This window comes from Providencia sp. PROV073, assembly GCF_033688125.1.
Classification (GTDB): Bacteria; Pseudomonadota; Gammaproteobacteria; order Enterobacterales; family Enterobacteriaceae; genus Providencia; species Providencia hangzhouensis.
This window is the reverse complement of record NZ_CP096354.1, coordinates 56,457-114,127: the sequence shown is the minus strand read 5'-3', so window position 1 is coordinate 114,127 and position 57,671 is coordinate 56,457. Positions and strand designations below refer to the sequence as shown.

Genomic DNA, 57,671 nt, shown 5'->3' with positions numbered 1-57,671 from the left:
AAATTTTCTGGCTGAAAAGCCTTCTTTTCTTGACTCAAGCATTAATGCAGTACGATCTTCAAAGTTAAGATGATGGTATGACAATTTTATATACTCCATAAACCCTTTAAATTAATTAGGTGGTTTATGTCGCACTTCAAGTTTTACTCTGCCCCTCTATTCCTGTTTTTAACAATCCAAAAGAGGCAGAACCAGAATCGAACAGTGCCGAGAACGTAGCTAAAACCGATTCTCCGACATCTGAAGCTAAATCCGACACTGTTACAGGTGACGTAGCTAAAACGCTTTCAGAAGCAGTAGAGGAACATTCTGGCGATACAGAAAAACAGAATCCATCTGATAGCGAACAAAGCATTAATGACATGCTTGAGCATGTTAGCGAAGCAGCTACTTCAGTAGTGGAACACACTCAGGCATTAAGTACCAACTTTACTGGTCAACCACCTGCACCGGCAGCTCAGGAGCTCAGTGATGGGTATTACAGCAATCAGGCTCCAACACAGCAACAAGACTTTAAAAACGTATTTGATGCAGCATTGGAAGAAAGAAATAAACGCACTGAAAATGACCAAAATCTTGACTACGTTGGGAGGCAATTAACGATCCCATACGCGCCAAATTCACAAACTAAAGTCTATCTCTACCGTAATTTTGCAGTGAAAATTTTCCTACCTGCACAATCTGAAGCCGTTAAAGAGCTCAATTACTTCATCAATGGCTCAGACCATGACGATCATTTCGATATCAAATTATTACCAAATAACATTTTGCTCTTATCTAAAAAGCCAAGTTCTGAAGTGTGGGGCGGCACAGACTTATTCATCACTCATGGTAAACAAAATTATACATTTATATTACTTAGTGCGAAAAGCCCTGATGAAAGAACTGATTCTATTCATTATGAAAAAGTAAGCGCAAACACAACCAGTAAGTGATCGTTAACTCTCCCAAAACTACCTTACAGCCCCTTTTTGGGGCTTTTTTGGATTCAAAATGGAAAAATACACGAGTCTGAGAACAATAGCTGACGATATTCAGATGTACCCATATTCATATCTATTATGCCGACAATTATTAAAAAAGGGATACATTGAGGGCGAGGCTGTGATTGGTATCTATAAGCAAGAACTGGTCCAAACTCCGGAGACAGATTTAGCTTACACAAACAGCATTTTGCAATACTCATGGATCGAGACAAAGGCTCATACCGTCATAGACCCTTTAATTGATTTTCGCGAGGGAAACCAAGGAATTAACCTAATCGAGAGAGACAAAACAGCAAATTATCATGCTGGCGTAAATCCCTTGAAAATTACAAAGGAATTACTTCCAGAACATCGTTGCTCTGATGAAGTGTTTACACTCATGAGAGGTGCAGAATCAGAGGCTATGAGGCGAATTTTAGGTTTAGATCAGAATCCAAATGGTATAACAATGACTGAAGCTGCATTCATTGCTAATTTATCAGTCGAGCAATATCTCGGTTATGATAGAGTCATGTTCAAATTTCTGGTGAAACATCATTTAGAAATGCTTTTAGCTACATAAACTGATAATTAATGTTTATCGTATTTTGTCTGTTTTACCATCAGTGAGAAACTATGAAACGCCTAGAACGAAACCCTGAAAAATTTGAAGCACTAGAGGTATTTACAGCATTCAGCCGTGAACATGGTTATAAACTTAGATCACAAGAAGATACCGAAAAATTCCTGCAAGTTTTTCGTGATACTCTCAAAGTATCTCAGGAAAATACAATTTTGCTTCACGGCAAGCGTATGGAATCTTGTTTTGGTCAAGTAGTCGCTGGTCTGCATGGTTGTCGTTTGATTAAAACTGAAGATATAGGTGACGTAATTTATGATGATGACGAAATTAAGTTACCAGATTACAGACTCATTTTGAAAGATGGGAGACAAGTATTTGTTGAAGTGAAAAATTGTAATCATTCTAACCCGAAAGCATCATATTTTCTTACAAAGAATTATGTTGAAAAACTTCAGCGATACAGTGAAATAAACCAGATACCTCTCTTTTTTGCAATATACTACCGTTGTCTAAGAATGTGGACTTTACTACCGGTAACTTCATTTATTGAGCGCAAAACGAAATATGAAACATGTGCTTTGCATTCTTTAGGAAACAGTGAAATGGCAATGCTTGGTGATGTAATGATTGCAACAAAGCCTCCACTTATCATCGAACTAGTAGCAGATAATACACAAGAGATTTCTATCAATGATGACAATTATGCGCATTTTGTCTGTGGTGATGTGAAAATGTATTGTGATGGAGAAGAAATTATTGATCACAATGAAAAAAATATAGCTTTCTATCTTATGAGATTCGGTCAGTGGGAGTGTGGTGAACCAGAAGCAGTAATGACTCAGAGTAATACGTTACAGAGTGTTCGTTATTCATTTGTCCCCCAATCTATGGAGGGCTTTGAAAAAAATGGATTTTCAATACTTGGTAATCTAAGTTCTATGATAACTGAAGCATTTAATGAACATACCGTCTATGAGCAGGAAGTAACAGCTATTACCTCTGGAGCAGAACCTGACGTTTTTTCAGTCAAAATCCCTGTAGATTATAAAGGAAGCGTTCTTGGGCTGTGGCGTTTCTCTTTTGAAGCAAATCCGGATTTTAAAGTTGGTGAGAATAGAATTACCGAATAATTACTATACCTTCATTAACTTGAAAAGCTAACCTTGCCGATACAACTATTTTTAGACTAAAAAATAATGGTTATTATCGGCATTTATATATTTTTTCAAATAACACACCTCTGATTAATAAATAAAAATAACTCTATTGGAGTGACTATAGGTATCGGAATGTTTTTATTTTTTCTTTTTTTAATTAACAAAATTATTTCCATGATTACCATTGATATAGACAAGGCTTTCGTGGCTCTTGTTACTGCAACGTATAACAAATTTAATTCATCATTAATAAATATTAGATTCTGTTTTTGTTTTGGTGTTTTCTCAATATATTCAACTAATGAAACATAATCATCATCAATCTCAATATATTCCCATTCAAGTCCTTTCGATGAATGTGCAGTTACAAGCGTTAAATCAGCATCATTGTAATTATTAACTGCTGCTTCTTTAATTTTATCTACCAGCTCTAGAATATCAGGCTCATTTTCAATTAGGTGTATCGTCCTTTTCAACGTATTGTCGCCTGAGTTCTCTGCAACACTTACAACCCGATCCCAATTTGGATAGTCGTATAAAAATGCTTTTCTCTTAATCATTTTAGTATTGCCGATATACAGATAGTAAAAATCAGCAATATCGTCTAAAGCATACCTATCAATACCACCTACGAAGAACACTTTTTTACCGCATCTTCCAGCGTCAATTGCATTGATCAACACAGATAGATTGGTGCGTGAAATCACAGTTCTAGGGAAGATACTCTTGACTTCAGCTTTACTTATGAGCCTATCAATAATACCTGTCGTTTTAAGGCTTACAGTCTCTCCTTTTAACATCAGTATGGCATTTGCAATAGCAGCCACACATCGTCCAAACCGATATGACGTGGTTAGACGCAATATCTGAGCTCCATCACGTACAGATGCATCTAGGGCATCATTTGCCCCACGCCAGCGGTTGATCATCTGGTGCGTATCACCTACAAAGATTCGTTTGCATTCACATTTATCTAGCAATGCCTTTGTTACTAAGTTGGCATCCTGAGCTTCATCAAACAAAATGATGTCGAACCATGTATGTAGAGGAGGGGCGACCAACTGAAAATATTTTATGTAAAAGTCAGGGGGAGCAGGAAAGTCACTTTTAGGATCAGCTTGTAATTCAAAAATGAGTTTTGCATTTTCTAGTGCGCTTTTCTTAACATTTTCAGCATGTTTTTTACCATTCCCTGTATTCTCTGTTGGAACGTGATGTATCTGTAACGAATAATCAGCGGACCTATAATAATTATTTAGAGTCTCAATTATGAGGAATTGTAATTGAACAGAGGTAATATTAAGCAGCCTCGCAACATCGAACCCATTGAAATTAAACTTCATTTTGAACTTCAAGTTTTTCAAATACCGATATGCCATTGCATGAGTGGTGATCACTTTGGTATTTGACGGGAATTTTTGTGATGCCTCAGTCTGTATGCCCTTGTTATAGGCTAAGTACAGAATACGTTTATCCGGATTACGCTTTGCCAGTTGAGTCAATATGAACGTTTTTCCTGAACCTGCATAAGCCTGACAGCAAATATACTTTTCTTCAGAGGCTAAAATGGCTTCTTGTTCTTGAGAAAGAGTGATTTTTGGCATATCTATTAATCCATTACTATTAGCTGGAATGGAGAATATCATAGAAATTAAATCACTTTGGAGGGCAATGAAATCCTAGGGGAACCAAAACATTAAAATGGATTAATACTGCATATATTCAATGCGTTAGCGGTTTAGACATGCATTAGAGAAAACAAAGCTGGCGAATCATCATACCAAGTGATAGTATACGATTTACAGAATCGTCAACTATGTATTGTTTTGATGATTTTGCGAAAGCCGGTTCATAACTACCGCAAAGTTTATATGAACCGGCTGTATTTAAACCCACAAAAGGGGAACAACTATGTCAGTTTCAAATGACACTATCGACTATACCATACGTGGCAACTCTGCGGCAGTAGATAAAGTGATTACTCAGCTCGCAGCCGCAGCCGGTATACCAAAATCTACTTTTATTCGAAATAAATTAGAAGAAATATTTCAAAATAGATATGACCAATATGCCGCCTCAAGTTCTCTGGTTGCTGCATATGACGAAATTTTAGCAAGAGAACTAGGTACAACTGTTAAGAGTATTCCGATAGACAACTTTATGACAACACCTAAAAAAATTGCCATGTGTGAAATACTGAAGATAAAGGATAGCCGTCAACTAGAGAGTGTTCTGATTAATAACGGAAAGTACATATTACATAGAGCGCGTCAGACAATGTTTGGCAATAGCAACGTCCCTGTTCTTACTGCCAGTTCTCTTTGGTTTGCTCTTTTCTGTGAATTAGCTGGTACTACCCAAGAACAAGTGAAGGAAGCAGAAAATAGGATCTTCAATAAATTTAAACTTGAGGGTCGTTATTATGAGTACATGGAAGATATAAATGCTATTCGTGAGTTAAAAGGGATTCAGCCTCTCCCTGTTCGTGACAACGATGCGGAAACAAAATACTGCCAAGTACGAATTTATAAACCTAAAGAATATCAGTATGGAGCATGGCGCGTTGAAATTTTTGTAAGCAAAGAATCACAGCCAGTCATGGAAGAATTCGGTATATGTTATCCGGTATTAAAAAATAGATTATTAATCGCTGATAGTGCTTTAAGCTATCAAACGGCAGTGCTAAACAGTGACAAAGAATATGAGTCTGGCTTTCTCTTTAAAAATGGAGAGTGTCAACTGGACTTGTATTCAAGTGGGATTTCTGAAGAACTCAATCCCACACCAATCAGTGAAGTGGCTGAAGTATTAAAAAATCATATAAATGATATTATTATTCAGCGTTTAGGATAGGCTTAACGAAATAAAGCCGTATAAAATACGGCTTTATTTTTCAAAAAATACAACCAAAGTATTATAAGACTGGCAGAACTGTTGTAACAGCTACTGAAGAAGTCATGATACCGTTGATGATGTCCGGAGCATAGTACAGACCAATTGCCGCACCAACAGCCACAGCAAAGGTCATTAACGACTGACGAACAACCGCCGCCGCAATACCAACAACGACAATCAGCCCCACTAACACACGACCTAATGAGCCCTGCATATATGCAGTGATTTGCATCCATACTTCTTTGAAACCGGATTGCTCGGTTCCTTTGCCATAGGCAAACATAACTGCCAGTGCCGCTACACATAACACTGCTAAAACCACGAAAAGCACTTTTTTGGTATCAATTTTCGGCATGGCACATGTTTTTACTAATTGCATATCTAACCCTTCTATATTTACAGTATTAAATTGACAGCAAACTACTATCAACGTGGATTTTACATTTACTAATTAATATTTATCTTTTATAAGGTTGGTAAAACGAATTGGTTTATTGTGATTTTTTCATCATGGCTTCGATGGTGTTTACAAACATATCCATAGGCACAGCACCTTCGATCACACGTTTTTCTCCAGTTTTGTTATCAACTATTACAGTTGTAGGAGTGCCTGAAACACCAAGAGCACGACTTTCTGCCTTGTCTTTATCTAAAATTAACTTAACAGAATCGGTTTTAAGGCATGTGTTATACGCAACAGGGTCTAACTCAAACATTCCGACCATATCTGCGGTAGCAAAATCAATTTCATGATTCCCCCACATTGATATGATCTTCCAGTGATTGTCAGTGTTTTGAGCGCCAGCGCAGAGCATTTTCACGGCATAATCCGTAGCATTCGGCTCGTGGAATGGCAGAGGGCTGTTTTTCCATTTCCAATTGACTAAGCCACCGTTCGCTTTATCAACTAATGTTTTAGGAGTAGACGCGAAACGTTGGCAATATGGACATTGGAAATCCATATATGTTACAAGTGAAAATCTTGCATTTTCATTGCCATAAGTTAGTGTGTTGGAATCAAGCTGGACCTGAGAAAGATTGAGATCTGGTTCTTCAGGTTGCGCTTCAGGCTGTTGCACCGGCTCAGTATTTTCGGACAGTGACAAAATTTTTCTTAAAGACTGGTTTACACCAGCACTTTCTGTTTTTGTAGCATTTTGAATAGTAATTGACGAAGCCAATAGTATATTAGTTTGCTTTAGCTCACTTGTGGTTAAATAGGTACTGGTTATTCCTACGCCAACTATTGTAGTTAAAAGTGCAATCACTGATTTTTGATACGTTGATAATTTATTCATAATGAAAAATACCTTTCTACTTTATTGCAGGTGATGGTTCGTTTTGGTTATCAATATAGATTTTCATTCGATAGTTTTTGAGAGAGTCAGGCTCTCCATTTTGTAAAATAACTAATTCTTCATTAGTTAATTTATACTCTGGATCAGAACAGTATTTTTCTTTGATACGAATATATTCATTCCGAGATTTTTTATTCTCAGGCGTTTCCTTCAGAAAATAATTTCGTGAATTTTCACCACAGAACGATGGTAATTCAGGTTTGGTATAAACGTTCGATGAACTACTGCGAGCTAAACTACTTATTAACAGGTCTGTATGAAAGCTACGGTCCACAGGAATATGTTTTTTACCTTGGTCGTAGATCTCGTATGGTGATGCAATTACGTGCCTGTAACCTTGCTGTCGCAATGATGCGCCACCTCTATTCGTATCTTTCCAATTTTCGCGATATGTATAGTCAGCAGGATAAGTAGCCGTTACTGCTTTTCGAGCAATTTGCTTATCAATTACGTCATTCGCTGTACTGCCATAACCCGATTCAATGCTAATCGTGGATGTTTTTACATAATTTCCACACCCAAATATGGGCTTATCTGCGCTACTACAACCTGATAAGGATGTTGCAAGCAGACAACAAAATATAAATGACTTTTTCATCTAAGTTCCTCACTGAAGATCGTGGTGAGTATGAACTATTTAGGTGCAGTTTTTCCCGATATAACAATGCAAAACGGTTCTAATTATGAAATTGCAAATTTAAAAACAGGTAACATTGTTGCATCAAATAATCTTAAAAATTTAGAGAAGCAGGTTCACCGAATGTTTATAAACTGGTTAAAATCCATACTGAAATCAGGGAAAGATCCCTTCTCAGTAGATGTGTCAACATCGCCAGATATGCAGGAATCACAGCATTCCATACTTCAAAAAGGTGAGATTGAAATTCCGGATGATATTAAATCTCAAATAGAAACATTCAAAATGCCGATTGGATATCCGCCAAAAATTGAAGGATATCCTGCAAGAATCAGCGGAAAACAATTGCTGATTAAAACCCAAGCGGAAATGATCACAAAAATCAAAAGAGAAATGCAAATCGGTGAGCTATTTGATGAATTGGTCATGCCACTACTATGTAATACTGCTGATTTTATACACTTACTACCGGCTTCTGAAGCACATCACCACAGAGCTCAAGGAGGGCTTTTACGTCACAGTTTAGAAGTCTGTTACATCGCAGTTAAGCACACAAAGACCACGGACTTTGATAGCAATGAAACCCCTGAAGAACGGTCTGCTAACGCTTTGAAATGGCGTCTTGCAGTGGCTGTAACTGCATTACTGCACGACATTGGTAAACCAGTGTCTGACTATGAAATTTGGGATCAGACTGGTGTATATCAGTGGAAACCTAGTGGAAAAAACCTGTTTCATTGGGCTGTTGAACACGACATAGAAAGGTATTTTTTACAGTGGAACAAGAAAAGACATAATAATCATAGAATTATAGCACCTTCGCTTATTGATAAAATTGTTCCTGCGAAAGTGATAGAACTACTTCAACAAAATAGTAAAAACCTATATTTCAAAGTCATAGAGGCAATTTCTAACAGCGATAACATGGAACAGGCGGATAAAAAAGCAATCAATGGCAATCAGTTGTTTAATATTCTGTTACTCGCAGACCGAGCCTCTGTTGCAAATGACCTCAAATTGACATCAGGTGATGCGATACGCGCTGCCGGTTCTGGTGTATCAACAATTCAGCGTCTGGTTGATACTATGCGCCAATTTATATCATCAGGTCGTTGGACCCCAAACGTTCCTCCAAGTCCGATTTGGTCAACGCCAGATGGGGTCTACATTATTTGGGCTAGTGCCGCTGAAGAATTATGCAAAGAGATAAAAAACCTTGGAATTTTTATCCCACAATCAGCAGATAGTTTAGGTGAGATACTATTAGCTCATGATGTAATCATTGAAGCGCCAAGAGGTTCACTCTATTGGAAGATTGCCCCAAAAAAGTTACTCAAATCTCCGTCGTTTATAAAAGATCCAGACACGTTCTTTTACTGCGTGAAACTAGCTTCAGACGAATTACTATTTGGCGAGAATATAAAACCAACACATGCATCTGTTTATGTCAAAAACGAAACGAGTTGGGTTAGTTTTGAACCAAAAACAGGAACTAATGTAGAAATCACAGGCGAAAAAACTGAACCTACTATCGAAAACAAAGATAATAAGCATCAACCGATTGATATCGTAGATAAAATAATAAATGATACATATCCAGAATCTGATAATGTAACTAGCATAATGGAAACACTTGAAGAACTAGCCATTATCGAGCCGGTATGCAATGAACAAGCCGTTGAAGTACCTGAAGTTCAGGTTATAGCAGCATGTGATCTCATGATACAGGGTGGTAGTACACTGCCAGTAGGCAATCCTGCTCCTGAGATAACCCATAAACACAACATAGGGTTAAAAGAACGGATTATTGCCATGAGTAAACCGTCAGTAGCACTACCAATGAAATCACTGACTGATATACCAGTAGCTACTCAATTATCTGAGCAGAAATCATTGTTTGCAGACGTGAAACTTGATGACACAGACTCCGTAGAGATTACAACTCAAAAGGGGATGCATAGCGATATCTATATTACAGCCGATCTGCATATCCGAGAGGCTTTTGAAATATATCTATTAGGGCTTTCAAAAGAGCAGTTAATTAGTAACATAAATCAAAATCACTTACTGGTTGATGATAAACTCGAAATACCCTCGGCATGGAAAGCCAGAAGCCCTCAAGCATCGCGTTCTAAAGATGATGAAGCGCTGGTGCTTTTAAGATCAAATTTCTATCTTGTTTTGAAAAAAGAATTACTCATTGATGTATTTATCATCACTGGATTTTCTGAAATTGAACAAATGTTAAATCCAGTCATTCCTGACTTAGCAACTTCATTAATTGAAGATGTCATATTTTCTATTCACAATGAAAACGACATTTCAGAAAACCAATTTAAAACGATTCAATATATAGAGTTGAGTCGGACAGAACTTATTGAAATATCTGCTAAGTTGGGGGTGTCTCAAACGACATTCAAACAAATCATGGCTGTTAGGTTTGAAAGCTACAACAGCCATTTTGGACTTCAATTTATGCGAGAAAAACAATGAGTGATTGGAAACATTTAATGCCATTTCGTACTAACTACGAGATGTATGAAGTTTGTGGTTGGGGAACCGGTGTATTAGCTACGGTCGGTGTTGGTACATATCTATCAATGCCTCTAACTGCTACGCTATCTGCTGCTGCGATACAAAGCATTTTCGCTATGAAATCATTACCAAATGCAATTAAAATTGCAGTCTTGCATAAAAACCTAAAAACCAGACCGGCTCCTACGTTTACTTCAGCCTATGATGTTGTCAAAGAAATGATGAACAATCGCGACACGACATTGATAGGTAAAGGCTTTACATGGCGGCATGAGCATGGACAACGGGCATATGAAATTTTAAAAAGTGGTGTTGCTGACAGGTTTTTACCTAATGATCATGAAAGCATGGGGCACGGTTGGATTCATAAATTAGGGAATTCAAATGAGTGGATCAGCGTACCTGACGACTTAATGACGCTACATACGTCATTAACTGGTACTACGGGTTCCGGTAAAACGACTCTTTACAAATTACTTATTCTGCAAGCTGCTTTAAAACGGCAACCTCTTATTCTAATTGACCCTAAAAATGATGAGGAACTTGCTGATTATATGTACAAGTGCATGAAACTAATGGAACGAGAAGATGATTTTTATTATCTTTCCATTGCACACTTGGATAAATCCAACCGGATTTCACCAATATCAAATTATTCCAACTCAACTGAAGTAGCCAGCCGTATTATTTCCGTTATCCAGAAGGCTGATAACACAACTGATCCATTTATTTCATTTGCGACAATGACGTTGACAACTATTGTGCAGTTGATGAATTTCGCAAACGTAAAGCCTACTCTTGTAAATATAAAAGCACAGCTTGGTACTAATTTGGGTAATTTTGCTGAATTACTTGTTAAAGCAATCGACAAATTAGGATATGAGCTATTTCCTGATGTATACGACTCACTTCTTGATCGTAGACTAGAACATCAATCAATGACTAGAACGACAGGAACTATCGAGAACCATGCCGGAATAAGAATCACTATCTATCTGAATGATATTGCAAAAATTAAGGAATATACATTCATTAAAAGTGGAATTGACCTATTTCAGCATAATCGTGAACATTTCCAAAAGATGATATTAACGGCACTACCTGTATTAAGCATGTTAACTAGTGATGGGTTAGATGAAGTATTGTCACCGTCCAGTGAGAATATTGATGATGAAAGAGTCATTACTAATATGAAAGATATCATCAATACAAACGGGATGATGTATTTAGGGCTTAATTCTCTTGCTGATGGTGATAAAGGAAACGCTGTTGGCTCAATATTTCTAAGCGATATCACTGCTGTTGCGGCTGATATTTATAACTATGCAAAACCGCGCGGTGAAAAGAAACGCGATACAAATATTCTTATTGATGAAGCTGCTGAAGTTATCAACGATCAGGTTATTCGGCTTCAAAATAAAGGGAGAGGGGCAGGGTTTAAGTTATTCATTGCCTCACAGTCTACCACTGACTACGTTGCTACCCTTGGCTCTGAAGCGAAAAAAGAACAAGTTAGTATAAATGCGAACCATAACATTGCATTACGGACTATCAATATTCAAGGTCAAAAAGATTTAATAGAAAGAATACCAACTACAAATTTCAAGTACATCCAAAGAGGGCATGGTACGAGTTCGGGGGAAGATCCAGAAAAAATCACCGGAAGTATTGGTGAGCGATTGATGGAGGTTGAGAGTGAGTTATTTCCTCCACAACTATTAGGAAACCTCCCAAATCTAGAGTTTTGCGCTATTTTAAAAGCGGGGAATATATGTAAAGGTCAAATTCCAATTGTACAATTACCAACCAGCGAAAAAGAAGTATTAAAGTTAAAGATGCTAATCAAAGAATTTAATAAGGCACGTTAAATGGATAATATTGTCCCAGAGTATGAGTTTAGATCCAATGCAAGCGACATATATTTTGGTCGTTTTCTTCTCCAGTGGAATATTTGTAGCCGTCAGATCATATTGATGCTTCTATCTATGAAGGACACTGAATTTGAAACCATTTTCTGTGACTACTTCAACGAACAAATTGAGAAATATTATCAAAGAAAAAAAACTGATTTGAAGATTTCAGATTGGGACAATCTAGCAATAGTCATTTCAAAATCCATAATTTTTCTTTCAAAGTTAAATAACACTTCGCCTTTAGATGAATATCACAAGTATAAATTCCCTGAAAGGTTAGATAATAGCGTTATTTCCAGTTTCTAAAGAGGTTATTAATGTCAGCCGATACACAATCTAACGGTAGCTCAATTAAAAAACTGTTACTTACGGTAACAGTTTTACTCATTATCATGTCATTGTTTATCCCTGCTGAATGGTATAAATCAAACATGGTTAGCGAGTTAAAAATGGGCGAATTGATTACTGGTAAAAGTGGTTTTCATAGCCAGATTCTCCCATTTGCCAATGAGTTATATAATGACTTTTTTGTTCAAACCGGTATCAACTTTGCGTTAACAAATTACTATGCACCATTGCCAGTGTCAGCTGATCCGCTGGAGCAAACGTTTAACAATATAAGTGGGATTTTCTATCCATTTTTCATTAACTTAGCGAAAATGATAAATTACCATAACTATATGATTGTATATCGTATGGCTCTTTTATCATTTTGGTTGCCGTTCTTTTGTATCATTTTAGTACCCTCACTCATTGCCGGTGTTTGCAGATGGAAGCGGAAGCAATACGACTTCTCATATGTATCACCCTTTTTAAACAGACGTAGTATGAAGCTCATAGGGTTGACTGTTTTCTTGGTTGCAGTATCAATTTTGATACCACTGCCCGTACCACCAGTTATAAATGCAGTCATGACATTATTTGTTATACCGACTTCCATTATTTTAATGATCAGTAATCTCCCTAAGCAAATCTAAAAACAATCATCATTGTTTTAATACCCTTCTGCCAAAAAAAACCCCGATAGATTGGTACATTATGCCTCTGTCGGGGGGTCCTATGCTTAATAAATCCAGTCATTTAATTACGTCAGTTTTAGCGAGTATTTTTGTTTTCAATATCATTACGTTGGCTGTCAATTTTCATTTGTCTAACACGCTTAGAACATTTAATAGCGATATTTCAAAAGTCACATTGAGCTCTGTCTATCTTGAAGATGAAAGCGAACTTGTATTGAAGTTATTTGAGCTCACTAAAGATGAACTCGAAGCGACTAATCAAATGCCACAAAGGAAAATGATTTCTCGTAGCGATTTAATAGAACTTGGTCAGAAGAAATGAAAAAAATAACTTTTACACACGTCAGTGTTGTTGCTCTTGCAGCATTAACTGCTTTTACGGGTACGAAAACATACTTTTTAAATGCTGATATGAATGAAATTCAGATAGCAGTTGACAGTATTGAAATACCTAAAATAGCCAATGATGATGATTTGGCGAACTTTTTTAGCACGTATATCGCTGCAACTGGTTATAAACCAACAACTCTAAAAACACCTGAACAAATCTCAGAGAGCAATAAAAGTACACTCGAACAACCGTCACCAACGAATGATCGCGTTTACGGGAACATAAATGCACCATTTTTATTGATTCACTATTCTGATTTTGAGTGTCCGTATTGCGGTCAGGAGTTTCCTGAATTACTCGATTTCGTTGATTCATCCGGCGGTAACGTAGCTCTTGTGTTCAAACACACACTTGGTCATGGTCAACGCTCGCTGTATCTATCAACGTTGACAGAGTGTGCATATGCGCAAAAGGGTAATTATGGTTTTTTTGAAGTTGCGAAATTCATTTTCGATTCTCAACGAAGTGGCGGATTTAGCACGCCTATTGCTCAATTAGCAAGTAGTTATAGTCTCGATGAGACAGTGTTTCAGAGCTGCGTAAACAGCAATAGCAGCAACGCGAAAATTTTATTCGATACACAAGAAGCCATTGGTCTTAACTTTGACCGAACTCCAAGCACTATCGTTTCATATCAAGAAAAAGCGGTTCCGTTACAAGGCGCAGTTCCATTAAACGAAATCAAAGCAGTAATGGGACAGTTAACACAAGTCAATTAGTTGATATATAAGGTATTTAAAATGAGTAAGGTAGTAAATATATCTCACAGTGTTGATGATCCACCTAAGCTATTTTTCTGGACCGTTGACGAGCTATTTCCATTCATGGTCATGATCGGTATTGGAGTTTTTACTGGAAAATTATTAACCATGATCGCGGTTGGCGTTGTTCTTAGCAAGATATATGGACGTTTTCTTGATAAAGCATCTGATAAATATTTAGCCCATTTGGTCTACTGGCGATTTGGCATCGGTGACAACAAAATTACATTTATTCCTGATTCATTTGACAGAGAATTCTACTGATGAAATTTTTCAAAATGACAAAAACAGTTTCCAGATTACAGGAAACATCAAAAGTCCTATCACTATCTAATTTATGCACTGGCTTCATTGCGATTGGGTTACTGTTCCTTCTGTACGGAAAGAATGAAAAGATCATTATTGTTCCGCCTAACTTACAAACAACTGGCTGGATTGATGAAAATGAAGGTTCTACGGCATATATGCAATCGTGGGCGAGTTATATCGCAACGTTACTTGGCAACACTAATCCCTCATCAGTAAATTTCGTTAAATCCTCATTAGCGCCGTTTCTTTCTCCCAATAGCTACCAACGGATCATGCTAAGTATTGATGATGCAATCAGTCAGATAAATCGTGACCGTGTATCACTGTCATTTACACCAACTCGCATTTCAACAGACCCGAAAGCGAAGGGCGTCTACTTTGTCGAGGGTTCACAAGAAGTTAAAAGTGTGACAGGGAGAACTACGACTAAGACAGTTCATTACATTGTCACAGTTTATATTCGTGGCTATAAGCCCGTTATCGAAGATATTCAATTAAAGAATGGGGATGCATATTTGCCGACTTATGAGCAGGAAGCAAACGGCGGTGTGTTACCAGATGATTCACAGTCTAAAGAAATTATCGAAGGAAGTAGAATAAATGATTAATTATCAGGCGAAGTTCAATTGTAAGGTTTTGCTTCTTTCACTAGCTTTGAGCTCATTCGCTTCAGCGAAAACCATTTCTGTCTATGGTCAGGATCAACAACCTTCAGGCGGTGCTGAGAATCAATCCAGCTCGATTAAAGAGATTGCTTCAGACGACCTAAATATTCAACCGGTGCCATCGTCTGTCATTTCATCAAAAGCTAAAACTAATTCCCGTATGACATACACAATTCGTTCAGGTGAAAACACGTTAATTCCAGTCTCGTTAGGACAACCTAACAGAATTGTTACACCGTTTTCAGAACCGGTTGTTCAAACGATAAAAAAGAATGAAATAAAAATAAGACAGGAGGGTAATGTAATTTACTTTACTGCATTCAAAGATAACCCTGTTGCTATGTACATCACGAATAAAGGTGATGAAAGTAAAGCAATCTCATTATCCCTTCACCCACAAAAAAGACCACCTGTTGAAGCAACCCTTCTTTTAGAAAAAGATGATGGAAACATGGCTGTATATAACAGCGGTAAGTATTACACCCCCACAGCCTCGGGTAATAAGGACGTGGCGGATAAATGGGAAAAAAGTGACTCATACACTCGTACCATTACTAAATTACTCAGGAGTGTTGCATTAGGTGATGTACCCGCTGGCTATGAAATTATGGGGATCAATAATGCTGGCATTTCTATACCTAATTGCGCGTTCAGAACAAATAGCCCACAAGATAATATCAAATACACCTTCAGCGAAGGGCAGTATCTGTCCGGCAGTAATTTCGGCGTAATAATTGGTGTAGCGAAAAACGTTGGTAACACAACTGTCACTGTTGATGAGTCACTGTGTACGCACCCAAGATTAGCGGCAAGAGCACTTTGGAGTAATAACACGTTAGAACCACAGCAATCTACTGAGGCTTATTTTGTAATTCGTAAATCTAATACGGCAGAGGAAACACGTTCTGAAAATTCTCGCCCTCGTTTAGCGGAGTAATGCATGTCTATCAAAGACCAATACGAAAACCTGAGCCCCAAAAAGAAAAAAATAGTCTTATGGGGTGGGGGAGGATTATTACTGGTAACTGCTTTGTATTTTTTAACCAGTGAACCTGATTATCCAACTGCTGTATCGGCTGTGAATAATAAACCAGTGACAAATTTACTCACTAATGCTGACACGCAGGGCGTTAGCCAAGAATCAATCGCCGCTGATTTGCGACGAATTGATGACAGAATTGATAGCCTGTTATCAGTACAAGAATCGTATAAAAAGGAAGTTACACAACTGTATGCTCAACAAAAAATATTAGAGAATCAAAAAAATGATCTTGCTACTGAGCTAAAAGAACAGCTTGATAAGCAAGTAAAAGAGAAGATGAACACACCGGATTATACGAATAGTTTCTCCAATACCGGCAGATCATCAAATCAGGTGGGAGGTGGTCGTAATCTGAATGATGTTTATGAAAATGATATACCGTACAGTCCGAACACAACACAGGAAGCAAATACGTCCGGATCAGATGAAGAATACCCTGAGCTGACGACCTATGATGGTACAAATAATCACGACTCAGAATCCAAAGCGAATAATACATTATCAAAATCCGAAACGGATGCAAATGTGAGCCCTGAGCTGGAAGGAACGTACTTACCGGCTGGCTCTATTATTTCCACAGTTGCTTTGTCAGGGATGGATGCACCCACAGCAAAAGCGGCAAGAGAACACCCTTATCCAATGTTAGTGCGAGTGAAAAGAGAAGCCATTTTACCTAATAACTACACTGCGGATATTCGTGATTGTGCAATTATTAGCAGTGGCTATGGCGAGCTATCATCAGAACGTGCCTACTTACGCAGTAACACGATCTCCTGCATCAGAGAAGATGGGGCAGTTATTGAAGCAACCTTTGATTCGTATGCCGTCGGAGAGGATGGGAAAATCGGTATTCGTGGGCGCTTAGTAACAAAACAGGGGCAATATCTTGCGAAAGCGCTTATTGCAGGATTTCTTCAAGCTGGCTCGGAAATGTTCAGTGTTCAGCAAATTCCGTCTATCACGTTAACACAGGACGGAATAGGACCAACACAGTCACCTTATCAACAAATTAACAGCAATAAGGTACAAGGTGCAGCAATGAAAGGCGTAGGCAGCGCACTCAATCGGTTAGCTGACTTTTACATGGATATGGCACAAGACCTGTTCCCTGTAATTGAAATTGACCCTGCCAGATCAATAGATTTTGTTGTCACAAAAGGCGTTCAACTTCAATTCAGACAAACTAATTAAAATACGGACTTACTCTATGAAATTTTTACTATTGCCACTGATGGTTTTAACTACCCTTTCATTAACCGCCTGTTCATCTCTTATGGTCGGTGAAACAGAGTTTGGCTGTAAAGGTATGCCTAATTCAGTAACGTGTATGAGTGTTCGTGACGTACACAAATTGACTGATGGTGAAAACTATCAAGAAAAAATTGATACTGTTTCTCAAATGCAGCTCAACGGAGAAGTAGTAAGCAAAAGCGATATGGATAACATACTCAAATCAGAAAATAGTAAATGGGTTGGTACGGAGTCTGGACAATATGTGCCTGTGCCAAAACCTGCGGCAAACCCACAACCCATTAGAAGCGAGTCGATGGTAATGCGTGTTTTAATCGACCCATACGAAAACACAGATGGAGATCTTATCATCACAGGGTATGTCTACACGGAGATATCGCCTCGTAAATGGGAAGTCGGTGTTTCTCGTCCAGATCGCAAGCACAATGCGGTTCTCAAACCACTACAAACACCAGATAACCGAAAATAGCTAGTGGTCAGCAACAATTTTAAAAAGGACTTTTTAAGTCCTTTTTTTATTACCAGACAAGAAAAGAAATTTTTCAGATGTGAAAAAATCACAATCCACAGATAAATACGCAGATGGTGCAGGATTCAAAATGAAAAATAAGATACACCTTAGTTTAATCTCATTAGCTTTAGCATTCACAACCGCACACGCTCATGCGAACTATGCTGATATCGAAAAAACAAATACTCAGACTGTTTTCAATCAAGAAGCATTAAAAGCACATCCCACAAAAACGCCTGATATTCCCAAATTTCTATTACCAAGCAATGGGATAATTGCGCTAAATAACAATGGTAGTTTACAGCTTCTTACCTCGAATGGGCGCTTTGTTATCAAGGGAACTTTATATGATACATGGGCGAAAAAAGATTTAACCTCGTTTGAAGAAATTCAAAAGTACGGCTCAATTATTCCTGTAAAGAACCTCAATATTAAAATGGATGATTTGCAGTCTGCAACGTGGGGAAAAGGTCCAAAGCAGACCATTATTTTCACTGACCCGTTCTGCGTTCAGTGCCATGAAACTTTACAACAACTAAATTATCTTGACCCTGAGAAATACACTGTTCATGTACTTTCCGTAGGCGTTTTAAACAGTAATAGCCAGCAACGCAATTTTGAATTGTATTGTGCAAAAGACAGATACAGAGCTGACAGGGCAATCATTACTGGGAATAACAGTGTTCGTTTCGAGCAAATTGAAAACTGTGACCGTGAGGCTTTGATGAAAAGGGAAATTACCGCACAAGTTTTTGGTGTGAGCATGATTCCATTCATTATTCGTGACGATGGTACTTACAACGTTGGTAAACCAGTTGAAGGGTTAAAGTCATTTTTGGAGAGTGGTAAATAATGGCAACAGCTTCTATCTTAAAAAAAATGCAAACCTTTAAGCGTTTTTCATCTTTATGTCCAGTTTTAGCTATTCATGACGATGAAAACATTTTTATTTGTGAAAATAACTATATTGGTTTTGGATTTAAATGTATTCCCTTGTCTGGTACAACCGGAAAAGAGCTCTCTCAATTAAAAACACTTTTATCTGGGTATTTCCCAAATAGTACCGTTATTCAGATATCTTTATTTGCCTCTCCAAATATCAGCCACATTGCAAATAGATCTGATTTCTTACGCATGAATTGTCAGAATCAGGTTATGAAAACGACGAGCTTAAAACGCTCACGTTTTCTGTTGGCTCACACATCGAAAGCGTTTAACGGCACAAATACAAAGGCTCGTAACTGTGAATTATACTTTACAGTTAAAGTGCCTATTAAAAATGATCTTTCTCCTTCTCTGAATGAATTAAACACTGTTAGAGAGATGCAGGGTAACTTTGAAACCACACTTAGAATGACGGGTTTCGCACCTCAGCAACTAACAAGAGAAATATATCTTACCGCTATCACTTCAATGATAAATCAAGGCAGTAATGCGACATGGCGCGACAGAATGCCGATTGAAGTTGATGAAGACAAAATGATTTCGGAACAGCTACTAGAACTGGATAGTTTGTTTTTCGTTCGCTCTAATTATGTCGGTTTTGGCAATCCGGAAGATGAGAGTAGTAAGGCAGAGACAAACACTACTTTTGCAAGAACAATTTCAGCTAAAAAGTTACCTCGTAGATTTCAAGAAGGTTCTGCTCAGTATTTTTTAGGCGATTTGATGAACGGTGCAACTGGTATTAAAAACCCTTGCATTATCACAATGACACTGGTTTATCCGGACCAGCAGAATGCTAAAAGTACATTTACATCAAAACGTACAGTTGCTACGCGCAACGCTGATGGACCATCTTCCAGATGGGTTCCATCAATGAAAACTACGAGTGCGGGATTTGATGTGTTGGCACAGAAAATTGATGATGGACAGCCAATTTATAAAGCTGCTTTTACTGTTTCAATTTTTGCCAACTCTGTGCAACAACTTAATCAATCAGTACAAGAGGCAACCAGTTACCTCAACAATCTATCTTTCAAAATGATTCCCGATGTCAATTTTGTTGCACCGATATTTTTAGGAACGCTGCCATTATTTTATGAAGCAAATGCTGACAAAGTTTTAGGTCGTTCTAAAACTCTTGCGGTAGAGGAAGCTCTCGTTCTTTCTCCACTTTACTCTGATTGGCAAGGTACTGGTAATCCGGTTCTAACTCTTACATCACGAAATGGTCAGGTCCAGACAATGGACTTTTTCCAAAGCGATACAAACTACAACGTTTGTATTGCTGCATCATCCGGCTCAGGTAAATCATTCTTAACTAACTATATTATCTCTGCATACCGCTCACTAGGCGCGAAGGTATGGGTAATTGACGCTGGCGACTCATATAAAAAATTGTGTCAGATGTTTGATGGTTCGTATGTAGATTTCCATCCATCGACTAAACCATGTCTTAATTTCTTTGAAATTATAGAGGATTATTTTGGAGAGGATGAAGATGCTGAAGAAGGAACCGGTGAAGAAGATTTAGTTATTGGTTTGCTGTCAGTCATGGCTGCACCACAAGACGGGTTGGGGGATTTTGAAACATCGCGTTTGAAAAATCATGTTGCCAAATTAGTCAGGATACACGGTAAAGAAACAACTATCGACATGGTAGCAGACTCCTGCAAAAGCGATCCTGATCAGCGCATTAAAGATATTGGTGAGCAGTTATATCCTTTCACAAAAGAAGGTCAATACGGCAAATATTTTACTGGTAAAAACAACATCTCTTTTGATAATCCGTTTACTGTACTTGAGTTGGGTCGTATTGAAAAATCCGAACACCTGAAACAAATCATTTTGATGCAATTAATTTATCAGATTCAACAAGATATGTATCTTGGTGATCGTGATCAAATGAAAATTGTGATCATAGATGAAGCATGGGCGTTACTGACAGGGAACATCGGTGCATTTATTGAGAAAGGCTACCGCCGGTTCCGTAAGTATTACGGCAGTGCTATTACGATTACCCAATCTATCAATGATATGTATAAGGACCGTGTCGGTCTTGCTATCACTGATAATTCCGCATTTCTTGCCATGCTTGGACAAACCGAATCTGCGGTGAATAAAGCACGAAGGGAAGAACGTTTGCCGCTCGACGAAGCCGGTTACGAATTTTTGAAAACAGTTAAAAGCCAAACGGGGATCTATTCTGAAGTCTACTTTATGAGTGCTATGGGTGGCGGAATTTGCCGGTTCCTCGTTGATAAGTTTTCTTACATGCTTTACACAACAAGAGCTTCTGAAGTACAGGCGATTGAGGATCGTCTGAAACAGGGACAAGACGTCATTGATGCAATCGATCAATATTTAATAGAACAAGGGTATGGAAACGATGATTAAAACCGTTTTATTACCGATCTTGTTCGGGTTTATTGGTGCGGGTATTTACTCGCACTTAAAGCCACCAAAACCGCTAGTGGCACAAATTGCTGTGATAAATATGAGCAATCCGGACGGGAGTATCAAGTCGCCCCAAGAACGCGCTGTAATACAGCATAGAGCTGATATTTTGAAAGATAAGGGATTCATCATTTTCAATCAATCAGCGCTTCATACGGCTCCTGACGGCGTATACATCAGTGGAAAGCTAAAAGATAACTGATATGCACCTGAAGAATTTTTATAAAAGAATTTCAAGGAAAAAACGAGGTTGGGGGCGGCAATCTCTTTATATGTTGGTTATTGTCGTCACTGTCGCACCTGCCAGCCATTACGTACTTAATCGCTTTTCAATTGGGATTGATCCACAAAACTACCCCTGCCTCCCTGAACACAGAATTTATCTAATTGATAAAATGGATAAAGATATTCAGAAAGGGAAAATATTTGCTTTTCGGTCTGAATACATCAGTAGCATTGCGATCAAATTTATAGACGGTGTAGCTGGTGACAAGGTTAGGGTCAATCCTGAAGAAACCACGGTCAATGATCTGATGGTGGGTGAAGGACTTCTATTAGCAAGAGAATCTGGTCATACAGAGCAGGAATTACAACGTGAAGGGATAATTCCTGCTGGTCACATCTGGCTAATGGGTCGAACCAAGGTCAGTTTTGACTCACGGTATTGGGGCGTACTCCCCATAGAAAATGTGATCGGGAGAGCATATCCGATATGGTAAAAAAGAAAGTTACATTATTGATTTCTCTATTAACACTGTCCATTACATCCAGTGCAAATAGTAAATTAAATATGGTTACTCCATATACAGAATCCATTCCTACTGTCGAACGAGCTACTGATGCAGACATGGCAGATTTGGAAAAACTGAAAGCAGTGGCAGTGGCACAAGCTGAAGCTCACAGAGAAACAACGCGCCAGCTTATCGCAGATAAAAACGTCATGGCAAATCAGGCTATTAACAAGCTAACGACTGATGAAGCTCAGATACTGAAGGAGATGATCAAAAGTCAGAATGAAAGTGGAAATTTCAACCAACAGCAAAAAGGTAATGTATTTTACATATTGATTTCGGCAAGTCTTAAAGATACTGAAGTAATTGATATTATGCGGTCAGTATCAGGTCGTAATGATGTAATCCTAGTTGTTCAGGGAGTTAGAAATAAAGATTCACTGGTCGATGAAATAAATCACTGGCATAAATTAATTCGCGATACAAAGTCAGAAGTGAATTTCACAATAGATCCGAACATTTTTATTAAATATGGTGTGCGAACAATTCCGACTATCATTCATGAAAATGATGGAGAATTTGTATCTCTGGTACATGGAATTTCCAATGTTAATTATCTCGATAACAAAACAGGGAATATGGGTGTGCAAGGACCAGTTATTGAGGTAATTGAACGTAATATGCTGGATTTAATTGAAGAAGGTATTAAAAATCTAGATTTCGAGAAAATGAAAAAGGATGCCTATAACCGATACTGGAAGAATAAAGATATATACAAATTCCCTGAAGCTCTAAAAGATAGCACCCACTATGTAGACCCAAGCGTTGTGATACCACAGGATATATTATCTCCAGATGGACGCATAATTGCCAAAAAAGGGCGAGTAAACCCTATGGACGTTATCCCATTTAACTTGAAGTTAATTTTCTTCAATCCTGCTTCAGAATGGCAACGTATATTTGCACAACAGCAATATCAAAATGCCAAAGATGAAAATTTAATTCCTACATTGATTGCAACTGACGTATATGGGGATGGTTGGGAAACATTTTCAGATAGCAATTTGTATGGTGATAATGCCACTTTATATTTTATACAGGAAGGTATGAAAGAACGTTTTGGGATTCGTAATGTTCCAAGCATTGTAACCGGTCATGGTAAGCAATTTATTGTTAATGAATATGCAGAAAGGAATTACTGATGAATAAAGTAAAATTGCTATTATCGTCTGCACTCCTGTTAACTTCATTGAGCTATGCAGAAAGTGTACAAAATAATAACACTGGTTCATTTACATGCAAAGATAATGAATTCTTAACAAAGGGTAAAATGTTTACTGATGTTTGCTGGAGTTGCATTTTCCCGATAAAAATATCCGGAGCTAACATTGGACCTAGCGGTGATATGCCAGATGATGCCGCTAAGGGCGTATTCTGCGCCTGTCCTGACGGATTAGGGGTTTATCACGCTGGGTTGTTAACCGGTGTGTGGGAACCTCGTAAAATCATGGAAGTTACGCGAGTTCCTGGTTGCTTCTCTACGATGGGCGGTTTGAAAATCAATGTAGGAAATAAATATAGTTACGGCACTCAGGTGTCAGATACCGGTCATGAGATAGATACGAACTCTGGTATTAGTTTCTATCACTATCACTATTACTCTGCACCACTGCTACGTATATTGGATCTGTGGTTGCCGAAAGGATGCCAACCAGATGCATACAGTGACTTTGATATAATCAGCTTTTCAGAGATTGATCCAACATGGCATAGCGCCACACTAGCCTTTTTCCAACATCCTGAATCTGTTGCGGTCGCAAATATAATTGCCCATCAAGCATGTACGATGGAATCCGTTGCTATTACTGGTGGAGGAAAGCCTATGAATAAGCTGTGGTGGTGCGCTGGATCATGGGGGGGGCAATATCCATTAACCGGTTCTACATCATCGAGAGACACGCCACGGACAACCAGCCTAACAGCCGCAAAATCATTGTCACTGGAACATCGCAGAGGGCTTGCACGTCTAACCGTAGGGCGAGAAGTGGCATGTAAACCTCGTGTTTATCCAACAATCCCCAAACAGCAGTATAAATTCAATATGGTCTATCCAACACCAGAAACCAAGAGCTCTCACGTTCTAGGTGAAACTCCGTACAAATGGCAAGGGGGCTCATTCAGATACCCTACGGGCTCAGGGCAAGAAAGTACGTATATGATTTTTCAATGGATGGACTGTTGCCGTATCATATTGTAATTAAGGTTATTCCCCCATGCACATGGGGGTTTGAGCGTACAAACTCGACACTAATAGTATGATGTGTGATAAACGATGATAAAATACAATCAATACCATTGATGTTTCGTTCGGAGTTATCATGTCATTTGAACTATCTTACCAGTACTTACGCTCAATAAAACACCTACTTTGTGATAGCAATAAAACAAAGCACTATCATGGCAAATGCCCTTTTTGCAAATCCATTATCGAAATTGCAGAGGTTTTCACATCACAAACCAAAGTTATGAATAATTTTATAGTTCCAGAATTAAATGAAAAAGGCATAATGATCGGTAAATGTCACAATTATAATTGTCGTTACTACTTTAAATTAGAGGTTTTTAATCCCGACCTATCATGTTTCAATTCTGGTGCAACAAAAAAAGACAATTACATATATGTTGACAACGAAACTAAAAAAATAGATGAATATGAATTTGTTAAATCAATGGAAGAAATTATAGATACTAACAACATATTTAAAAATAGAAATGATAACTATAATTTTGATAATCACCCATTATATATTTGTAACACTTGCGAGAGGAATTTAGAACCTATCGCGTATAGTGATTTGGAAATAAAATGGCATACGATATCAAAAAAATATTATAATTATATTAATTGGTCACTTGGTAAGGGAGGTTGCTCCCCAAAAAACATTGTTATTAACTTCCCAATAAATTGCCCTTGTGGTGACCAACATATTGCTAAATTTGTAAGTAGTTATCATGAAAACCCATATTTTGATAATCATGAATTTTCATTATTAGATATATATGGTTCTAAACCGTTAACAGAACATGTTTTTGCAGTTCATTCAAAAACTACAGTAATGAACTGGCTTTACAAATTAATTGCAAGATGGAATTTTTTATTCGATAAGATATATCTCATTTCTCCTTTTGTAAGTTATCAATTTGCTAAAAAAGACCAAAGGGTTGATACGTGGCTTGAAATAATAAATAGAACAGACCCATTAAAGACCTTAATATCCACTAAGGGTAAAGAGGTTAATAGCTTCAAAAATGCATATTCAGAAATCAATGAAATAAGCTATAAAGAATTAGTAAGCTATGGATTAGGTTCAAACTTAGTAGAATCCGTAAAGAAAAATAACAAATTTCATGCGAAAGTTTATTGCGGAATAAGTAATGGTGTTTGTGAAGTATTAAGTGGCTCTGTAAATCTAACAGAAGGTCCAACACCAGAAGTAATTAACTTCAATAGAATTTTTGATTCTAAAAAAGCATATGATATGTTTTTAAAACCACTGGGTATTGATGATATATCAAACGAGTTAAACACATTAAATACGAGGGATTACTCTTTATTTTTTGATGAAAAAAGAGATTTTTCTCCAATAGAATTTTATAAAGAAGATTATATCGATTATGTTATTAATAACATTATTCCTAAACCATTAGTTATATAAAATAAAAGATGATCATTAATCTGATCATCTTTTATAATTTAACTGAAAGTCAATTATTCATTTTCAATTTTTATATCTGATACTGACTTATCATCTGAGGTAACTTTCCGTGTGGAGTGCTCAGTTTCCAACCGCTTCATTGTTGCACCATGACGTATGATTGTACTAAACACCCCACGCATACGTTTGTCAGCAGTGTTTTGAGTTTCAAGGATCTCAGCCAATGGTACTAAAGAATAATGTCGGCAAACATCGAGATACTTAACTACAAGATCAAGAGTCTCTAAGCCAGTACACATTCTGGTTGCCAGATAAGTACGATTTTCAATCGTCATAGAGCGCGGTGTGGAATAGCTCAATAACTCATATTTAGTACCGCGTTCAGTCTCTACTTCAGATATGAGTTGTGCCAATGTCAGTTTAAAATTTTCTAAGTCTGAAAAATTGCTGTCAACTGCCTGACTCAGTGATTTTACGATAGCAGATGCACGATCACGCATAATTTTGTCTCGATGCATAAGACAGCGTTCAAGGCGCTGTTCCAACAAATAGGCGGCTTGGCTTGCTACAAAGAACCGTTGATGATAGGCATCAATCGCAATAGTGGTATCTAAATGCATTTGGTATTCAGACGACGGTACAGAAGTTACTTTTTTCCGTCTTGTTTTTCGTGTAGTTACTGAATCGAAAACTTCTTTATCCTGACTCATGTTTTCTCCAAAACCGGTTTCAAAGACCTTCATTATACGTACCAATAAAAAAGAACTTTTCATGATAGCAATAAAAGTTGTAATCAAAAAAGGGACTTGCATTCTTATTATTTTTGAAACAGAATGGTTCTGTTACAAGTGTCTGATTGACACTACATCTAGCTATGTTAACTCATAGTTCAATTCAGAGAGATCTCAATAATCCCTCTCTCCCCCGAAGTAGTTTTTACTACTAACGGTTTTAAACTCTCCAATAATACCCAAGTTTACGAAGGTAAATTATATGTTAATCATATCAATACTAGTGATTGGTGTGCTTGTTCACGCCTGCCTGAACTATAAATTCACGGTTGCATACGCTTCAATAATGTTTGCGCTTGTGTTTTTGTGGGATGGATCACTACCAAACGTAGAAAGTTTTAGCACTAAAAATCTGGTTTCGATTGCTATCAGTACAACTATCTTCATGATTATGTATCTAAATAAACGCAATAGAGATCAGCTTAATAGACGAAAGGCACATTTTCGCAATGCCGATGATGTGAACCTATATCCAAACGCTGAAGTTCCAACTTCACACGAGTTAATGATTGCACACGATTGTGAGCAAAAAGACGACTCAAGCAATAATTATCCGGAAATTTGCGCCTTAAATAGCGATAGATTGCATAGAAATGAAGTACAGCTTTCATCTTCTAACGACTGTCGAAAGGGCTCTCACAAAGAATACCACGGTATTTTACGTGATTTCGGAGTAGCGCACTACCAGTTCAAACCTCAAAACAGACGGTCCTATTACGTTCGTATTGATGAAGATATCATTTGGGGTTTAGGTCTGGCAGATGCAATTGCTAACTCAACGGTGCAGAAAGGTGATTTCATCACACTCAAAAAAGAGCGTGAAGAAGTTGTTGAATATGCCCGTATAATTGATGAGTCAGGAAACCGACTCGGTAGTGAGAAACTGGCAGCTCCCAAACGGAGATCTTTCTGGTTAATCACAACTGTTTAGCATCACGCTTAACAGTCAAGGCTTTTCTACGCCCTAATAAAATATAATCAATCATTGAATATACTTTATTCAAAAACTCTGAGCTCATAGTTTTAATTATGTGTCTCTTATTTAATAAATAGGTGAAAATATGTGTGAATTATCATTCTCAGGTAAAATAAATATTATTCGCTCGACTCAAGTAAAAGACAAAATAGTTTATGATGTCATGCTTGAAGATCAAAGTGCTTACTTTCATATAGTTTGTAAGGACCTCAAACTTGCAGAGATATTATCAAATGCTAAAAGCAATGATACGATATTTGCAAAGGGTGAAGTTAAATTAAAAGAATCTGTAATTAACAATATTGTTAAAGAAAGATTCTATATTCTTCCATTTATATTATCAATCAATGGCGTTAATACTTACCAAACAAAATCAGAGATTGAAATAGATGAGGAAGCAAGACAACAGCGCGTTAGAAGTTTAGAACGCATCAGAGAGTTAACGGATATATTAAACTTTAATAAATCCAGAAATTCGCTTGATGAATCAAATAAAAAATTGGAAGAAAATAAATATGATAATAATCAGCTTTTGTTAAAAAGCCAATTATTAAATTCATTAGATAGTAAAAAATCTATTTGAACTAATATTCATCAATTCCAATTCAAACAATAGCCGCTATATGCGGTTTTTTTGTTTCTTAAATAGGTATCTTATATATGTCATCATCGAATATAGTTCAAGGTAGCAAAGCTGTTTCTAACATAATCGCAAGTTTAAAACCGAAATTTACTGAGAACTCTCTTAGTGAAACATCGTATTTTAATGAAGCAATTTTTGCTAAGAATCAGATTGATAACAACAAAAAACTAATGGCGATTGCTATTAATAATCCCGCTAGTTTTAAAACTGCTTTTTTACAGCTTGCAACAACGTCACTAACGTTAGACCCTGCTCAAAAATTAGCATACTTAGTACCCAGAGATGAGCGTGTTATTCTTGATGTCTCGTATTTGGGTTTAATTAAAATGGCTATTGAAGCTCAAATGTGCAAAAACTTAATTATAGATTTAGTTTTTGAAAAAGATAAATTTGAGTTCAATGGCAGACGGACACCACCAACACATCACTATGACCCTTTTGCTGATGTTGGAAATATTCTTATAGACCAATTCGACAAAGGCTCAATCGGTGAAAGAGGTAATTTCAGGGGGGTGTATGTTGACTACCTTCTGCATGACGATACTCACTTGATTTACTTCATAACCAGACGTGATATTGCAAGCGCCCGTTTAAAATCTGCAAGTTGGCTGTATAGTCCTGATAAATCTCCGTGGTCGTTGTTTACTACACAGATGATCAGAAAAACTGCTATCAAATCCAGTATACACTTACTTCCTAACGCTAATCAGGCAATCATGCGAACAATTGATTATCTGAATACAGATGGGGGTGAGGGTTTTACTCAAAATCGTCCTGTTTCGCTCGAAACAACTACTTATGAAGCTGTACACGCATTTACCGACCAAGACTCAGCAGTAGTAACAGACTCGCCTAAAAACGTGTCTGAGGCTATTGTAGTTGATGTCATTCGTAATGGAGTGAAACGGCGGATTGACAAGCTGGTTGAACGGTGCAGCAAGACCAATGCATTTGAAAGTATGCTTGATGAAATCTCAAATAACTTTGAGTTTAATCCTGCTGAAATTGAATATGCAAAGGAGGAATTAATAGCAGAAAGAAAGAATGTATTTAATAAAATACTAACTAATGCAATCCAGAATAATAATTTTGAAGATGTTGATAATTTCATTTCAACTGTTTCAGGTTCAGATCAAGTGGCATTTATAAAAACACTTGAGCAAGTTAAATCTGATTTAGCTTGTTGCCGACAGTTATTCTCTGATTGCAAAAAACAAAGCGATATGACACCACTTATAAATAAGTTGTCTATTATCGAATTTAAACCGTTATCTGATTATATTTTGCTTACTATTGAGCGGAATTAATAGATATCAACCGGACCCGTAGTTTATCTACGGGTTTTGGATATTAATATGAATAATTTCGATATATATGATCTCATTCAAGGCTCTGATAAATGGTTAAGCTGGAGAAAAACGGGTGTAACAGCTACGTGTACCCCCACACTAAATCCCGAGGTTAAAAATGAGTTCAGCAATACTCCTTACAGCTTATATTTAGAATGGATCGGTGCTATTCCTCCAAAGGATTTGTCATGTATACGGCAAGTTGAAGTAGGGAAGCTATCCGAACAGTTCGCCCGACACTGGTTTGAGAATCAGTATGGGGAAATCAGTAGTCCATGTTGCGTGCGTAGTAGGAAATATCCGCACATGATAGCCTCACTTGATGGACTTATTGATAATAATGATGTTGTAGAGTTCAAAAATATATCCCCAAAAAATCACCGTATGTTATTAGAGGAAAAAGCAAAATCTTCAGTTTTCAACTATTACAAATGGCAGGTTTATCATCAAATGGTAGTTACTGGCAGCACATACGGGTACTTGGTATTCTGGTCTGCTAAAGAAACACCTATTGTCTTTAAATTAAAAATTAATGACAAAATAATAAATAAGGTTGTTACCATCACCAAAAGATTCTGGAATTGCGTTAATAACAAAACGCCTCCTGAATTTGATGTAAATAAGGATATAATTTATTTAAATAGTGATGATGTACTAAAAGAACGTAATATTAATCCTGATAATTTAATATCACGAACCAAAAAGTTAGTTGAATTACAATCTGCATTTCAATTAGCACAAAAACAATTGAATGAAGCTAAAGAAAAAGTAGCATCATTTGATGAACAGATAAGAAATGAAATAAAGGTTTTATCATCTGTATTAAAGTTACAACCTAATGCTCCCTTGAGGCTTGAAGGCTTTGGAATTCGATATTTAGAATCTCAAAGCGCTCCACGATTTTCTTGGAAGAAACTAAGAGAGAAATTGGGTATCAATGAAGAAGATCATCCTGATTGTTATGGTGAGTCGTCAATTAGAACATCAATAACAAGTTATGAATATCATTCTTCCAATTCAATATCATCCTCTGATAATTATCAAGATAACGATAATAATCAGAAAGGTGATTCAATAATAGATATATATAAATATTTATAATAACCCTGAGTTTTAATTCAGGTTTTAAGGATTATCAATGAATAATATCATTAATATGACAACTTATGCTGCATCCGAGGATCAAAAAAACTTTGGCGTTATTGATTTAACTCAAGATGAAAATGAAAAACTTCGTATGCTATTACGTGTTACAAACACCGAAAGAAAAGATTTATTAAACCAAGCAAATAGCATTGCTTTATTTGCTGAATTCTTGAGTGTTAAGTACAAAACAAATAAATGTTTGATTGGTGGAAAATCTTTTCTCATTCCTTTTATTACTAAAAGCATGAGAGATTTAGACATTGAAACTTACATGACCAACGTAAAACAAGTAACAACATTTGTGAATGGCGAGGTTTTAAAACGTCAACGTCATTGCGGTGTTATTAATTGTTCAATTTAACAAACTTAAACCTCAAATTAATTTGAATGTTTATTATTTAAATAGGTAAATATATGAACGCTGTAAATAACAGTTTTGATATTAAACGTAACACTCCGGTCGATATGGAATCTTTAGGTATTATTCTGCCTGAGAATTTAAAGGGCAAATATAGTATCAAGGGTTTTTCTAATGACCATCAATTTTCAGAGTATATCCCGAAATTTAATGAGAAGTATGTGTTTGAACCTTCACTCAGAAAGCATGTGTTAATGTGGTTTGATAACCCATTAGATACATCACTCTGGATTTCTGGACCTACTGGCTGTGGAAAATCGTCAATAGTTGAGCAAATTGCTGCTCGTATGAATTGGGGATTGATGAAAGTAACAGCCAGTCCTGATCTTGATATGAGTAGCTTACTCGGTAGTTTTCGGCTAAAAGTCGATAAATTAACGGGTGATCAAGAAACCGTCTTTCATGAAGGACCGCTAACCATCGCGTATAAGCATGGGTTGGTTTTTCTGATTGATGAGTATGACCAATTAGAACCTTCCGTAGCTAATTCCCTCAACGGGATCTTAGAGATGGGTTCTCTTGTCATTCCTGAAACAAATGAATGCATTCATCACCATGAAAACTTTAGATTTGCAGTAACTGCAAACAGTAATGGGACCGGTGATATGACAGGAAATTACAGTGGTGTAAAACCGCAGAATATAGCCAACCTCGATAGGTTTATGTTTGTTGAGGCTGACTATATGCCCGAAAAAGAAGAACGTAAGCTACTTGCTTCATTTTTGTCTGATCCTGAATCACATCAGTTACTGACGGATGGACTAATAAAGCTGGCTAACGATGTACGTAAAAGTACATCTGCGACAGTCACTAACTTCAGTAGTACCGCTATTTCAACTAGAAGCCTTGTGAATGTTGTTCGCCGTTTCGATTTTATGCTTCGTTCTAAACAACCACCGGTAGATATTCTGTTAGATGCATGGCAATTACATATCTCTAACAGAGCTCCTGAAGATGAAAAAATAGCATTGAACGATATGTTTAATGTTTATTTTAAATCTTAATTCAAATCTTATTTTTAATTTTAATTATTAATAAATCGACAAGGTAAATAGATTTATCTATTTGCCTTTTTTAAATATATAAATATGTAGGTGAATTTATGAGCCCAAACATTCTTGAAAACGTAGTAATTTTTTCTCTGGAAGGTATCCGTTTAACTACTGGAAGAAAAACACTTAAAGGTAAAGATATTAAGGTTATTAACACTGGAGATATAGTTCTGCCTCCCGAAACAATAGCCAGCCTCGGAACCAAAAAGGTTATTGACCCTGCAAAAATCAACAAAATGCGTACCTTTCGTACTGGTGCTGATGCAATCTGTTCAAAATATGGTGTTCCATTCTTGAACGGGTATGCAGTGCCGACTTCACTTGCAAGTCACGTAAGACAGCAGTTGAATGATTTAAAGGACCAATTCTATATATTCAAAAATGAGTTTTTATCCGCTATATCAACTGATTTTCTTTCATGGTTAGATAAAGAAGATGAAACTGTAAAAAAACTGTTTGAGTCCGAAGTGATTGACGTCAAGCGGTTAGATGAAAAGCTACAATTTGGTTTTTCTTCTTTCAATATTTCACCCTTTGGTGAAGGCGAGTCAGAAGAAAAAGTACAAAGCCTTAAAGAATCTGTCCTGCTTGATGTTGTTGATAGAATTTCTGAGTTACGGGAACGTGGCTCATACAATGCATCAAACATATCTCAAACTACACTCAATACGTTACGAGAAGTTGCAAGTAAGCTGAAAGGATTAGCTGTATTAAATCCAGATGCTGGCAGTTTAAGTGATTATTTGAGTAACTTTATTTCAACGTTGCCAAGCGTTGGGAGATTGTCTAATGACGAATCAATTGCCGTAACAACACTTTTTATTACGTTATCAGACATTAAAACTTTGAAGCAGTTAATAAACTCCACCAATGTGAACAATGTATCAGATGTGGAATTAACTGTTTTACCACAAACTACAAACAACATTGATGTATCAATTGCCATACCAACTTCAGTACCTGTAACGGGTAATACTGATAGTGATTTCATTGAAATTGTAGTCGATGAAGATGATCTTGCTGAACCAACAGAAAACGATTTAAACATTGTGAATGTCGCCGAAAACTCACAAACGGTTACAGTGCCGAATGTGAGTCAAGATGTTGTAGAAAATACGACACCAACTCCGACACCAATTGATGTTCAATCAGAACCTGAAGTAGTTTCTTCGGATCTACCTGCAAGTTCATCCTTTAGTGTTGAAGATGAAAATCAGGATGTTCCATTTTTCTACTAATAATATGGGAAACCAAACTAACGCCTGAATTTATTCAGGCGTTTTTATTTAAATAGGTATATATATGAAACAATTAAGAAGTGCAGCCTCATTAGCAATCGTTGCTAATGTATTGGCTGGCAAATTTGACATTTCAATTAAGTTTACTACTGATGAAGCGTATTGTGGTGTATCTGAAAGTGGTAAATATGAAATAGGGATTCCTTACACAACTGATACATCTTTCGGTAATATTTTGTTAGGTTTTTTACTTCATGAAATTGGACATGCCAAATTCACTGATTTTTCATTTGTTGCTCAAACAGGCAACAAATATATTAGTGTATTAGAAAACATTTGCGAAGATATCTGGATTGAATCAAAGTTAGAGCATGTTTATGGTGGTGCCAAGTATTACTTGGATGCCGTAAGACAACATGTTTTTACCGAAAAGCCTATTAACTCCGTTATTTCAATTGAGGAAAAAATTACGTTTTTCATCAACTACGTTTTACTGCATGGTAGAAGTAAATATAACGGAGTCGTTGTTAACAACATTAACGATCTAAAACTTCAATTCATTTCAATCTTTACCAAAACAATTTCTGACAAGGTTGATAGATTATTAGAAATGGTGCTTTTATCCACAACTACTGTCGATAATAATCTGATCGCAAAAAAATTATTCATTGTTCTAGCAACAGCCCTTCAACTCAAACCACAAGATACGTTACCTCCTTCTAATGGGAGCTCTGATAATTACGGTAACTCTGAGGGGAATGACTCTGACGGTTCTGGCAACTCTGACTGCTCTGGTATGGGTAAAACTTCAAATGGACCTAATGACGCCAATTTTTCAACCGAAACTGATATTGACGATTTAGATTCAGATCCAGAGAGTTTTAGCGATATTTTTAAGGATGTTTCATTCGATACTATAAATGCCAATGTTATTCAAGATATAACATCTACAATCTCGAATAAGGAACAACTTAAAAAGGATATGAGTTCCAAGGGAATAGTTAATGATTTTTTTAACGTTGCTATTATTAACACAGAGTGGAAGAAGAATTTTGATCAAGCCACTCAAACAATAACTTCTCTTGATATTAAAAGAAGTTTGACAACAGGAAGTAGATTACGCCGGTCATTTGAAAAATTAGTCCATGATAATACTACATCCACTTCACGGTTAAGGGAGCAAGGCGCAAGAATTAAATCTAGTAAATTAGCAGGTGTTAAAACGGGAAACACTAACATTTTTAAGACTAAAAATGTTATCCAAAGCCCAAATTGTGCTTGTTCTATTTTACTTGATACTAGTTCCTCAATGCATGAATACCACTTTGATACATCTCGTATTCGAGCTGCATTATCTTCCGTCATTGCAGTATTGGAAGGGTTAAATATCTCAGGTGTTTCAACCGCTTGCTATGCATTTCCGTTTTACGTTGAAGAATCCAATTCACTACTAGTACAAACGATGAAGCCAAGATACACACCGCTTCGCGCAAGTATTTCTCAAGGTGTTTTTACGCACAAAGGATGTTTAGGCTCTACTCCATTGGCTGAAAGTTTGATTCCCGTAATAAGCGAAATCGCTCTATCAAGGGAAAAGAAAAAGATGATTTTTATTATCACTGACGGGGAACCTAATGATGATAAAAAGACAAAAGAAATCATCAATTCAGCAACAATCGAAGGGATAGAAGTCTGTACCTTTGTATTGAACGAAGATGGTGCAAACGAAGCCTATTTCAAGGGGATATTTGGTAAAAATACAATATTTATCAATAATTTCAATGAAATTGAGCAATCCATACTTCAAATGTGTGCAAATTTAATAGTCACAGCACGATAGTAAAAGGTTACTTTTCGCGTTGTTACACAAAGTTTGTTTTCACTTACAACAACTATAAAGCCTCCTTCGTCGGGGGCTTTTTTTTGCTTGAAATTTATCACCCTAATACAAGAAAAAATAATTATTGCAATTATAAAATACAAATATTTTCCATGTAAAAAATGAATAAAAACAGTGTTTTCCTAATGCAAAACATTTTTATTAGGTCGCTGTCATCAAACATAAGTGAATTTCAATGAGAAAACATAAATATTTATCTATGGCTGTAATTGTAGCTATCTCATTTTCAGGAACAGGTTATTCTTTGGCAAATCAGGAGCCCAAGAAAGCATACGATGATTCTGAGCAGGTAATTGGTGGAAGTGTACAAGACTTGGAAAAAAAAGATGAAGGGTGGTTTTTCTATAATGAAAAGCAAGTCACGAAACCAAAGCCAATCATTCCAACTAAACCAAAACCAGATACACCAAAACCTAAGCCAGTTGAACCAAAACTAATACCAGCGCCAGCTCCTGCACCAGAGCCGAAATTTACTGTTAAATGGTATCGGGAAAACATTCAGAAGTTACGAGATGAGGCAATTGACAATCCGACTAAAGAGAATGTAAGGCGATACTATTACGTGCAACGGATCATGCTGGACAAAGCCAGCCGTTATGCAGATATGGCGAGACTGGTAACTACTACTGATCCTTTCATTGATGAAAACAATCGCCGATCCACATCCTCATTTGCGGCTATGGAGCAAACACGAGTAGCTGACGAAAATAGAGGACGTGTTTTGAATAGCATTTCAAGTAAAGCAGGTATCTTTTTCTTTTTTAAAGGAAAGGACTGTCCTTTATGTGAGAAGCAAGCCTTTGTTTTAAAAACATTTAGTCATGAAACTAGCATAAATGTAATTCCTATTTCTGTTGATGGTCTCCCTCTACCTCAAAATGAATTTAACAATATGAAAATTGATACCGGTCAAGCCAAAAAACTTGGAATTACTAATGTACCAGCGATTGCATTAGCCATACCCCCTAAAGATATCAGAATCATTTCATTTAGCGCTATCAGTAGTGATTCTCTGAAGGAACGCACTGTGTTGATTGCTAAAGATGCAAAACTAATTTCTGAACAAGATTACACAAGCACACTTCCCCTTAATCACAATGGATATATTGACAGCGACATAATCAAAGATATGCCAGACGATATTTTAAATGACCCAATTCTATTTGTTGAATATATCCAAAAACGATCTCAAGTTACAAAACCTTAAAAGGCTAATTTCGTAATGAAAAAGACATTATTAAGTTTGGTTGTTACAGCTCTTTTCGGATTTACTCCTATTAGTCAATCCGCTGATGTAAACGAGCAATTAAATAAGATGTTTGGCTCTATGTCGAACACAACCAGCGGTGGTTCTTATAAGAGTGTTACTCGCGAGGGGTACGTAGGAGGGGGCTTCGTGGTCCGTAATCAACTACGAACCCTTACACCCGTTAACGTAACGTTACCTAAAGCGTCTGGTGGGTGTGCCGGTATTGATTTCTTTGCAGGGTCATTCAGTTTCATTAACACGGAAGAATTTATTCAATTGCTCCGAAATATCGCGGCTAATTCTGTCGGTCTGGCATTTCAGTTGGCTATTAACGCTATGGATGCCGTACTGGGAGGGGAATTATCAAAACTACAATCCATCATACAAAAGCTGAATGAATACACCGCCAACTCATGTCAATTATCAAAAGGTTTAATGGTAGATATGGCAGGTGCAATTAGCGAAGAAATGAAAACGTCAGTGTCTGCACAGCTTTCGTCAAAAGGTATTCAGGATTCATTCAATAGCTATAAATCCGAGGTGTTAGGTAAACAACCGCCAATGATGGCAGCACAAAAAGCCGGTTTAACAAAACCGTGTACTCACTACGGTAATGTAATGTGGTGTTTATTAAGTAAAGGTGGATTTAATAGTGGATTTTTAAATTCTACTGACGAACAAAAAGAATTAGTTATGAGTTTGACTGGTATGGTTATTGTAAAAGAAGCCACACAATCTAATGACAAATCCACTCCCATATTGCACCAAACAATTGCCCCCATCCCTATTGAGGAAGTCTATGAACTGTTGATGAAAGGCTCAAAAGAAAAAGAAAATGTTCAAATCTATGGCTGTGGTACATCAAAAGACACCTGCATAGCTCCAGCACCGAAGAAAATTAAGGTTGATGGGCTTCAGACTCAATTCTTAGATATATTTGAAAAATATAACTATCTTCAAAAATATATAAGCAATGAGAAACCTGCTGAAAACATAAAGCAAAAAGTATTGTTTTTCAATGTTAATGGGGCTGTCACTAATGGTTACAAATTAATAGAAGGTCAAGATACTACTAGAGCAATGCACTATTACAGAAATATATCTGAAATAATTAGTTATGAAGCAGCCTTCGTATATTTAAACGATATGTTAACTGTCGCAGAAAGCAGTGCAGATAGAATTATAGAAAACAATGAGGAACCTATTTTTGCTCATATCAAAAAACAGCGTGAAATGATACGAGATGCAAAAGTAACCCTTCGACAAATACATGATGGTTACATTGTTAAGCATGGTGGTTTAGTCAGAATAAACGAAATATTTAATACATTCATGGTCGGTACGAAACCAATTCACGTTCCAGATGGTGTGAACGCCCAATAATCAATCGGAGTAATCAGTAATGGATTTTCACGTATACACATCATCTGGTGGAGCTTCGGCGCTTTCAATGGTGTTTAACGGGCTTAGTATGCTCAGTAACGATGGTGTCTTGGCAGGATCATTTAAAATCGCTTTTTTGTTATCTATCATCGGATATGTAATAAAATCTGCCGCTGATGGTGGTAAAACCATAGCATTTCAACAAGCTGCCGTATCAGTAGTTCTATTTTTATGCTTCTTTCAAGTTACAACAAGAGTCACGATTGAAGATGTTACAACCGGCGAAGTACGGGCTGTTGATAATGTACCTTTCGGTGTTGGTTTTACAGCATCAATTATCAGCAATACTGGTTATCAGTTTACACGAAAAATGGAACAGGCATTTTCAATGCCAAGCATGACTGAAAACGGTCCCGTTGACCCATTGTATACCCTTGCATCAATGTTTGATGCAATGCGAGATCCGTTAATTTGGTCCAGTGGCGATAGCAAAAGTGCTCACTTAGAGGAAGCTATAAAGGTTTACACAAATCAATGTCTTGCATTTGATATTGCAAGAGGGGCTCAAAGTTTCATGGGGATCATGAATAAGCCATTTGATGATCAACTAGCAACAAGCCCGAACAGAACTATTGCCATTGAAGTAAACGGTAAAGTTGATGATGTGTCCTGTCTTGAGGCAATGAAAAGTATCAGGCTTATGGTTGGCGGACAAGCTGACTCAATCGGTAAAGGTGTGCTCAGTGTAAGAAATGGGTTTAGTGAAAAATGTAAAACATATGGCTCAAAGAACCAGTGTTCACTGCCTTTTGCAAACAAAACCATGACTGAAGCAATGACATTTTTTGGAGCAACTGGGAAAAACCTACGGGATTTTCAAGCACAGCTATTAATGTACCCATTCGTTGTTAATATGCCACAAACCGCTAATGAAAACGCCTATCACTCATATGCGGCAGTTGCTAAATCACAGTCGCAAATTCAACAATCATTCAAATGGGCGTCTGAAGGTTCGTCATTTCTAATTTGGATTCAGTATCTTCAGTCTTTTATACAGGCGGCTGTATACGGTCTGGTGCCATTTGTTGCCTTCGCTTTAGCATTCGGATTAATGGGCGTAGGTTTGAGCCTTAAATACGTTCTGGTGCTTTTGTGGATTCAAACATGGCAACCGTTGCTGGCGATCATGAACGCTATTATGTTAACTAAAACACAGTCTGATATCTCAGTGCTGGTTTCTGGTGCTTCTAGTTTCTCCGATTTATACCATTTGTTATTTGTTACACAGAAAAATATCGCCATAGCAGGGCACATGATGGCATCAGTACCGATGTTGGGCGCATTTGTGGTGTTTGGTTCCTCTTATGCTTTCACGGGATTAACAAAAGGTCTATCAACAACTGGTGCTCCTGATACGTCACCAATGACTCCAGATGCTACTGATTCTCCTGCTTTACACAAGCAATCAGCAGTTACTGAACAATCAGCACATAATGCAGTATCAACGATAACTGGCGGGAATAGCACTGCTCCAAAACTGGACTTATCAAATACGCGACAACAAGCTATACAATCTGCTTCCAGCAGAAATATTACAGCTCAAGAAACTTTAACTTCTGCTATTGATAAAGGTGTTAGTTCTTTGAGTTCTATGGGGATAAATACATCTCATAACTACGGATCTACCATCAATAGTGATACAGGTTTGAGCAATACAGTTAGCAATTCATCCAATAGTGGTTCGATGCTCACAACTGGTAATACATCTTCCACTATTGATGAGAGTGCCAAAATTACGGCTTTATCCGGTGACGCAAGCGTATCAGGTGGTATGGGTGTAGGTTCTCCAGAAACGGGTGGTGCTGGTGGTAAAGGAGTTTCTATTGGTGGTAGCACTGCCGTTAGCGCTCAATCCTCCGATATTCACCGTAATTCCGGAGCTCAAACAACCGGCATAATGACAAATGACTCTGTTGCAACGAATGACGCAACTAGTGTATCTAATAACATTCAATTTGCTGAACACATTGCGGATCAGCTTGATAAACATGGTGGTACTCAAGAAACAGCACAACTTGCTCAAAGCATCCGACAAGCCGCTTCACAAGCAGAAACAGCACAAGAATCATATAGTGATACTGTTTCTGCGAATAATTCAGTATCTACCAAACAGTCTTATACCGCAGGTCAGGTGGCAACTTTAGCAAATGAAAACAGTAATGTTATAGACAAAATCAATAACGAAAACCTAAGTAATGATGAATTTCAAAACAGAAAAAAAGAATACCAACAGCAGCTTAGTTCCATTATGGGAGCTTCAGATGCAGAAAGCGCTGCGACAATATATGCGGCAAATGATACTGGTGGTTTAGCTAATCACTTTGGCGAATTGTTCGGTCCTGCAACAAACCCTACCGGTGCAATGAATGGCGAAGAAAGTAGAAACATGAATGTTGCACAAAATACAGAGACAAAAGTTCAAGAAAATATTGTGAATAATCAGGGGGCTGTTAATACCAAGTTCGTTAATACAACTGCTCAAGCCCAACAGTACCTAAACAGCCAACAGGCTAATATAGAAGATGAGTCAGCCAAAAATAATGCAGGACTAGGTATGGCTGAGCATTATTCAGAATCTAGGAGAGCTAGAGAGCAATTACATGGTAGCTCGGTATCAGAAAATAGTTCTCGAATAATTTCAAATGAAGGTACAAGTGTTGCTACTAGCATGAATGCATTGACCAATTCAGTTAGTAACGTGGGTGCAGACCAAAACAATATAGAATCAGATACAACAGCAAATTTAAATTCTATGAAGTCAGTAAACGCTGCAACTATGCCGTATGAGCAGTCCAACAATATTACTGACGGTCTGGCAAAATATGCAGCTATTGCTAAAAATTCCACCTCTATTAATCAAATTAATGAAGCAGCAACAAATTTCGCAAATACATATTATGAAAATGGTGGTAATGCTAGCCGTGACCAACTTTACAGCGCACTTAATAATGTGCAAATTGAAGCAAGAACTGGGTCTGGAAATACTCAATTAAACATTACCAACAACACATTAGCTGGTGGTAACGGCAATCAAATTCCTCAAAGAAGTCGTCGAGATATAATTACCGGTACTGATCTCTCACCTAGTTCTATACCAGAAAAACCAGAAAAATCAGAAGGTTCTGGTGAAGATAAAGCAATTATTACAAAAGGTAATCCAATGCCAAGAGTAGAACAAATTAAACCACGATAACGGATATAAAAAAGGCAAAAACATTGTGTTTTTGCCTTATCTTTATGATCAGCGTTACTCAAATTGGCATTAAAAAAAACACCAGAAAAACGACGATAGCAATACCTAATCCATAATCTTCTAAAAAACTACCGAAACCAGAACCGTTTTCACGCTTCCTAACATAAGCAGAGCCATATAAATCAATATCATGTTGACGCTGTTCTGCGGCTTGTTGTTCTGTTTTTTGCATTCTCTCCGCATGACACTTACACGAACGGGTGAAGTGATAATAACGCGGTCGTCTGTATATGAAACCGTGATTAAAAGACATATCGCCCCCCTCAACTGATTAATTTATATACCATCAAATCATACCTTATTTGATAAAAAATTACATGCTAAATAGAACCCTTTTCTAAGTATTTATCCTGAAAAACAAAAATGTAAGGTGTTTATCATGTGATGATCTGAAAACCATGAGGAAAGAAAATGATTCAAAATTTTAGGAGAAGAAATTTTTCTTCGGTGGTGACACATTTATCACTAATAGCCTATCTCTCAGTGATGATAACACCCGTTAACTCATTTGCTGAAGTTTCGACAAAACCTCCAGAAAACACAGGTAAATATCAGACAGATAAAAATAATCTGGAGGGAGTTACTGCTGGTCATGACACAGCTAAAGAGGCTTTAAATTTTTATAAAACATTACCAAGCCTAAATGTAGATTCGAAAGGTACTTCACAATTTGGTAAAGGTGAATCTGTCAATTTTAACAATATTTATTATAAAGACAGCTTTGCTATGGGGGTAGATGATGTATCAAACGTCTATGGCAATGATAGCAAAACAAATGAAATTGGGTTTCATGAATCAAAAAAACTGAAAACAGAACAAAGCCCCAAAGGAGAGGCATACCGAACTTTAGTAGGGGCATCCCGTCACTCCTCAATTGACATTAACAAAGATGATGATGTTTTTAATGTTCATAACGATTTTCTCTCAAATGAAAAAAAATATTCCGATGCTATTTCAAAATGCGAAACAAAACAGGTATTTGAGGATTATGTAGATAAAAAGCACATACCTGATTATAAGGAATGCACAAAAACAGTCGATGTGACAGGTGGTTACATAGTTAATCATCCATATTTAGCAGGTTTGGTATCTCATAATTCAGGTCCTGCAAATATTAAAACCTGTGGTGAGACATGTGTTGATATCTGGTTAGGAAAAGTAGGTGATGACTATTGGAAAGGTAACTGCCGAATATTTGAAGATTATATGTCTGTGAATGTTATTAACCCAACCGCTGTTATTAGCGCAAAAATAACCCGCGCTAAATGGGATGATTACATGCAAATCTATGCTGGTACAAGCACTGATCTTGAACAGGTATGGGGTGGACCACACGGAAAAGATGTTTTTCCACCTGAAACTCCTGGTCGGTGCGAACTTTCAACGAGTTGGGATCAGCAGTTAAATGTTGATGTGACTGAAAAATTTAGTAAAGTCCAACCGAATGATGAGGTATTTTTTAAAAACAGAGTATCAGTAACCGGTGCAGGTGAAGGCTTTGCACAATTACGCATTCAATTTGATAAGAAAAAAGCACTTACTAATGATGTCTGGAGCTCGCCACAGCAAAGTGAATTTAACAAGGCTGTAAAAGCCATTAAAGAAGGATTTTGTCAGGATTACACTGTTGTTTGTCATGACACAATAATCCCCGATAAAGACGGTTGTGCTGTCATAGATGGTGTCAAACTCTGTAAAGAGGACTTCGTACCACCTCCGTTAGATAAAATATCACCATTCTGTAAGAGAGCAGAAGTGATCACGCATTGCGGTAAAGAGCATGGGGTAAACAACACATGCAAGAAATACGAGAAGCAAGGTTGTTCGTTTATAAAATCTCAATGTTTAACAGGAAAAGAAGGTGATATTGCTGGTTGCTGGCAATCTAGTGAAACATGGGATTGTGGAAAAGATGTTACCTTTAATAATGGCGCAGTCCATGAAAAGCTAATTTGTGACGGCGCTGTACAATGTCTAAATGGATCATGTTTACGTCCTTCATCTCAAGAGAATGGTGATTTTGCAACAGCGGCTGCTATGTTGAATGCGGCATCTTTTGCATTGGCAGATACGAATTGTGCTGATGCAGAAGAAGCAAACAACGGTGAATCTTCTTTGAATAAAGAGCAATGTGTCATTTTCAAAGGTGAAGCTCTGACATGCCGAACGGCAATGGGAGGATGGGTAGATTGTTGTGATCAACCGGTCGGTGTGAGCTGGATAGAATACGTACAGCTTTCAATGATGACTATGAGAGCGGCAGATGCCTTAGCGATAGAAGCAGGGTTGTTTGATGGTGGTGTAGGCTTATTTGATATGGCAAGCACAGCAGCTATGGATGCGGTGGAAGCTATTACAAAACCTGCTATTTCCGCTTTTAACTCTTTTGTTGGAAATGCCGGTGCTGAAGTAGCTCAAGGAGTCGCTGAAAAAGGCGTTGTCTCGATGACAACAGCAGCGCTTAACAACCTAACAACCAAAGTTGCCGAATGGACTGCAAACACCTTCGGTGAGGCTGTTACAAACGCTATTTTCCAATCCGCAGCTACTGAAGGCGGAAAAACTGCAACTCAATCATTAGCAGAAAACGGAGGGGCTAGCTCAGGTGCTTCAGTAGTGCAACTTTCATCAACGATCACAACAGCCATGTCAGTTGTCGGATATGCATACTTGGCATACCAAATGGCAAACCTATTGGTGAATATTATATGGGCTTGTACCGATGAAGAATTCAAACTGGCAATCAAAAAAGAAACTAAGTTAGCGACAAAGGTAGACAGTTGGTGTTCTAAGAAGGTCCTTGGCGCATGTATCGAAAAGAAAAGTAGCTACTGTGCGTATAACTCTCAGGTAGCCAGAATAATCACTGAGCACGTTAGAGGAACAATAGGATACGGTGATACAAAAAATCCGAATTGTGAAGGAATTACATTAGCAGATATGGATAAAGTAGACTTCACCAAAATAGACTTTTCTGAATGGACCGCAACTCTTAAAGAAGCCGACATGCTTCCTGATTTCAAAGAATTTGACCTCGATAAATATACGGGTTCTGGAAGTACACTCAATGCTGATGGAAAGCGAGTAAACTCTGTCGAGCGATTTACCAGAGGGGTTGAAGGTACAGATTTAGAAGAAGTTAGACAAAGAGCGAAAACAAGGTTAAGTGTTAAAGATGAATAGATAAAAAAAATCCCGCTTATTAGCGGGATTTTTTTTATCTAAATTTATATACCTGACCATTCCGTATTATTTTTGGCTCACTTTTCAAATTGCTCGGCAAAAACAGTACGGTTTCAGGACCTAACTCAACACTAATTTTCTTGAATTCTTCCTCATACCTACCAGTATCGTGTAAATAATGAACACACTCATGATCCGTATAATTATATGAATACTTCAGATTAGTGAATGGTGCTTGATGCACATTTACATATAGATTCTGATCGGAAATATTTCTATTTTCAGTAACAGATACAAATTTAGCAGCGTTACATGCTAAAACATTTCCAGCCACTTCAGCTTTAATTGCATTTGATAAGTATTTATCAAAGACAGAGTTAATACGCTTCGTTTTCAAAAGTTGGTCACTGAAACTCAGCGGTGTAGATCCCCATTCGGTTACTAGTAAACGACCTTCCATCATAGGCGCTCGTTCTTCTGGTGTGCTTGTATCAAAAGCTAAGAGCCCAAAAACAGGGTTTACTGTTGCAGCAAGGGTAAGATCCACTACATTTACTGCATTCTTACTTTGTGAGATGATTTCTCTTAACTGATCCATCCCTTTTGTATCGCTTACAACAATAGGTTCCTTAATTTTTTTTAATGAATTTCCTTTCTGACTTGGTACTAACACAGCAAAGATTGTGTAATTATCCGCATCATCATCTAGATTATTCAACCCTATTGATTTAGCAATTTTGAGAGCTTCACTTCCATTTTCAACCACTGGTTTTGAAGCCTCATTATTATATATCCAATTACTATTTTCATTATTAGCACAGCCGGATAACACTAATGAAAATAGAATTCCTGTAATCATTTTACAACTTTTCATTATTCACCCTTATTATTAATGAATTCATTTTCTTTAGATTCAGAGCAATAAGGACATTTCATATTGCAGGAATCCTCTGATTCGTGTGTAAGATAGATATATTTCTGCCGACACTCAAAACAGCCAGTTAAACCAATTATTCCATTTCGGTAATTGGTTGCAATTTGCCATGCCAAGTTCGGATCAATTATGTGTTTCTTTAATGGATCATCAAAGAAACCACAATGAACATTAAATAAATGGCGGTATGCTTTATAAGCACCAACCAATTCTTCTATTTGCAATCTATTTTCTGGATCTTGTGCAGTCATTAAATATACATGTAAAAAATCAGTAGCAGATCGTTTATCATGTTGATTAGCTAATATAGTGCTAATTTTTCTTAGTCGTCCTAACGTAAAATCATTATCCTCATTATCAATTCCTGAATCATTTCGTAAACATCCATACATACGTGGAGATATTGCTGGAATCTCAGACAATATTACATTCTTTCTAAATCCAAGTTTTATCATATCAATTGCTAATTGATAATCTTCTGGCGCAATAGTTAATTTCATTTAAACACCTTTCCACATAAGCGCGCTCTAGATTTAAGATAGAATAATACATCATCATATTTTTTATGATAACCATCACTATCGACTAATCTAGTTGATATAATCGAAGGTCTGTAAATTGGAGAAATATTTATTTGCTTTGAATACAAAGAAAACAGTATTTCCTTAAAAGAAAACTTATTAATTGTATTGTATGACTGACAATCATTAAACCAAAAGAAATGATTAGTATCTGTGCCAGACATGCTATTAATAATTGCTGATTCAATTAGCATTGTTAAACGCAAAAATGAAACATCCAACAGAGATTTTTTAAAATTTGGGTCTTTCTTAGTATATAAAGACTGAGAATCCTCTTTATAGCTTAATATATAAGCAGGCACTTTCAATCCACTGAAAAAATCTCTCATAATGGAAAAATCTTCAACAAAACAGGTTTTGTCAGAATTGACGACCACAAATGGATTATTATCAACTCTTTCAGAATTACTTAATAAACTGAAAAGTACATCAGTCATTTCAGTGTTGTAGCAATTTATTTTATTGTTCATTTTCTTTCAATCTTTTCCATATGAGCAGAACTGATTCACCATATTCTTTAGCTTTGTTCTTTAACGCTGGATTTGGTGTGTGATAATTACCGATGGCTTGCGCTATATCATTTGGAGATAGTTCAATCGCTCGACACAAGACCTTCGCTGATACCTCAATGTTCTTATCTACATCTAATAACTCAGCAGGGTCAGAAACATAATTACTACCGTTCCAACGCCAATTAATTTGTGTAATACCGATATCAGTCAATGCTGAAACGCTTACATATTCCCGCACTTTTCGGACAGCATCATCTCGGTTCACCGGATAATAAGAGCCCATAATTGGGTTATTTAAAGCATAGCGATGGGGTGCAACAAAGGATTTATCGGCTGTTCTATGGGAGCTCTCTTTAAGAGCAATAGCATAGAGTAAAAGCGGATCGAGGTTACATTGTTTAGCGTGCTTTTCCCACGAGGTATTAGTTAAATCTACAACAGCAGCCTCGCAAATCGCAGCATTAAAAATGCTTAAAAACAGAAGAAAGCGTTTCATCCTCCCCTCACTTATTCTGAGCATATACGTATATATCAGTATAAATTATAGTAAGACATACATTAGTCGTCAACACACTATCTACGACTAATGCAATTTATTATACATTTATTTACAGTATACGTAAACAGAGAGGGAGTAAAATTTCACTTATATTCAACATGTTACATAACAAAAATAATTAGTAGCATGATACTTATTATCCAAAGAAATTAATAACATTCGCATTAAGTCGAAAATAGGTGTTTTATGGCTTACGAAAGACAATTCTTTCTTCTGCACCAAAATTGTTATCGGCACATTTTCAAAAAACATTAAGTCACCAAGGGGGTTTTGGTGACTTAATGTATCTCACATATTAAGTCACCAAAACAGTAGTTACGACTTATTGTAATCGAGACATTAAGTCACCAATAGGGTGGTTACGGTATAATTAGTTTATGTTAAAATGACTTTTTCTGAACCTTTTCTGGAGTGCTGAAATACATGTCAGTATCATATGAAGATGCGTTATTGCTAAAGCTGGAAGCAATCCTTGCTGACTGTGAGGAAGCAATAACTGTATGCGCTGATAATGCGGTAAATCTGATCCAACAGTTTATGCAAGAAATAAATAACAAACAGCTATTCTCCCCATACCTGCCAGTAATTCATAACGACAGGGGCTCAGTACGGATTCGATGGGGAATGGTCGTGATGAACAAGGCGACTAAAAAAGTTGGCTCTATGCGTAATGCTCCAACCACAGGTAATGGCGATTTTGACATACGCTATTTTTCTATTCGGTCAGATGAAGTACGCCAACTTATTCAAAAATACGAGGATAAGTTTAAAATTATCAGGGCTGACATTAAGCAAACCAAAAATATTACTAAATCATTGAAAATGAGAATTACACATTTGAAAAAGGGCACAAGAAAAACGGTTATCGGTGTTACTCGCTGATTTTTATGTTTTTTTTGTTTACTGTGAGCCGTAGGCGATCTTTTAGGGGGTACTGTGAGCCGTAGGCGATCCTTTCCCTGTCTTTAAAAACAGCGTAGGGGCGATTTTGAGAGGTCTTACACACATCATCGTGGGTAAGCATTGGCGCACAGGCTAAAGTGACTCAGAATCGCTTAGACGAAGCATATATGATATTAAAAAGCCACTACTTGCATCCATTCACTTTTTTCAGCCATTTTGTGCAGTATTTTACGAATAAGTAGAGGCTTTCCCTTTGGTGAAGATAGCCAGACACAATAAGCTCTGACTATTTTTCTGTAATTTAATATTGAATCTTAATTAATTAATCTTTTCCATATATCCATACTTGAATCTGCTGATATTTTAATTACATCCCAATTAATACCGTAATTACAATCATGGTTGTTTTTAAGTGACTCCAATACATCTAAACAAAAATTCTTTTTATCATCATCACTTAAATTAAAATAGAAAACATCAAGATCAGTTTTATTAAATTCATCTAATTCTGTTTCACTATCCCAACCGGAAACAATACTTGCATGAATATCTTCAACACACCACGTTACCGAGAAAAAGTCTTTCCCAGTAACAGTATATTCTTCAACACCTATATTCGACTTGCTTATTATTCTACGCGCTTCCTTTTCAGACTTTGCTTGTACATCAAATGAAGCTAGTGCATAGTTATTGTTATTAAGATTAACCTTATACGATACATTATAGGTATTCATGACTCATCCTCGTTTAATTATTATTAGCTGTGGTAATTAATTATATTTGAGAATTAATAATATATTCGTACAATGCTGAAAGCAATATTTTTGTAAAAATGATAAATACAATATCACCACTTATATAAACACAACAATTCATTATACAATTAATTACCAAATTAACAGAATTAAATTAAATCTTAATTATTCATCTTTAATTAAATAATGAAGTTTTCACTTTGACAAATATATATCTTTATTGTTATTTGCTTGATATGGTACTACTTCTATTTTTTCTCGCCTAACGTATGCCATATAAAAAATTAAATTGGATTTTATTAATGAACCTTAATACCAATACTAATATCATCGAATCAATTGAGATAGACAGAGTAATTGCAATCCGAGAACATGCTATTAGCCTATATAAAGAATCACTCTCTAAAGCAGCAGAGGCTATCGAAATATTAAAAACAATTCCCAATACCAACAATCATTTTCCTCACCAATGCATAGAGGACGATTTAATTGATTTGCAATACCCTAGAAATACTAATGATGATGATAACAGAACACGGTTTGAACTTTGGTTAGACAGAAAGATATGGAAAATGTTTATTGATAAATCTGGTATCAAAACAATCATGAGCAATAAACAAATAGAAAAGTTACATTACGACCTTTACGATATGAAATCGCCTATATTCAACTTTGAGAATGCATTAAGCACTTTTACAAGTTTAAGCGCTAACAAAGCTGATTCATTTAAGAATGGATTGATGGATGCGTTGCAATCTGTCTCATGGGATTACAAGAGTAATAATCCTCGCTATCTTGGCAAAAAAATAATAATGGATAATGCTGTTTCAGTTCGTAAGTATTCAACTAGATTTAATAAGACTGACACCGTTAACGATCTAGTTAGAATATTTTGCATCTTACAAAAAAAACCAATTCACGAATTTCAAAATAGTGTAGGGCTATATATATCTGATAATGTGCGAACTAATAATAAAAATTTTGAAACTGAATTTTTCATCGTTAAGTGGTACAAAAAAGGCACAATGCATCTATTATTTAAAAGTGAAAGTTTGATAAATAATACTAATGATTTGATCGCAAAACTTTTCCCCTCAGCATTGCCGCCTTTGTGATACACATTCACAGTCAAGGTATCGAGGTATATCTACACACATCAGATATACCTCAATTAATCCTCACACAGTAATACCACATAGAATAAGCCTCATATAAACCTCAGTTATGCATCACACCCACATCTAAATGATATATTTTCATTTTCATTATGATTTTTACACCCTGATATTTCTCAAATTAATCTCACATCAACCTCTTGCGACACTCAACTCCCACTGTTAAAATTACAAACATACTCAATATCGCATCAAATAAATCTCAGATGCATCACATTAACAATTAGAGGCTTCAAATGCGTATTTATATAGATGATGGTTCTACTAACATAAAAATGCTGTGGGAACAGGATCAGGAAGGTGAAGTAATTAAAATTAGTCCTAACAGCTTCAAACGCGGTTGGGGTACGGCTTTTGGTACTGGCAAACCATTCAACTATACCGTTGATAACGAGAAGTATTCATTCGATATTATTGATCCTGACAATTTGCCAACTAACAACGTAGCTTGGCAGTATAGCCCTCTAAACGCAGTTGCAGTGCAACATGCACTTCAGATTAGCGGTTTACCTCCCCAAGAGGTTGAAATCGTTGTCACTCTACCATTGGCAGAATTTTACGATCAGGATGCGCAATATCGAATGGATAACATCCAACGCAAAAAAGATAACTTAATGCGCGAAGTTCAAGTAAGCCGGAATGAACCTTTCAAAATCAAAAAAGTAACCGTTCGTCCTGAGTCAATTCCTGCGGGTATATCTTTGTGTGATGAATTAAGACCCAATCATTCTGTACTGATTATTGATATTGGAGGCACCACAACTGATATCTCAATGGTTTCTGGTCAAATGACGTCTGTATCACGCATTTTTGGTGATCCTACGCTTGGCGTATCATTGGTGACTAACGAAGTCAAAAGAGCTTTGGCGAACGCTTCAACAGAAACATCCAGCTATAACGCAGATCAACTCATTATTAACCGGCACGATGAAAACTATCTGTTAGATAACATCAACAGCGTTGATGATATTCAGATGGTGAAAGATGCCATGAATAGCAGTATTGAACGACTAAATACCCGTGTGCTCGATGCGGTCAGCACCTTTAAGGGCTATACACATGTCATGGTTATTGGTGGTGGAGCTGCGCTTTCCGCTGATGCAATCAGAAAGAAAATAGCAATCCAACCAGAACGTTTCTACGTGGCTGAAGAACCTCAGTTTGCTTTGGTTCGGGGTCTGAAATTATTAGGATAACGTTATGAAACAAGAGCGTAAAAAGATAATTTTGTATCTTCGTCCCGAACTCAGCGAGGCTGATAAATTCGCAATTAAAAAGATTGAAGAATCGCCGGTTCAAACTGAAGCAGTACGTACAGCGTTACTGGCAGGGATCGCATTAGGGGAAATTGATGATAGATTGCCTTCTTTGCTGGCTTCAATTCTATCAGACAGGACAAAGGCTGATACCTTCAAAGTAATGTTAGATTCCTTTCTAACTGTTGATAGTGACGGCACTCATGCTCACAATAAAGTAAATTTGAGTCAGGCAAAACGGGCGTTACTGACTGATAAAGTAAAAATAGAGAAGGAGCCCCCAAGTCAGGCAGCACAGAATTTGAAAGGTTCATTACCAGATTGATGGGTGGTGTATGTCCGAACAAGTGTATGGTGAGACTTTAAAGTTCTTCGCCGATTGGCAGAAACACGAAAAGAAACGTTCCTGTCTTAACTTTCAAAAGGTAGTTTCCAGATCTGGCGTTCCTACCCTTAACATCGAGATAGCACCTCTTGAAAAGGATGGAACTGCAAGATGGGAACAGAAAATGACTATTCAGTTATCCTTAAAAGAATTGACTCAACTCACTGCATTAGTTCTTCTATCAAAGAAGTATATTGATAATCTAGATGCCCGATATCATGGGGGTCATAGAAACAAAGGGTTGTCTGTCTTTGATAATGGCAAGTCAGGAATGATTTTCTTGATCTCTGAAGCAGGACAGACGCTAGAACACGGTATAGATCAATACCAACGTTTGGAACTTGCTGTGTTCATCGTACAGCAGCTATCCGCAGCGTTAAAAATAAGTTATGCATGTACTGTTGTAACGCTAAAAAGTCTGTATTTGATCGACACTCATTAACTGAGAAGCCTAAACATTTGTTTGGGCTTTTTTTTTCAATCATAAATGAATTTACATTTTTAGCTCTGAACAGCGAGAGACATGAAAACTTGTTTTCGTGTCGGTGTCGCTGTTGAACAAACGAGCAAAGCGAGTGCGTTAGAAAGCATAAGAAAATTGTCCACAGTGAAGCACATCTTAGCATATTAAGATCTTTTCTTTCTTTTTAGATCTTAAAACATTAAAACCTTAGATATGGGGATATATTCATAATAATCATTTAGTTACGATATTAAAGGTCGTCGCTGATGCAGTGAAAGGTCGTCGCTGATGCAGTAAAAGGTCGCCGTTGATGCAGTGAAAGGTCGCCGTTGATGCAGTGAAAGGTCGCCGTTGATGCAGTGAAAGGTCGTCACTTGTAAAGTATATGCGGTTAATTATTAATCAAGGCTCGTTATTTAATCAAAAAAATCATATCCTATTAATTAATATTAGTTTATTTTCTAATTTTGTTGTGGATAAGTACGATTTTCTTAAATGTTTTGTAATATTCCACTACCGAAAAAGTATATTTTTGATTTGCTGCAAAAGGTCGCCGTTGATGCAGTTAATCAATAAAAAAGTATTTTTCTGCTGGTGGCTAAAGGTCGCCTCTGATGCAGTATAAATATATACTTCTATCATAATTTAATTCATATATATCAACATGTTATACAAAAGGTCGCCGTTGGTGCAGTATAGTCATAAAAAAAGGTACTTTTCTATTAAAGGCTAAAGGTCGCCGTTGATGCAGTACGGTCATAAAAAAAAGGTATTTTTCTGCTGGTGGCTAAAGGTCGCCGCTAATGCAGTATAGAATGGTGTAAGTATGTATATATAATCTTTGTATATCAATCAGCTATGCTAAAGGTCGTCATTGGTGCAGTATGATCATAAAAAAAAGTTACTTTTCTGTTTAAGGTAAAAGGTCGTCGTTGATGCAGTATAGAGTAGTATGGTGGACTTCATTAACTTACTGTTTATCAGTATGTTAACGAAAGGTCGTGACATATGCAGTTTGTCATATGGAAATTTCGTTAACTGACTTGGCAATAAGTCGTCATGGAAGTATTGCTAATGTGAGAGGTAACATACTTTATGTATTTATTATCACAACGTTAAGGCTATTTTCGTCTGGTGTTCAATACTCCACCAGCTACGTATTACTTTAAAGGTCACTTTGCTTTTAGACAAAACAACCTTTAGAATATATACCTATCATGTTGGAATTGAGTCTTTTGTAATGAAAAAGAAGCAAATCAGTAACTTAACACTTTATACTAATGTTCGTCATTCTGATGATTTCAATCTTTCTCTCGCCAGCTTACCTATACCGGCGAAAAGAGTGCTGTTTCTTATTCTCGCTCAGATATCTGATCCTAGAGAATCTGTTGATGAAGATGAAATATGCTTTGAGGTTAAAGCTAAGGAGTATGCTGAAATTTGTGACGTGGACCTTTCAACTGCGTATAAATCCCTTCCACTCGCCGTAGATACTCTGTTGAGCTCTCACATATATGAAGATCTAAGTGAGGAAGGTTTTAAACGAGCTTCAAAAACCAACATTACAACGAGTGCTACATATTACTTTGACGAAGGCTACTGCAAAATATTCTTTAACCGTAGGGTATTTCCCTATTTCTTTGAATTATCAAAAAAATTCACGACACAAAACCTTTTTTATGTAGCTAGATTATCGGATGCTAGTTTGGCAAATCTATATCAGCTAATTATGAAACGTTACTCTAAACGTAATACTATTGCCGAATATAAAACGTCTTTCACAATTGGAGTTGACGAACTTAAGGACGAAATGTGGCTGTTCAATATAGATAAGAAAGGCAATAAGGAATATCTCTATCAAAGCTATAAGTATTTTGGTCAGTTTTTAAAGCGGCTGGCGGTTAGTTTGGGTGAACAAACGAATATCAAGGATGTTTCAATTGCGATTGAGTCACGTAAAGGACGCAAGGCTTCTGTGTTACGCATATCCTATGTTATTCACAATGAAAAAGTGGGTAGTTCTATACCTACCGATAAGGAACTGGACGAGCTCGAAAAGCAGATAGGTTTATTATAGTAATGATGTATAAAAATAAACGATTACAAGAAAAAATTACTCAGTTCAGTTTGCAGAACCAGAATTATAAAAAAAATGCTATGTTGAACCATATTCAGGATGATTTATTTGAAATGAAATCATCAGGCATGTCTTGGAATGCGATTATGGATGCTTTACCGGCTTACGGCTTGATGGTCAGTGATAGCAGTTTTAAAAAATTTTTGAAGAAATCCAGAGAACAAGAATAATAGCATGATCGGTCATATTTCATTTTGTAAAAGTCACCATGAAATATGCCAACATACAAAAGAGGAGGTAGTAATATGGGCGTTCAACCTGAACAGCCGTGCCTAGAGAAAAGGGGAGAAAAAAAGAGAAAAAGAGAGAAAAAAGCGCGAGTCAGGGGCGCAGATGTGTAAGTTTCGCTCCTGTTTTTGTTAGACACCTATTTGTATGTTGGCATATTTGGTTATGATTCTTTCTTTCTAAGAACAGGAGTTTCATGTGATGCTTGATAGCTATATTGGTTCATTGCTGAAGTACCTCCACCAGCTTGACTCTCTTTTTCGAGATACAAAGGTAATTTCAGCCCTTACCTGTGTCATTCCACCGGTAGAAAATGGTTGTGATGATATCGGTAAATGCATTGAGCCGGTTGTGAATTGGGGTCCTCATGCCTATACATCGGTTATCTCATGTTGGCAGGACTTATACATTTCTCCGTTGTACTCACAAAAGTTTGCGAGGCGAACAGCCGGATATGTACAGTTATCAACTGCGGCTATGGAACTTGCTGATCATCTAATCAAAATCAATACCGTAAAAAACAATATCAGAAGCTCGGTTGTCGCACTGCCAAAATCTGAGCGTTTCAGAATTTTGCGTAAACATCTGAGTAACGTAATGACACTGCATTTGTACCGGAACATTCCTGTATTTAACTCTGACGATGTGATCACTCATGCTTCATATACGTGGGGCTTAAAAGGACTCATGCAGAAAACAGACCCTGTTAAGCTTTATCAGCTCATAGCTGACATAGCAAAAGGCAACGCTGAGTTACAGGACTTAATGGATAAAATCCAAGAGTGCCCTGCTAATAGGCTCAGAATAAAGCGTAGCGTTACGCCGCAGCCGATCTGCAACCTAACCTTTGCCAGTGGGAAAAAACGCTGCATAAACGCTCCTGTGCCGTTTTTGATAGTGCAGGATCAGGATTTTAAAGTAAGTCCCCTGCCATTGTTTACTGCTGAAGCAGACAGACAGGAGCGTTCTGACAAACACAAAACGACTCTCCTTGGCGTGTTTAGGGGGCAACAGATAATTAAGTTGGAAAAATGATGAAGAAAAAAACACAACGGGAATTCTCAACCGCCCGTTTTTACTTTTGTGCTTCAGTTGCCATGTTTTCGTTGATGGGGTGCAGCTCATTGGAAGAACGTGAAAGAGCTGCGTTTGAACTCGTAACAAATGAACCAAACCAAGAGAATATTCAATCTTATCTGAAGCTGGCTGAAGAACTACAAAGAAAGCAGGTTGATGAAGCCAGACAAGCGGCAGATGCGGCTACGTATGAGCGAGACAAAGAGCTCAATGAATATTTCAAACAGTATGGGAGGACCTATAAAAAATGATGAACAACACAGCGTTGTTACAGCACATAGCCTCTGAATTTATAGCCCATTCAGGAGTTCCTGTGAAACCGGCATTTGATAAAATTAGTGCAGGTGATGAAACATTCATTAATGAACTGTCACCATCGGATCTGCTTGAACTACTCGAAAACCCCCTGCCTATTATCATCAATACTTTGACCGGTGAGCCTCATTCCGCAATACATAGCCACAGTGACGATATATTGCCCGACTGTAAAAACTATGCATATGGGATAGGGTATGAGTCTGCTACTGCTTTGTTTGTGGTGATTGCGGGGATTGAGAGTTACTATCTCGCGCTTAAAGCAAAAGCATATCTGAAGAACCAGAATTATTTACCGTTACTAATAAAATTAAACGGTTTAAATAAACATGCAGGTCGTTCAAATTTCCACTATTAATTATGTAAAAATCATTATGAAAGGCAAGGTTACTATTCCTTTAGATGAGGTAGTTGGCAAGATGCTGGATGCGAAAAATGCTCATTAGATCCCATTGAGCTTACCTCATAAAAAGGTATACACCTCAGAGTTTATCGGCAATTCAAGCCCTATTTTCAGCTTTCTCTTCCCCAAAAAATTTCATACAATTCAAATTGTAACCTCACATAAAAGTGGGGTTTGTAACCAACTTTGGTATGTAGAGGGTTAATATGAGTAGACAACGGGTATCAAAAGGCAGTGTTATACCAAAAAAAGAATTCAAAATAGCAACGGTGCTGTCTCTCCTTGCTGTTGATTGTGATTTTGATTCCTTCTTTTCTGAGTTTAAACGTATCTATCCAAAGGATTGGGAAAGAGTTAATAAGCGTTACCAAGAGCATGAGAGATTAACAAAGCCGGGTAAATCACATCCTATGGCAGAGCCTTTGCAATACATGAAGACTGCTTTTAATAGTTTTAAAAGAAAGCTATTAAAAGAATCTATTACCGCTAAGGATTTCTTATTATCTCTTGAGGAGCCAAAAGAGAAATATAGTGAGTCAGAACCATCAGAAAAAGTATGGAAAGATATTAAAAGAAATATAAGTGTTGTTTACTCCTTTGAGAAAAGGCTACTGGCGATTCACTTACTTGGTAAATATAAGTGTACAGAATGTATAGATATGCTAGTTAATACTATGAACAACGATCATATCTTTGAAGTACAAAAGTTGGCTCATGATAAACTTGTTCGTTTCGGACTCGATGTCGGTGCTCAACCGAAAAGACCACCACACCACACCGACCCTCAAATTACACAAAAAATTGCTTCACTAGGTTTTTCATCAGAACAAGTAAAAGATAAAAAAACATGCGAACGAGCTATCAGCGAGTTCCGTAAAAAGTATCCTATTGATTACGACCTGTACACTCACTCAAAACGCAATCAGTTCAAGGCTTGGTTTAGAAAACAGATCAGTTAATTAGAAATAGCCTCTATTTTCGTTCTCGAAATCATCTCATGAAAACGCTGGTAGTCTGGCTGAAATATCGTAACGGGCATCTCGCGTAGTTTCGTCTTAGACTCAATTATGATTGGGGGAAAATGTGCTCTCCCCCATCGCGCATTCAGTTCAATAATAGGCTTACAGTACAATAATTATCTATATCGTGATTTGTGAGCAGCTAAACAGTAAATGCCGTTATCCAGTCATTTTAATATCTAATACATAGCTTGCAATTTCCTAACTCGGATGTATACAATACTGTATTTTTATACAGCATTGAGGTTCGTATGAAATTAGGGGTCGTCTCAGAAAACGGAAAATAAAGCACGCTAAGCCGGTGGCAGCGGTCGCAATGGCCTAAACTTCCCCGCACCGACCTTGGCGCTGCTGCGCCATAGGTAATCGCCGGTCAGGTTGATGTGCTCCCACCCCAGCGGCGACAGATATTGCAACAATGTGTCGTCCAGCGCCGTGCCGTTGCCACGCAAAGCACTGGTGGCACGCTCCAGATATACCGTGTTCCACA

General features: G+C 37.1%; 58 protein-coding genes (2 of these 58 cut by a window edge). 45 read left to right on the top strand and 13 right to left on the bottom strand.

What is annotated here, in order from left to right; translation table 11 throughout:
• Positions 1 to 42: the 5' portion of an IS30 family transposase gene (locus M1F17_RS21140; RefSeq protein WP_005804963.1), read on the bottom strand. It extends 927 nt beyond the left edge of the window; the window shows 42 of its 969 coding nt (coding positions 1-42); it begins with the start codon at positions 40 to 42; its stop codon lies off the left edge, out of view.
• Positions 43 to 119: 77 nt separating this feature from the next.
• Between M1F17_RS21140 and M1F17_RS21135 the strand changes: the two genes are divergently transcribed.
• The 3 genes from M1F17_RS21135 to M1F17_RS21125 are packed head-to-tail and all read left to right on the top strand — an operon-like array spanning position 120 to position 2,678.
• Entirely contained in the window at positions 120 to 935 is an 816-nt protein-coding gene (locus M1F17_RS21135) for a hypothetical protein (protein ID WP_318837445.1), read from the top strand.
• Positions 936 to 993: 58 nt separating this feature from the next.
• Positions 994 to 1,548, top strand: a complete 555-nt coding sequence (locus M1F17_RS21130; RefSeq protein ID WP_023159949.1) for a hypothetical protein — start codon at positions 994 to 996, stop codon at positions 1,546 to 1,548.
• Positions 1,549 to 1,601: 53 nt separating this feature from the next.
• Positions 1,602 to 2,678, top strand: coding sequence for a hypothetical protein (locus M1F17_RS21125; RefSeq protein WP_023159948.1), 1,077 nt, complete (start codon positions 1,602 to 1,604; stop codon positions 2,676 to 2,678).
• 95 nt (positions 2,679 to 2,773) lie between these two features.
• Here M1F17_RS21125 and M1F17_RS21120 read toward each other — a convergent pair whose 3' ends face one another.
• Positions 2,774 to 4,309: a UvrD-helicase domain-containing protein gene (locus tag M1F17_RS21120; protein WP_159287654.1), complete on the bottom strand. Its 1,536-nt coding sequence runs from the start codon at positions 4,307 to 4,309 to the stop codon at positions 2,774 to 2,776.
• 307 nt (positions 4,310 to 4,616) lie between these two features.
• Between M1F17_RS21120 and M1F17_RS21115 the strand changes: the two genes are divergently transcribed.
• On the top strand, positions 4,617 to 5,558 hold the full coding sequence (locus tag M1F17_RS21115) for a hypothetical protein (protein WP_023159946.1): 942 nt from the start codon (positions 4,617 to 4,619) through the stop codon (positions 5,556 to 5,558).
• A 61-nt stretch (positions 5,559 to 5,619) separates the two neighbouring features.
• Here M1F17_RS21115 and traA read toward each other — a convergent pair whose 3' ends face one another.
• The 3 genes from traA to M1F17_RS21100 form a co-directional block, all read right to left on the bottom strand.
• Positions 5,620 to 5,955, bottom strand: coding sequence for a TraA family conjugative transfer protein (gene traA / locus M1F17_RS21110; protein WP_233618435.1), 336 nt, complete (start codon positions 5,953 to 5,955; stop codon positions 5,620 to 5,622).
• A gap of 136 nt (positions 5,956 to 6,091) precedes the next feature.
• Positions 6,092 to 6,898, bottom strand: coding sequence for a DsbA family protein (locus M1F17_RS21105; RefSeq protein WP_159287642.1), 807 nt, complete (start codon positions 6,896 to 6,898; stop codon positions 6,092 to 6,094).
• Between the two features lie 16 nt (positions 6,899 to 6,914).
• Positions 6,915 to 7,556 (bottom strand): hypothetical protein, encoded by a 642-nt coding sequence (locus M1F17_RS21100; protein ID WP_159287641.1) that lies wholly within the window; start codon positions 7,554 to 7,556, stop codon positions 6,915 to 6,917.
• A 30-nt stretch (positions 7,557 to 7,586) separates the two neighbouring features.
• Here M1F17_RS21100 and mobH point away from each other — a divergent pair, with 30 nt between their 5' ends.
• From mobH to M1F17_RS21010, 18 genes are all read left to right on the top strand, one after another.
• The gene (gene mobH, locus M1F17_RS21095) at positions 7,587 to 10,088 is read left to right on the top strand and encodes a MobH family relaxase (RefSeq protein WP_159287640.1); all 2,502 of its coding nucleotides are present in this window, start codon (positions 7,587 to 7,589) and stop codon (positions 10,086 to 10,088) included.
• The gene (gene traD, locus M1F17_RS21090) at positions 10,085 to 11,998 is read left to right on the top strand and encodes a conjugative transfer system coupling protein TraD (RefSeq protein ID WP_023159939.1); all 1,914 of its coding nucleotides are present in this window, start codon (positions 10,085 to 10,087) and stop codon (positions 11,996 to 11,998) included. The genes mobH and traD overlap by 4 nt, the downstream gene beginning before the upstream one ends.
• A complete protein-coding gene (locus M1F17_RS21085; RefSeq protein ID WP_099660708.1) occupies positions 11,999 to 12,349 on the top strand; it encodes a hypothetical protein in 351 nt (116 codons plus the stop codon).
• An 11-nt stretch (positions 12,350 to 12,360) separates the two neighbouring features.
• Positions 12,361 to 13,020: a DUF4400 domain-containing protein gene (locus tag M1F17_RS21080; RefSeq protein WP_286452077.1), complete on the top strand. Its 660-nt coding sequence runs from the start codon at positions 12,361 to 12,363 to the stop codon at positions 13,018 to 13,020.
• A gap of 82 nt (positions 13,021 to 13,102) precedes the next feature.
• Complete coding sequence (locus tag M1F17_RS21075; protein ID WP_072070772.1) at positions 13,103 to 13,384, top strand: hypothetical protein; 282 nt, start codon at positions 13,103 to 13,105, stop codon at positions 13,382 to 13,384.
• Complete coding sequence (locus M1F17_RS21070; RefSeq protein ID WP_023159937.1) at positions 13,381 to 14,172, top strand: DsbA family protein; 792 nt, start codon at positions 13,381 to 13,383, stop codon at positions 14,170 to 14,172. The genes M1F17_RS21075 and M1F17_RS21070 overlap by 4 nt, the downstream gene beginning before the upstream one ends.
• A gap of 21 nt (positions 14,173 to 14,193) precedes the next feature.
• The gene (gene traL / locus M1F17_RS21065) at positions 14,194 to 14,478 is read left to right on the top strand and encodes a type IV conjugative transfer system protein TraL (RefSeq protein ID WP_023159936.1); all 285 of its coding nucleotides are present in this window, start codon (positions 14,194 to 14,196) and stop codon (positions 14,476 to 14,478) included.
• Positions 14,478 to 15,131 (top strand): TraE/TraK family type IV conjugative transfer system protein, encoded by a 654-nt coding sequence (locus M1F17_RS21060; RefSeq protein ID WP_159287639.1) that lies wholly within the window; start codon positions 14,478 to 14,480, stop codon positions 15,129 to 15,131. Before traL ends, M1F17_RS21060 begins: the two co-directional genes overlap by 1 nt.
• Positions 15,124 to 16,125, top strand: coding sequence for a type-F conjugative transfer system secretin TraK (locus M1F17_RS21055; RefSeq protein ID WP_023159934.1), 1,002 nt, complete (start codon positions 15,124 to 15,126; stop codon positions 16,123 to 16,125). Before M1F17_RS21060 ends, M1F17_RS21055 begins: the two co-directional genes overlap by 8 nt.
• 3 nt (positions 16,126 to 16,128) lie before the next feature.
• Positions 16,129 to 17,421: a TraB/VirB10 family protein gene (locus M1F17_RS21050; RefSeq protein ID WP_172688775.1), complete on the top strand. Its 1,293-nt coding sequence runs from the start codon at positions 16,129 to 16,131 to the stop codon at positions 17,419 to 17,421.
• 16 nt (positions 17,422 to 17,437) lie between these two features.
• A complete protein-coding gene (traV, locus tag M1F17_RS21045; RefSeq protein WP_023159932.1) occupies positions 17,438 to 17,950 on the top strand; it encodes a type IV conjugative transfer system lipoprotein TraV in 513 nt (170 codons plus the stop codon).
• A 130-nt stretch (positions 17,951 to 18,080) separates the two neighbouring features.
• A complete protein-coding gene (locus M1F17_RS21040) occupies positions 18,081 to 18,845 on the top strand; it encodes a DsbC family protein (protein WP_159287659.1) in 765 nt (254 codons plus the stop codon).
• Positions 18,845 to 21,331, top strand: coding sequence for a type IV secretion system protein TraC (gene traC / locus M1F17_RS21035; protein ID WP_159287638.1), 2,487 nt, complete (start codon positions 18,845 to 18,847; stop codon positions 21,329 to 21,331). Before M1F17_RS21040 ends, traC begins: the two co-directional genes overlap by 1 nt.
• On the top strand, positions 21,315 to 21,593 hold the full coding sequence (locus M1F17_RS21030) for a hypothetical protein (protein ID WP_141240700.1): 279 nt from the start codon (positions 21,315 to 21,317) through the stop codon (positions 21,591 to 21,593). Before traC ends, M1F17_RS21030 begins: the two co-directional genes overlap by 17 nt.
• Before the next feature lies 1 nt (position 21,594).
• The gene (lepB, locus tag M1F17_RS21025; RefSeq protein WP_159287637.1) at positions 21,595 to 22,110 is read left to right on the top strand and encodes a signal peptidase I; all 516 of its coding nucleotides are present in this window, start codon (positions 21,595 to 21,597) and stop codon (positions 22,108 to 22,110) included.
• The gene (locus M1F17_RS21020; protein ID WP_159287636.1) at positions 22,104 to 23,324 is read left to right on the top strand and encodes a TrbC family F-type conjugative pilus assembly protein; all 1,221 of its coding nucleotides are present in this window, start codon (positions 22,104 to 22,106) and stop codon (positions 23,322 to 23,324) included. Before lepB ends, M1F17_RS21020 begins: the two co-directional genes overlap by 7 nt.
• Positions 23,324 to 24,379: a TraU family protein gene (locus M1F17_RS21015; protein ID WP_147675474.1), complete on the top strand. Its 1,056-nt coding sequence runs from the start codon at positions 23,324 to 23,326 to the stop codon at positions 24,377 to 24,379. The genes M1F17_RS21020 and M1F17_RS21015 overlap by 1 nt, the downstream gene beginning before the upstream one ends.
• A gap of 121 nt (positions 24,380 to 24,500) precedes the next feature.
• A complete protein-coding gene (locus M1F17_RS21010) occupies positions 24,501 to 25,838 on the top strand; it encodes a hypothetical protein (protein WP_159287635.1) in 1,338 nt (445 codons plus the stop codon).
• Positions 25,839 to 25,891: 53 nt separating this feature from the next.
• Here the strand turns inward: M1F17_RS21010 and M1F17_RS21005 are convergent, their stop codons facing one another.
• Positions 25,892 to 26,458: a hypothetical protein gene (locus M1F17_RS21005; protein ID WP_210782657.1), complete on the bottom strand. Its 567-nt coding sequence runs from the start codon at positions 26,456 to 26,458 to the stop codon at positions 25,892 to 25,894.
• Between the two features lie 373 nt (positions 26,459 to 26,831).
• Here M1F17_RS21005 and M1F17_RS21000 point away from each other — a divergent pair, with 373 nt between their 5' ends.
• From M1F17_RS21000 to M1F17_RS20950, 11 genes are all read left to right on the top strand, one after another.
• A complete protein-coding gene (locus M1F17_RS21000) occupies positions 26,832 to 27,560 on the top strand; it encodes a hypothetical protein (protein WP_159287633.1) in 729 nt (242 codons plus the stop codon).
• 130 nt (positions 27,561 to 27,690) lie between these two features.
• Positions 27,691 to 28,188 carry a hypothetical protein gene (locus M1F17_RS20995; RefSeq protein ID WP_159287632.1) on the top strand — a complete coding sequence of 166 codons (498 nt, stop codon included), beginning with the start codon at positions 27,691 to 27,693 and terminating at the stop codon, positions 28,186 to 28,188.
• Between the two features lie 77 nt (positions 28,189 to 28,265).
• Entirely contained in the window at positions 28,266 to 29,555 is a 1,290-nt protein-coding gene (locus tag M1F17_RS20990) for a recombinase RecT (protein WP_159287631.1), read from the top strand.
• Between the two features lie 48 nt (positions 29,556 to 29,603).
• Positions 29,604 to 30,698, top strand: coding sequence for a lambda-exonuclease family protein (locus M1F17_RS20985; RefSeq protein ID WP_159287630.1), 1,095 nt, complete (start codon positions 29,604 to 29,606; stop codon positions 30,696 to 30,698).
• Positions 30,699 to 30,735: 37 nt separating this feature from the next.
• Complete coding sequence (locus M1F17_RS20980; protein ID WP_072070766.1) at positions 30,736 to 31,104, top strand: hypothetical protein; 369 nt, start codon at positions 30,736 to 30,738, stop codon at positions 31,102 to 31,104.
• Between the two features lie 53 nt (positions 31,105 to 31,157).
• The gene (locus M1F17_RS20975; protein WP_023159922.1) at positions 31,158 to 32,165 is read left to right on the top strand and encodes an AAA family ATPase; all 1,008 of its coding nucleotides are present in this window, start codon (positions 31,158 to 31,160) and stop codon (positions 32,163 to 32,165) included.
• Between the two features lie 98 nt (positions 32,166 to 32,263).
• Positions 32,264 to 33,451: a DUF3150 domain-containing protein gene (locus M1F17_RS20970; protein ID WP_159287629.1), complete on the top strand. Its 1,188-nt coding sequence runs from the start codon at positions 32,264 to 32,266 to the stop codon at positions 33,449 to 33,451.
• A gap of 64 nt (positions 33,452 to 33,515) precedes the next feature.
• Positions 33,516 to 35,291, top strand: coding sequence for a VWA domain-containing protein (locus M1F17_RS20965; protein WP_159287628.1), 1,776 nt, complete (start codon positions 33,516 to 33,518; stop codon positions 35,289 to 35,291).
• 235 nt (positions 35,292 to 35,526) lie between these two features.
• Positions 35,527 to 36,558 carry a conjugal transfer protein TraF gene (gene traF, locus M1F17_RS20960; RefSeq protein WP_159287627.1) on the top strand — a complete coding sequence of 344 codons (1,032 nt, stop codon included), beginning with the start codon at positions 35,527 to 35,529 and terminating at the stop codon, positions 36,556 to 36,558.
• A gap of 15 nt (positions 36,559 to 36,573) precedes the next feature.
• Positions 36,574 to 37,983, top strand: coding sequence for a conjugal transfer protein TraH (locus M1F17_RS20955; protein ID WP_159287626.1), 1,410 nt, complete (start codon positions 36,574 to 36,576; stop codon positions 37,981 to 37,983).
• Between the two features lie 19 nt (positions 37,984 to 38,002).
• Positions 38,003 to 41,236, top strand: coding sequence for a conjugal transfer protein TraG N-terminal domain-containing protein (locus M1F17_RS20950; protein WP_023159917.1), 3,234 nt, complete (start codon positions 38,003 to 38,005; stop codon positions 41,234 to 41,236).
• 58 nt (positions 41,237 to 41,294) lie between these two features.
• Here M1F17_RS20950 and M1F17_RS20945 read toward each other — a convergent pair whose 3' ends face one another.
• Positions 41,295 to 41,468 carry a hypothetical protein gene (locus M1F17_RS20945; protein WP_159242430.1) on the bottom strand — a complete coding sequence of 58 codons (174 nt, stop codon included), beginning with the start codon at positions 41,466 to 41,468 and terminating at the stop codon, positions 41,295 to 41,297.
• Positions 41,469 to 41,707: 239 nt separating this feature from the next.
• On the opposite strand from M1F17_RS20945, the gene traN reads away from it, so the two are divergent.
• Complete coding sequence (gene traN, locus M1F17_RS20940) at positions 41,708 to 44,479, top strand: conjugal transfer mating pair stabilization protein TraN (RefSeq protein WP_023159916.1); 2,772 nt, start codon at positions 41,708 to 41,710, stop codon at positions 44,477 to 44,479.
• 34 nt (positions 44,480 to 44,513) lie between these two features.
• On the opposite strand, the gene M1F17_RS20935 is transcribed toward traN, so the two are convergent.
• The 4 genes from M1F17_RS20935 to M1F17_RS20920 are packed head-to-tail and all read right to left on the bottom strand — an operon-like array spanning position 44,514 to position 47,002.
• Complete coding sequence (locus M1F17_RS20935) at positions 44,514 to 45,353, bottom strand: hypothetical protein (protein ID WP_023159983.1); 840 nt, start codon at positions 45,351 to 45,353, stop codon at positions 44,514 to 44,516.
• A complete protein-coding gene (locus tag M1F17_RS20930) occupies positions 45,353 to 45,913 on the bottom strand; it encodes a FlhC family transcriptional regulator (protein WP_023159982.1) in 561 nt (186 codons plus the stop codon). The genes M1F17_RS20935 and M1F17_RS20930 overlap by 1 nt, the downstream gene beginning before the upstream one ends.
• Positions 45,910 to 46,464, bottom strand: coding sequence for a hypothetical protein (locus M1F17_RS20925; protein ID WP_159287625.1), 555 nt, complete (start codon positions 46,462 to 46,464; stop codon positions 45,910 to 45,912). Before M1F17_RS20925 ends, M1F17_RS20930 begins: the two co-directional genes overlap by 4 nt.
• A complete protein-coding gene (locus M1F17_RS20920; RefSeq protein WP_159287624.1) occupies positions 46,454 to 47,002 on the bottom strand; it encodes a transglycosylase SLT domain-containing protein in 549 nt (182 codons plus the stop codon). The genes M1F17_RS20925 and M1F17_RS20920 overlap by 11 nt, the downstream gene beginning before the upstream one ends.
• A 486-nt stretch (positions 47,003 to 47,488) precedes the next feature.
• Between M1F17_RS20920 and M1F17_RS20915 the strand changes: the two genes are divergently transcribed.
• A complete protein-coding gene (locus tag M1F17_RS20915; protein ID WP_023159980.1) occupies positions 47,489 to 47,947 on the top strand; it encodes a hypothetical protein in 459 nt (152 codons plus the stop codon).
• 335 nt (positions 47,948 to 48,282) lie between these two features.
• Here the strand turns inward: M1F17_RS20915 and M1F17_RS20910 are convergent, their stop codons facing one another.
• A complete protein-coding gene (locus M1F17_RS20910) occupies positions 48,283 to 48,702 on the bottom strand; it encodes a hypothetical protein (RefSeq protein WP_286452078.1) in 420 nt (139 codons plus the stop codon).
• A gap of 323 nt (positions 48,703 to 49,025) precedes the next feature.
• Here M1F17_RS20910 and M1F17_RS20905 point away from each other — a divergent pair, with 323 nt between their 5' ends.
• The 10 genes from M1F17_RS20905 (at position 49,026) to M1F17_RS20860 (ending at position 57,121) form a co-directional block, all read left to right on the top strand.
• Positions 49,026 to 49,838 carry a DUF4942 domain-containing protein gene (locus M1F17_RS20905; RefSeq protein WP_072070759.1) on the top strand — a complete coding sequence of 271 codons (813 nt, stop codon included), beginning with the start codon at positions 49,026 to 49,028 and terminating at the stop codon, positions 49,836 to 49,838.
• Positions 49,839 to 50,134: 296 nt separating this feature from the next.
• Positions 50,135 to 51,094, top strand: coding sequence for a plasmid segregation protein ParM domain-containing protein (gene parM, locus M1F17_RS20900; RefSeq protein ID WP_071547977.1), 960 nt, complete (start codon positions 50,135 to 50,137; stop codon positions 51,092 to 51,094).
• A 4-nt stretch (positions 51,095 to 51,098) separates the two neighbouring features.
• On the top strand, positions 51,099 to 51,479 hold the full coding sequence (locus tag M1F17_RS20895) for a plasmid partitioning/stability family protein (RefSeq protein WP_072070758.1): 381 nt from the start codon (positions 51,099 to 51,101) through the stop codon (positions 51,477 to 51,479).
• 10 nt (positions 51,480 to 51,489) lie between these two features.
• Positions 51,490 to 51,981, top strand: a complete 492-nt coding sequence (locus M1F17_RS20890; RefSeq protein ID WP_159287622.1) for a hypothetical protein — start codon at positions 51,490 to 51,492, stop codon at positions 51,979 to 51,981.
• Between the two features lie 1,261 nt (positions 51,982 to 53,242).
• On the top strand, positions 53,243 to 54,079 hold the full coding sequence (locus M1F17_RS20885) for a replication initiation protein (protein WP_159287621.1): 837 nt from the start codon (positions 53,243 to 53,245) through the stop codon (positions 54,077 to 54,079).
• A 2-nt stretch (positions 54,080 to 54,081) separates the two neighbouring features.
• Positions 54,082 to 54,309, top strand: coding sequence for a hypothetical protein (locus M1F17_RS20880; protein ID WP_159287620.1), 228 nt, complete (start codon positions 54,082 to 54,084; stop codon positions 54,307 to 54,309).
• A gap of 259 nt (positions 54,310 to 54,568) precedes the next feature.
• Positions 54,569 to 55,402 (top strand): DNA replication terminus site-binding protein, encoded by an 834-nt coding sequence (locus tag M1F17_RS20875; protein WP_048609121.1) that lies wholly within the window; start codon positions 54,569 to 54,571, stop codon positions 55,400 to 55,402.
• Positions 55,402 to 55,695 (top strand): hypothetical protein, encoded by a 294-nt coding sequence (locus M1F17_RS20870; protein WP_048609119.1) that lies wholly within the window; start codon positions 55,402 to 55,404, stop codon positions 55,693 to 55,695. The genes M1F17_RS20875 and M1F17_RS20870 overlap by 1 nt, the downstream gene beginning before the upstream one ends.
• The gene (locus M1F17_RS20865; protein ID WP_048609117.1) at positions 55,692 to 56,117 is read left to right on the top strand and encodes a hypothetical protein; all 426 of its coding nucleotides are present in this window, start codon (positions 55,692 to 55,694) and stop codon (positions 56,115 to 56,117) included. Before M1F17_RS20870 ends, M1F17_RS20865 begins: the two co-directional genes overlap by 4 nt.
• Positions 56,118 to 56,368: 251 nt before the next feature.
• Positions 56,369 to 57,121, top strand: a complete 753-nt coding sequence (locus tag M1F17_RS20860; protein WP_071547970.1) for a hypothetical protein — start codon at positions 56,369 to 56,371, stop codon at positions 57,119 to 57,121.
• Positions 57,122 to 57,474: 353 nt separating this feature from the next.
• Here M1F17_RS20860 and M1F17_RS20855 read toward each other — a convergent pair whose 3' ends face one another.
• On the bottom strand, positions 57,475 to 57,671 hold the 3' end of the coding sequence (locus M1F17_RS20855) for a Tn3 family transposase (RefSeq protein WP_001138073.1). The gene runs 2,776 nt beyond the window's last position; only the last 197 of its 2,973 coding nucleotides appear in the window; its start codon lies beyond the right edge, outside the window; its stop codon occupies positions 57,475 to 57,477.

What these genes read in the sequence shown, in the direction of transcription:
- M1F17_RS20955 (WP_159287626.1), top strand. Translation starts at nt 36,574, where the DNA reads ATGAAAAAGACATTATTAAGTTTGGTTGTTACAGCTCTTTTCGGATTT.
- traD (WP_023159939.1), top strand. Translation starts at nt 10,085, where the DNA reads ATGAGTGATTGGAAACATTTAATGCCATTTCGTACTAACTACGAGATG.
- M1F17_RS21075 (WP_072070772.1), top strand. Translation starts at nt 13,103, where the DNA reads ATGCTTAATAAATCCAGTCATTTAATTACGTCAGTTTTAGCGAGTATT.
- M1F17_RS21015 (WP_147675474.1), top strand. Translation starts at nt 23,324, where the DNA reads ATGAATAAAGTAAAATTGCTATTATCGTCTGCACTCCTGTTAACTTCA.
- M1F17_RS21060 (WP_159287639.1), top strand. Translation starts at nt 14,478, where the DNA reads ATGAAATTTTTCAAAATGACAAAAACAGTTTCCAGATTACAGGAAACA.
- M1F17_RS20965 (WP_159287628.1), top strand. Translation starts at nt 33,516, where the DNA reads ATGAAACAATTAAGAAGTGCAGCCTCATTAGCAATCGTTGCTAATGTA.
- M1F17_RS21000 (WP_159287633.1), top strand. Translation starts at nt 26,832, where the DNA reads ATGTTAATCATATCAATACTAGTGATTGGTGTGCTTGTTCACGCCTGC.
- M1F17_RS20995 (WP_159287632.1), top strand. Translation starts at nt 27,691, where the DNA reads ATGTGTGAATTATCATTCTCAGGTAAAATAAATATTATTCGCTCGACT.
- M1F17_RS20930 (WP_023159982.1), bottom strand. Translation starts at nt 45,913, where the DNA reads ATGAAATTAACTATTGCGCCAGAAGATTATCAATTAGCAATTGATATG.
- M1F17_RS20915 (WP_023159980.1), top strand. Translation starts at nt 47,489, where the DNA reads ATGTCAGTATCATATGAAGATGCGTTATTGCTAAAGCTGGAAGCAATC.
- M1F17_RS21115 (WP_023159946.1), top strand. Translation starts at nt 4,617, where the DNA reads ATGTCAGTTTCAAATGACACTATCGACTATACCATACGTGGCAACTCT.
- M1F17_RS20860 (WP_071547970.1), top strand. Translation starts at nt 56,369, where the DNA reads ATGAGTAGACAACGGGTATCAAAAGGCAGTGTTATACCAAAAAAAGAA.
- M1F17_RS21085 (WP_099660708.1), top strand. Translation starts at nt 11,999, where the DNA reads ATGGATAATATTGTCCCAGAGTATGAGTTTAGATCCAATGCAAGCGAC.
- M1F17_RS20895 (WP_072070758.1), top strand. Translation starts at nt 51,099, where the DNA reads ATGAAACAAGAGCGTAAAAAGATAATTTTGTATCTTCGTCCCGAACTC.
- M1F17_RS20935 (WP_023159983.1), bottom strand. Translation starts at nt 45,353, where the DNA reads ATGAAAAGTTGTAAAATGATTACAGGAATTCTATTTTCATTAGTGTTA.
- traL (WP_023159936.1), top strand. Translation starts at nt 14,194, where the DNA reads ATGAGTAAGGTAGTAAATATATCTCACAGTGTTGATGATCCACCTAAG.
- traV (WP_023159932.1), top strand. Translation starts at nt 17,438, where the DNA reads ATGAAATTTTTACTATTGCCACTGATGGTTTTAACTACCCTTTCATTA.
- M1F17_RS20990 (WP_159287631.1), top strand. Translation starts at nt 28,266, where the DNA reads ATGTCATCATCGAATATAGTTCAAGGTAGCAAAGCTGTTTCTAACATA.
- traF (WP_159287627.1), top strand. Translation starts at nt 35,527, where the DNA reads ATGAGAAAACATAAATATTTATCTATGGCTGTAATTGTAGCTATCTCA.
- traA (WP_233618435.1), bottom strand. Translation starts at nt 5,955, where the DNA reads ATGCCGAAAATTGATACCAAAAAAGTGCTTTTCGTGGTTTTAGCAGTG.
- M1F17_RS20970 (WP_159287629.1), top strand. Translation starts at nt 32,264, where the DNA reads ATGAGCCCAAACATTCTTGAAAACGTAGTAATTTTTTCTCTGGAAGGT.
- M1F17_RS21130 (WP_023159949.1), top strand. Translation starts at nt 994, where the DNA reads ATGGAAAAATACACGAGTCTGAGAACAATAGCTGACGATATTCAGATG.
- M1F17_RS20865 (WP_048609117.1), top strand. Translation starts at nt 55,692, where the DNA reads ATGATGAACAACACAGCGTTGTTACAGCACATAGCCTCTGAATTTATA.
- M1F17_RS20905 (WP_072070759.1), top strand. Translation starts at nt 49,026, where the DNA reads ATGAACCTTAATACCAATACTAATATCATCGAATCAATTGAGATAGAC.
- M1F17_RS21030 (WP_141240700.1), top strand. Translation starts at nt 21,315, where the DNA reads ATGGAAACGATGATTAAAACCGTTTTATTACCGATCTTGTTCGGGTTT.
- M1F17_RS21040 (WP_159287659.1), top strand. Translation starts at nt 18,081, where the DNA reads ATGAAAAATAAGATACACCTTAGTTTAATCTCATTAGCTTTAGCATTC.
- M1F17_RS21125 (WP_023159948.1), top strand. Translation starts at nt 1,602, where the DNA reads ATGAAACGCCTAGAACGAAACCCTGAAAAATTTGAAGCACTAGAGGTA.
- M1F17_RS21120 (WP_159287654.1), bottom strand. Translation starts at nt 4,309, where the DNA reads ATGCCAAAAATCACTCTTTCTCAAGAACAAGAAGCCATTTTAGCCTCT.
- M1F17_RS20945 (WP_159242430.1), bottom strand. Translation starts at nt 41,468, where the DNA reads ATGCAAAAAACAGAACAACAAGCCGCAGAACAGCGTCAACATGATATT.
- parM (WP_071547977.1), top strand. Translation starts at nt 50,135, where the DNA reads ATGCGTATTTATATAGATGATGGTTCTACTAACATAAAAATGCTGTGG.
- M1F17_RS20880 (WP_159287620.1), top strand. Translation starts at nt 54,082, where the DNA reads ATGATGTATAAAAATAAACGATTACAAGAAAAAATTACTCAGTTCAGT.
- M1F17_RS21055 (WP_023159934.1), top strand. Translation starts at nt 15,124, where the DNA reads ATGATTAATTATCAGGCGAAGTTCAATTGTAAGGTTTTGCTTCTTTCA.
- M1F17_RS20985 (WP_159287630.1), top strand. Translation starts at nt 29,604, where the DNA reads ATGAATAATTTCGATATATATGATCTCATTCAAGGCTCTGATAAATGG.
- M1F17_RS20885 (WP_159287621.1), top strand. Translation starts at nt 53,243, where the DNA reads ATGAAAAAGAAGCAAATCAGTAACTTAACACTTTATACTAATGTTCGT.
- M1F17_RS20925 (WP_159287625.1), bottom strand. Translation starts at nt 46,464, where the DNA reads ATGAACAATAAAATAAATTGCTACAACACTGAAATGACTGATGTACTT.
- M1F17_RS21105 (WP_159287642.1), bottom strand. Translation starts at nt 6,898, where the DNA reads ATGAATAAATTATCAACGTATCAAAAATCAGTGATTGCACTTTTAACT.
- M1F17_RS20975 (WP_023159922.1), top strand. Translation starts at nt 31,158, where the DNA reads ATGAACGCTGTAAATAACAGTTTTGATATTAAACGTAACACTCCGGTC.
- M1F17_RS20875 (WP_048609121.1), top strand. Translation starts at nt 54,569, where the DNA reads ATGCTTGATAGCTATATTGGTTCATTGCTGAAGTACCTCCACCAGCTT.
- M1F17_RS21100 (WP_159287641.1), bottom strand. Translation starts at nt 7,556, where the DNA reads ATGAAAAAGTCATTTATATTTTGTTGTCTGCTTGCAACATCCTTATCA.
- M1F17_RS20950 (WP_023159917.1), top strand. Translation starts at nt 38,003, where the DNA reads ATGGATTTTCACGTATACACATCATCTGGTGGAGCTTCGGCGCTTTCA.
- M1F17_RS20870 (WP_048609119.1), top strand. Translation starts at nt 55,402, where the DNA reads ATGAAGAAAAAAACACAACGGGAATTCTCAACCGCCCGTTTTTACTTT.
- M1F17_RS21020 (WP_159287636.1), top strand. Translation starts at nt 22,104, where the DNA reads ATGGTAAAAAAGAAAGTTACATTATTGATTTCTCTATTAACACTGTCC.
- lepB (WP_159287637.1), top strand. Translation starts at nt 21,595, where the DNA reads ATGCACCTGAAGAATTTTTATAAAAGAATTTCAAGGAAAAAACGAGGT.
- mobH (WP_159287640.1), top strand. Translation starts at nt 7,587, where the DNA reads ATGAACTATTTAGGTGCAGTTTTTCCCGATATAACAATGCAAAACGGT.
- M1F17_RS21005 (WP_210782657.1), bottom strand. Translation starts at nt 26,458, where the DNA reads ATGCATTTAGATACCACTATTGCGATTGATGCCTATCATCAACGGTTC.
- M1F17_RS20980 (WP_072070766.1), top strand. Translation starts at nt 30,736, where the DNA reads ATGAATAATATCATTAATATGACAACTTATGCTGCATCCGAGGATCAA.
- M1F17_RS21010 (WP_159287635.1), top strand. Translation starts at nt 24,501, where the DNA reads ATGTCATTTGAACTATCTTACCAGTACTTACGCTCAATAAAACACCTA.
- M1F17_RS20910 (WP_286452078.1), bottom strand. Translation starts at nt 48,702, where the DNA reads ATGAATACCTATAATGTATCGTATAAGGTTAATCTTAATAACAATAAC.
- M1F17_RS20920 (WP_159287624.1), bottom strand. Translation starts at nt 47,002, where the DNA reads ATGAAACGCTTTCTTCTGTTTTTAAGCATTTTTAATGCTGCGATTTGC.
- traN (WP_023159916.1), top strand. Translation starts at nt 41,708, where the DNA reads ATGATTCAAAATTTTAGGAGAAGAAATTTTTCTTCGGTGGTGACACAT.
- M1F17_RS20890 (WP_159287622.1), top strand. Translation starts at nt 51,490, where the DNA reads ATGTCCGAACAAGTGTATGGTGAGACTTTAAAGTTCTTCGCCGATTGG.
- M1F17_RS21070 (WP_023159937.1), top strand. Translation starts at nt 13,381, where the DNA reads ATGAAAAAAATAACTTTTACACACGTCAGTGTTGTTGCTCTTGCAGCA.
- traC (WP_159287638.1), top strand. Translation starts at nt 18,845, where the DNA reads ATGGCAACAGCTTCTATCTTAAAAAAAATGCAAACCTTTAAGCGTTTT.
- M1F17_RS21080 (WP_286452077.1), top strand. Translation starts at nt 12,361, where the DNA reads ATGTCAGCCGATACACAATCTAACGGTAGCTCAATTAAAAAACTGTTA.
- M1F17_RS21050 (WP_172688775.1), top strand. Translation starts at nt 16,129, where the DNA reads ATGTCTATCAAAGACCAATACGAAAACCTGAGCCCCAAAAAGAAAAAA.